The 57,671-nt window shown below is 37.1% G+C and carries 59 protein-coding genes, 1 pseudogene and 1 riboswitch (2 of these 61 running past the window's edge); of the genes and pseudogenes, 36 read left to right on the forward strand and 24 right to left on the reverse strand.

Features of this window, described 5'->3' with window-relative positions; genetic code table 11:
- Positions 1-196, reverse strand: the start of a protein-coding gene (locus PYW36_RS02250) for a glycosyltransferase family 4 protein (protein WP_103159521.1). The gene continues 968 nt to the left of window position 1, outside the view; 196 of the gene's 1,164 nt are visible here — the first part of the coding sequence; it begins with the start codon at positions 194-196; its stop codon lies off the left edge, out of view.
- 346 nt (positions 197-542) lie between these two features.
- Here PYW36_RS02250 and mqo point away from each other — a divergent pair, with 346 nt between their 5' ends.
- Positions 543-2,045, forward strand: a complete 1,503-nt coding sequence (mqo, locus tag PYW36_RS02255) for a malate dehydrogenase (quinone) (RefSeq protein WP_103159520.1) — start codon at positions 543-545, stop codon at positions 2,043-2,045.
- A 96-nt stretch (positions 2,046-2,141) separates the two neighbouring features.
- Here mqo and PYW36_RS02260 read toward each other — a convergent pair whose 3' ends face one another.
- Both PYW36_RS02260 and PYW36_RS02265 read right to left on the reverse strand, forming a co-directional pair.
- The gene (locus PYW36_RS02260) at positions 2,142-3,515 is read right to left on the reverse strand and encodes a sensor histidine kinase (protein WP_103159519.1); all 1,374 of its coding nucleotides are present in this window, start codon (positions 3,513-3,515) and stop codon (positions 2,142-2,144) included.
- On the reverse strand, positions 3,508-4,185 hold the full coding sequence (locus PYW36_RS02265) for a response regulator transcription factor (protein ID WP_103159518.1): 678 nt from the start codon (positions 4,183-4,185) through the stop codon (positions 3,508-3,510). Before PYW36_RS02265 ends, PYW36_RS02260 begins: the two co-directional genes overlap by 8 nt.
- 191 nt (positions 4,186-4,376) lie before the next feature.
- On the opposite strand from PYW36_RS02265, the gene PYW36_RS02270 reads away from it, so the two are divergent.
- Together PYW36_RS02270 and PYW36_RS02275 are read left to right on the forward strand one after the other, a co-directional pair.
- Positions 4,377-5,438, forward strand: coding sequence for an ABC transporter permease (locus tag PYW36_RS02270; protein ID WP_103159517.1), 1,062 nt, complete (start codon positions 4,377-4,379; stop codon positions 5,436-5,438).
- The gene (locus tag PYW36_RS02275; protein WP_037575014.1) at positions 5,438-6,112 is read left to right on the forward strand and encodes an ABC transporter ATP-binding protein; all 675 of its coding nucleotides are present in this window, start codon (positions 5,438-5,440) and stop codon (positions 6,110-6,112) included. The genes PYW36_RS02270 and PYW36_RS02275 overlap by 1 nt, the downstream gene beginning before the upstream one ends.
- Before the next feature lie 54 nt (positions 6,113-6,166).
- Here the strand turns inward: PYW36_RS02275 and PYW36_RS02280 are convergent, their stop codons facing one another.
- Positions 6,167-7,699: an AbgT family transporter gene (locus tag PYW36_RS02280; protein ID WP_103159516.1), complete on the reverse strand. Its 1,533-nt coding sequence runs from the start codon at positions 7,697-7,699 to the stop codon at positions 6,167-6,169.
- 75 nt (positions 7,700-7,774) lie between these two features.
- Complete coding sequence (locus tag PYW36_RS02285) at positions 7,775-8,476, reverse strand: YdcF family protein (RefSeq protein ID WP_169301478.1); 702 nt, start codon at positions 8,474-8,476, stop codon at positions 7,775-7,777.
- 474 nt (positions 8,477-8,950) lie between these two features.
- Between PYW36_RS02285 and tcaR the strand changes: the two genes are divergently transcribed.
- The 3 genes from tcaR (at position 8,951) to PYW36_RS02300 (ending at position 11,803) form a co-directional block, all read left to right on the forward strand.
- Entirely contained in the window at positions 8,951-9,409 is a 459-nt protein-coding gene (gene tcaR / locus PYW36_RS02290; RefSeq protein ID WP_037575010.1) for a MarR family transcriptional regulator TcaR, read from the forward strand.
- A 115-nt stretch (positions 9,410-9,524) separates the two neighbouring features.
- Positions 9,525-10,919 (forward strand): membrane-associated protein TcaA, encoded by a 1,395-nt coding sequence (gene tcaA, locus PYW36_RS02295; RefSeq protein ID WP_103159515.1) that lies wholly within the window; start codon positions 9,525-9,527, stop codon positions 10,917-10,919.
- Positions 10,920-11,254: 335 nt separating this feature from the next.
- Positions 11,255-11,803 (forward strand): TetR/AcrR family transcriptional regulator, encoded by a 549-nt coding sequence (locus PYW36_RS02300; RefSeq protein WP_103158955.1) that lies wholly within the window; start codon positions 11,255-11,257, stop codon positions 11,801-11,803.
- Between the two features lie 649 nt (positions 11,804-12,452).
- Here the strand turns inward: PYW36_RS02300 and PYW36_RS02305 are convergent.
- The gene (locus tag PYW36_RS02305) at positions 12,453-13,076 is read right to left on the reverse strand and encodes a hypothetical protein (RefSeq protein WP_037575004.1); all 624 of its coding nucleotides are present in this window, start codon (positions 13,074-13,076) and stop codon (positions 12,453-12,455) included.
- 114 nt (positions 13,077-13,190) lie between these two features.
- On the opposite strand from PYW36_RS02305, the gene PYW36_RS02310 reads away from it, so the two are divergent.
- Positions 13,191-13,520: a thioredoxin family protein gene (locus tag PYW36_RS02310; RefSeq protein ID WP_103158956.1), complete on the forward strand. Its 330-nt coding sequence runs from the start codon at positions 13,191-13,193 to the stop codon at positions 13,518-13,520.
- Positions 13,521-13,573: 53 nt separating this feature from the next.
- Positions 13,574-14,479, forward strand: a complete 906-nt coding sequence (locus PYW36_RS02315) for an alpha/beta hydrolase fold domain-containing protein (protein WP_037575000.1) — start codon at positions 13,574-13,576, stop codon at positions 14,477-14,479.
- 318 nt (positions 14,480-14,797) lie between these two features.
- On the opposite strand, the pseudogene PYW36_RS02320 reads toward PYW36_RS02315, so the two are convergent.
- A pseudogene (locus tag PYW36_RS02320) lies at positions 14,798-14,896 on the reverse strand (hypothetical protein); the annotation flags it as partial.
- On the opposite strand from PYW36_RS02320, the gene PYW36_RS02325 reads away from it, so the two are divergent.
- Positions 14,850-15,836, forward strand: a complete 987-nt coding sequence (locus tag PYW36_RS02325) for a PTS sugar transporter subunit IIC (RefSeq protein ID WP_229717311.1) — start codon at positions 14,850-14,852, stop codon at positions 15,834-15,836. The pseudogene PYW36_RS02320 and the gene PYW36_RS02325 overlap by 47 nt on opposite strands.
- 37 nt (positions 15,837-15,873) lie before the next feature.
- Here PYW36_RS02325 and PYW36_RS02330 read toward each other — a convergent pair whose 3' ends face one another.
- Entirely contained in the window at positions 15,874-16,350 is a 477-nt protein-coding gene (locus tag PYW36_RS02330) for a thioesterase family protein (protein ID WP_103158957.1), read from the reverse strand.
- Between the two features lie 126 nt (positions 16,351-16,476).
- On the opposite strand from PYW36_RS02330, the gene fni reads away from it, so the two are divergent.
- Together fni and PYW36_RS02340 are read left to right on the forward strand one after the other, a co-directional pair.
- On the forward strand, positions 16,477-17,511 hold the full coding sequence (gene fni, locus PYW36_RS02335) for a type 2 isopentenyl-diphosphate Delta-isomerase (RefSeq protein WP_103158958.1): 1,035 nt from the start codon (positions 16,477-16,479) through the stop codon (positions 17,509-17,511).
- A gap of 136 nt (positions 17,512-17,647) precedes the next feature.
- Entirely contained in the window at positions 17,648-18,850 is a 1,203-nt protein-coding gene (locus PYW36_RS02340) for a GTP-binding protein (RefSeq protein WP_037574994.1), read from the forward strand.
- Positions 18,851-18,972: 122 nt separating this feature from the next.
- Here the strand turns inward: PYW36_RS02340 and gltS are convergent, their stop codons facing one another.
- Both gltS and PYW36_RS02350 read right to left on the reverse strand, forming a co-directional pair.
- Entirely contained in the window at positions 18,973-20,184 is a 1,212-nt protein-coding gene (gltS, locus tag PYW36_RS02345) for a sodium/glutamate symporter (RefSeq protein ID WP_037574992.1), read from the reverse strand.
- 153 nt (positions 20,185-20,337) lie between these two features.
- On the reverse strand, positions 20,338-21,162 hold the full coding sequence (locus tag PYW36_RS02350) for an AraC family transcriptional regulator (RefSeq protein ID WP_103158959.1): 825 nt from the start codon (positions 21,160-21,162) through the stop codon (positions 20,338-20,340).
- A gap of 134 nt (positions 21,163-21,296) precedes the next feature.
- On the opposite strand from PYW36_RS02350, the gene PYW36_RS02355 reads away from it, so the two are divergent.
- Together PYW36_RS02355 and PYW36_RS02360 are read left to right on the forward strand one after the other, a co-directional pair.
- Positions 21,297-22,118 carry a hypothetical protein gene (locus PYW36_RS02355; RefSeq protein WP_103158960.1) on the forward strand — a complete coding sequence of 274 codons (822 nt, stop codon included), beginning with the start codon at positions 21,297-21,299 and terminating at the stop codon, positions 22,116-22,118.
- 163 nt (positions 22,119-22,281) lie between these two features.
- A complete protein-coding gene (locus tag PYW36_RS02360) occupies positions 22,282-23,604 on the forward strand; it encodes a Na+/H+ antiporter NhaC family protein (RefSeq protein ID WP_037574985.1) in 1,323 nt (440 codons plus the stop codon).
- A 73-nt stretch (positions 23,605-23,677) separates the two neighbouring features.
- On the opposite strand, the gene PYW36_RS02365 is transcribed toward PYW36_RS02360, so the two are convergent.
- Complete coding sequence (locus PYW36_RS02365; protein WP_037574983.1) at positions 23,678-24,286, reverse strand: DNA-3-methyladenine glycosylase; 609 nt, start codon at positions 24,284-24,286, stop codon at positions 23,678-23,680.
- Positions 24,287-24,479: 193 nt separating this feature from the next.
- Between PYW36_RS02365 and PYW36_RS02370 the strand changes: the two genes are divergently transcribed.
- The 5 genes from PYW36_RS02370 (at position 24,480) to PYW36_RS02390 (ending at position 28,263) form a co-directional block, all read left to right on the forward strand.
- Positions 24,480-25,073: a DUF805 domain-containing protein gene (locus PYW36_RS02370; protein WP_103158961.1), complete on the forward strand. Its 594-nt coding sequence runs from the start codon at positions 24,480-24,482 to the stop codon at positions 25,071-25,073.
- Positions 25,074-25,319: 246 nt separating this feature from the next.
- Positions 25,320-26,219, forward strand: a complete 900-nt coding sequence (locus tag PYW36_RS02375; protein ID WP_037574981.1) for an ABC transporter ATP-binding protein — start codon at positions 25,320-25,322, stop codon at positions 26,217-26,219.
- A complete protein-coding gene (locus PYW36_RS02380) occupies positions 26,212-27,447 on the forward strand; it encodes an ABC transporter permease (protein ID WP_037574978.1) in 1,236 nt (411 codons plus the stop codon). The genes PYW36_RS02375 and PYW36_RS02380 overlap by 8 nt, the downstream gene beginning before the upstream one ends.
- A gap of 118 nt (positions 27,448-27,565) precedes the next feature.
- Positions 27,566-27,898 carry a YnfA family protein gene (locus tag PYW36_RS02385; RefSeq protein WP_103158962.1) on the forward strand — a complete coding sequence of 111 codons (333 nt, stop codon included), beginning with the start codon at positions 27,566-27,568 and terminating at the stop codon, positions 27,896-27,898.
- Between the two features lie 155 nt (positions 27,899-28,053).
- Positions 28,054-28,263: a helix-turn-helix transcriptional regulator gene (locus tag PYW36_RS02390; RefSeq protein ID WP_037574974.1), complete on the forward strand. Its 210-nt coding sequence runs from the start codon at positions 28,054-28,056 to the stop codon at positions 28,261-28,263.
- Positions 28,264-28,351: 88 nt separating this feature from the next.
- On the opposite strand, the gene PYW36_RS02395 is transcribed toward PYW36_RS02390, so the two are convergent.
- Together PYW36_RS02395 and PYW36_RS02400 are read right to left on the reverse strand one after the other, a co-directional pair.
- On the reverse strand, positions 28,352-28,819 hold the full coding sequence (locus PYW36_RS02395; RefSeq protein ID WP_037574972.1) for an SRPBCC family protein: 468 nt from the start codon (positions 28,817-28,819) through the stop codon (positions 28,352-28,354).
- Positions 28,820-28,836: 17 nt separating this feature from the next.
- Positions 28,837-29,496, reverse strand: a complete 660-nt coding sequence (locus tag PYW36_RS02400; RefSeq protein WP_103158963.1) for an MOSC domain-containing protein — start codon at positions 29,494-29,496, stop codon at positions 28,837-28,839.
- Positions 29,497-29,628: 132 nt separating this feature from the next.
- Between PYW36_RS02400 and PYW36_RS02405 the strand changes: the two genes are divergently transcribed.
- Positions 29,629-30,318, forward strand: coding sequence for a ribose 5-phosphate isomerase A (locus PYW36_RS02405; protein WP_037574967.1), 690 nt, complete (start codon positions 29,629-29,631; stop codon positions 30,316-30,318).
- Between the two features lie 40 nt (positions 30,319-30,358).
- On the opposite strand, the gene sdpC is transcribed toward PYW36_RS02405, so the two are convergent.
- Positions 30,359-31,411 (reverse strand): peptidoglycan release complex CPBP-like subunit SdpC, encoded by a 1,053-nt coding sequence (sdpC, locus tag PYW36_RS02410; RefSeq protein ID WP_103158964.1) that lies wholly within the window; start codon positions 31,409-31,411, stop codon positions 30,359-30,361.
- Positions 31,412-31,670: 259 nt separating this feature from the next.
- On the opposite strand from sdpC, the gene hutG reads away from it, so the two are divergent.
- Positions 31,671-32,600: a formimidoylglutamase gene (gene hutG, locus PYW36_RS02415; RefSeq protein ID WP_103158965.1), complete on the forward strand. Its 930-nt coding sequence runs from the start codon at positions 31,671-31,673 to the stop codon at positions 32,598-32,600.
- 62 nt (positions 32,601-32,662) lie between these two features.
- Here hutG and PYW36_RS02420 read toward each other — a convergent pair whose 3' ends face one another.
- Positions 32,663-33,541: a LysR family transcriptional regulator gene (locus tag PYW36_RS02420; protein ID WP_103158966.1), complete on the reverse strand. Its 879-nt coding sequence runs from the start codon at positions 33,539-33,541 to the stop codon at positions 32,663-32,665.
- Positions 33,542-33,848: 307 nt separating this feature from the next.
- Between PYW36_RS02420 and PYW36_RS02425 the strand changes: the two genes are divergently transcribed.
- The 7 genes from PYW36_RS02425 (at position 33,849) to PYW36_RS02455 (ending at position 42,688) form a co-directional block, all read left to right on the forward strand.
- On the forward strand, positions 33,849-35,123 hold the full coding sequence (locus tag PYW36_RS02425; RefSeq protein WP_422784795.1) for a YjiH family protein: 1,275 nt from the start codon (positions 33,849-33,851) through the stop codon (positions 35,121-35,123).
- 18 nt (positions 35,124-35,141) lie between these two features.
- Positions 35,142-36,809 carry a urocanate hydratase gene (gene hutU, locus PYW36_RS02430; RefSeq protein WP_037574959.1) on the forward strand — a complete coding sequence of 556 codons (1,668 nt, stop codon included), beginning with the start codon at positions 35,142-35,144 and terminating at the stop codon, positions 36,807-36,809.
- On the forward strand, positions 36,809-38,041 hold the full coding sequence (hutI, locus tag PYW36_RS02435) for an imidazolonepropionase (RefSeq protein WP_103158968.1): 1,233 nt from the start codon (positions 36,809-36,811) through the stop codon (positions 38,039-38,041). The genes hutU and hutI overlap by 1 nt, the downstream gene beginning before the upstream one ends.
- Before the next feature lie 215 nt (positions 38,042-38,256).
- Positions 38,257-39,393: a SulP family inorganic anion transporter gene (locus PYW36_RS02440; protein WP_103159006.1), complete on the forward strand. Its 1,137-nt coding sequence runs from the start codon at positions 38,257-38,259 to the stop codon at positions 39,391-39,393.
- 9 nt (positions 39,394-39,402) lie between these two features.
- Complete coding sequence (locus tag PYW36_RS02445) at positions 39,403-40,533, forward strand: amidohydrolase (protein ID WP_103158969.1); 1,131 nt, start codon at positions 39,403-39,405, stop codon at positions 40,531-40,533.
- 45 nt (positions 40,534-40,578) lie between these two features.
- Positions 40,579-40,676, forward strand: a riboswitch (SAM riboswitch).
- Between the two features lie 90 nt (positions 40,677-40,766).
- The gene (locus tag PYW36_RS02450; protein ID WP_103158970.1) at positions 40,767-42,077 is read left to right on the forward strand and encodes a Na+/H+ antiporter NhaC family protein; all 1,311 of its coding nucleotides are present in this window, start codon (positions 40,767-40,769) and stop codon (positions 42,075-42,077) included.
- 113 nt (positions 42,078-42,190) lie between these two features.
- Positions 42,191-42,688, forward strand: coding sequence for an SRPBCC family protein (locus PYW36_RS02455; RefSeq protein WP_103158971.1), 498 nt, complete (start codon positions 42,191-42,193; stop codon positions 42,686-42,688).
- A gap of 165 nt (positions 42,689-42,853) precedes the next feature.
- Here the strand turns inward: PYW36_RS02455 and PYW36_RS02460 are convergent, their stop codons facing one another.
- A complete protein-coding gene (locus PYW36_RS02460; protein ID WP_037574949.1) occupies positions 42,854-43,384 on the reverse strand; it encodes a hypothetical protein in 531 nt (176 codons plus the stop codon).
- Positions 43,385-43,564: 180 nt separating this feature from the next.
- On the opposite strand from PYW36_RS02460, the gene PYW36_RS02465 reads away from it, so the two are divergent.
- From PYW36_RS02465 to PYW36_RS02485, 5 genes are all read left to right on the forward strand, one after another.
- On the forward strand, positions 43,565-44,512 hold the full coding sequence (locus PYW36_RS02465) for a bile acid:sodium symporter family protein (RefSeq protein ID WP_103158972.1): 948 nt from the start codon (positions 43,565-43,567) through the stop codon (positions 44,510-44,512).
- 310 nt (positions 44,513-44,822) lie between these two features.
- Positions 44,823-45,092, forward strand: a complete 270-nt coding sequence (locus PYW36_RS02470) for a hypothetical protein (RefSeq protein WP_037574945.1) — start codon at positions 44,823-44,825, stop codon at positions 45,090-45,092.
- A gap of 71 nt (positions 45,093-45,163) precedes the next feature.
- Positions 45,164-45,994: a VOC family protein gene (locus PYW36_RS02475; protein ID WP_103158973.1), complete on the forward strand. Its 831-nt coding sequence runs from the start codon at positions 45,164-45,166 to the stop codon at positions 45,992-45,994.
- Between the two features lie 62 nt (positions 45,995-46,056).
- Positions 46,057-46,701 (forward strand): HAD family hydrolase, encoded by a 645-nt coding sequence (locus PYW36_RS02480; protein WP_103158974.1) that lies wholly within the window; start codon positions 46,057-46,059, stop codon positions 46,699-46,701.
- A complete protein-coding gene (locus PYW36_RS02485; RefSeq protein WP_103158975.1) occupies positions 46,698-46,889 on the forward strand; it encodes a hypothetical protein in 192 nt (63 codons plus the stop codon). Before PYW36_RS02480 ends, PYW36_RS02485 begins: the two co-directional genes overlap by 4 nt.
- 103 nt (positions 46,890-46,992) lie before the next feature.
- Here PYW36_RS02485 and PYW36_RS02490 read toward each other — a convergent pair whose 3' ends face one another.
- The 3 genes from PYW36_RS02490 to PYW36_RS02500 are packed head-to-tail and all read right to left on the reverse strand — an operon-like array spanning position 46,993 to position 48,400.
- Complete coding sequence (locus PYW36_RS02490; protein ID WP_037574936.1) at positions 46,993-47,175, reverse strand: hypothetical protein; 183 nt, start codon at positions 47,173-47,175, stop codon at positions 46,993-46,995.
- 2 nt (positions 47,176-47,177) lie between these two features.
- Positions 47,178-47,516: a hypothetical protein gene (locus tag PYW36_RS02495; RefSeq protein ID WP_103158976.1), complete on the reverse strand. Its 339-nt coding sequence runs from the start codon at positions 47,514-47,516 to the stop codon at positions 47,178-47,180.
- A 56-nt stretch (positions 47,517-47,572) separates the two neighbouring features.
- A complete protein-coding gene (locus PYW36_RS02500; RefSeq protein WP_103158977.1) occupies positions 47,573-48,400 on the reverse strand; it encodes a formate/nitrite transporter family protein in 828 nt (275 codons plus the stop codon).
- 330 nt (positions 48,401-48,730) lie between these two features.
- On the opposite strand from PYW36_RS02500, the gene PYW36_RS02505 reads away from it, so the two are divergent.
- Positions 48,731-50,122: an amino acid permease gene (locus PYW36_RS02505; RefSeq protein WP_037574929.1), complete on the forward strand. Its 1,392-nt coding sequence runs from the start codon at positions 48,731-48,733 to the stop codon at positions 50,120-50,122.
- 251 nt (positions 50,123-50,373) lie between these two features.
- Here PYW36_RS02505 and PYW36_RS02510 read toward each other — a convergent pair whose 3' ends face one another.
- From PYW36_RS02510 to PYW36_RS02525, 4 genes are all read right to left on the reverse strand, one after another.
- Entirely contained in the window at positions 50,374-51,783 is a 1,410-nt protein-coding gene (locus tag PYW36_RS02510) for a PTS transporter subunit EIIC (protein ID WP_103158978.1), read from the reverse strand.
- Positions 51,784-51,799: 16 nt separating this feature from the next.
- Positions 51,800-52,687, reverse strand: a complete 888-nt coding sequence (murQ, locus tag PYW36_RS02515) for an N-acetylmuramic acid 6-phosphate etherase (RefSeq protein WP_103158979.1) — start codon at positions 52,685-52,687, stop codon at positions 51,800-51,802.
- The gene (locus PYW36_RS02520) at positions 52,668-53,735 is read right to left on the reverse strand and encodes a MupG family TIM beta-alpha barrel fold protein (protein ID WP_103158980.1); all 1,068 of its coding nucleotides are present in this window, start codon (positions 53,733-53,735) and stop codon (positions 52,668-52,670) included. The genes murQ and PYW36_RS02520 overlap by 20 nt, the downstream gene beginning before the upstream one ends.
- Before the next feature lie 83 nt (positions 53,736-53,818).
- Positions 53,819-54,151: a hypothetical protein gene (locus tag PYW36_RS02525; protein ID WP_037574920.1), complete on the reverse strand. Its 333-nt coding sequence runs from the start codon at positions 54,149-54,151 to the stop codon at positions 53,819-53,821.
- 91 nt (positions 54,152-54,242) lie between these two features.
- Between PYW36_RS02525 and PYW36_RS02530 the strand changes: the two genes are divergently transcribed.
- On the forward strand, positions 54,243-54,974 hold the full coding sequence (locus PYW36_RS02530) for a CPBP family intramembrane glutamic endopeptidase (RefSeq protein WP_103158981.1): 732 nt from the start codon (positions 54,243-54,245) through the stop codon (positions 54,972-54,974).
- Positions 54,975-55,277: 303 nt separating this feature from the next.
- On the opposite strand, the gene PYW36_RS02535 is transcribed toward PYW36_RS02530, so the two are convergent.
- Positions 55,278-55,973, reverse strand: a complete 696-nt coding sequence (locus PYW36_RS02535) for a helix-turn-helix transcriptional regulator (protein ID WP_037574913.1) — start codon at positions 55,971-55,973, stop codon at positions 55,278-55,280.
- 464 nt (positions 55,974-56,437) lie between these two features.
- Here PYW36_RS02535 and PYW36_RS02540 point away from each other — a divergent pair, with 464 nt between their 5' ends.
- Positions 56,438-57,232 carry an inositol monophosphatase family protein gene (locus PYW36_RS02540; protein ID WP_103158982.1) on the forward strand — a complete coding sequence of 265 codons (795 nt, stop codon included), beginning with the start codon at positions 56,438-56,440 and terminating at the stop codon, positions 57,230-57,232.
- Between the two features lie 148 nt (positions 57,233-57,380).
- Positions 57,381-57,671, forward strand: the start of a protein-coding gene (locus tag PYW36_RS02545) for an LCP family glycopolymer transferase (protein WP_103159007.1). Its footprint extends 624 nt past the window's final position; 291 of the gene's 915 nt are visible here — the first part of the coding sequence; it begins with the start codon at positions 57,381-57,383; its stop codon lies beyond the right edge, outside the window.

Below are 57,671 nucleotides of genomic sequence, written 5' to 3' on the forward strand. Positions count from 1 at the left end.
GAAGTTGATAATTGACAAGCGTTTGAACTTTCACACGTTCATCTAAAGGAAAATAAGGCTTAGATTTATTGCAGAATATAGAAATAATCGTGACCTTATGACCTTGTCGCACTAATTGATTCGCTAGATTCGTAATTGTTTTTACAGTGCCACCGACCGCATAAATATTATGCATTAAAAAAGTGATAGACTTCATGACGCATCCCTCAATTTGTATATTTTAAGCTTATTATAGCATGCATAATTTCATAGGTGATAATAAAGTGCGATTAAATTGTATTGAGGGATATATAAAGATAAGCTTGCCTTTTTAATTTACCAGAATAGGTATATAATAAAGTTAATGCATGATAAAATAAAAAGACAATAGGGGCATTCGTTTTGTCCATATAGGGATCACTTTGTGAAAGCGAGCAAGCACACAAATGCGCCTTTTAAGCTGAAAACGCGTTTTATATAGCGATTCACAAGGTTTGAACCATAAGGGGACAAATGATGACTAAGATTCAAAACATGATGATAAAAAGGGGGACTGGATTGTTGTGGAAAATTTACATAACAAGACAGATGTAGTACTTATCGGCGGAGGCATTATGAGTGCTACATTAGGTGTATTATTCAAAGAATTACAACCAGAATGGGACATCAATGTATTTGAAAGATTAGACAGTTGTGGTAAAGAAAGTTCAAATGTATGGAATAATGCAGGGACAGGACACTCTGCTTTATGTGAGTTGAACTACACAAATGAAATGCCAGACGGCACGATGGATATCAAAAAGGCAATTAAGGTCAATGAACAGTTTCAAATTTCTAAACAATTTTGGTCTTACCTTGTTAAAGAAAATAAATTGAAAGATCCACGTGCTTTTATCCGTCCAGTACCACATATGAGTTTCGTCACAGGGGATAAAAATGTTGCGTTTTTAGACGCTCGCGTCAAAGCATTAAAGGAAAATGTCCTGTTTAGTGGTATGGAAATCACTAAAGACAGAGACACCTTACAACAATGGGTGCCATTAATGATGGAAGGTCGCTCAGATGAGGAGCCAGTCGCTGCAACACGTGATGAATCAGGGACGGATGTAAACTTCGGCGCATTAACAACTCAATTAATGCAACAACTGAAAAATAAGGGCGGATCTTTATATTATGAGCACGAAGTTCAAACATTAAAACAAAATAAAGATGGCTCATGGCGCATCAAAATTAAAGATTTAAAAGAAGATAAAACCTTCACTGTAGAATCCCGTTTTGTTTTTATTGGCGCTGGGGGTGCAAGCTTACCATTATTACAAAAAACACATCTTCCAGAGTCTAAACATATCGGTGGCTTCCCAGTAAGTGGCTTATTCCTTGTTTGCAAAAATCAGTCGATAGTGAACCAACATAAAGCAAAAGTATATGGCAAAGCTAAAGTCGGCGCACCGCCAATGTCTGTGCCACATTTAGATACAAGATACATTGATGGTGAGCGCGCCCTCTTGTTTGGACCTTTCGCTGGTTTTTCACCAAAATTTTTAAAGACTGGATCTTATTTCGATTTAATCAAGTCAGTAAAACCAAACAATTTAGGCACGATGTTTGCAGCAGGTGCTAAAGAAATGGGCTTGACTAAGTATCTTATTCAACAATTGATGTTAAGTCACTCAGAACGTATCGAAGAATTGCGTGAGTTTGTTCCTGAAGCAAAAGAAGAAGACTGGGAAGTTGTTGTGGCGGGTCAACGTGTTCAAGTGATTAAAGATACAAAAGATAAAGGTAAAGGGACATTACAATTTGGAACTGAAGTCATTACATCTGAAGATGGCACGCTTGCGGCATTACTTGGGGCTTCTCCAGGTGCATCAACAGCTGTTGCAGTCATGCTAGATATTCTGCAACGTGCATTTAAAGAAGAGTTCAAGCAATGGGAACCTAAAATTAAGGAAATGGTGCCATCATTTGGAAAAGAGTTAACAAATGAAGTAGAACTTTTCAAATCTTTAAATCATGAAATTTCTCAACAACTTAAATTAAATGAAAAAGGTAGTTTATTAAGTTAAACCTCCCATAAATAATACGAAAGCGTGATTTACGGCACGCGCAATGAGAAAGCCATCCAAATTTATCAGAACATAAATTTGGATGGCTATTTTATATTATTTTAACAAAGGAAGTGTTAATGTGAACGTCGTGCCTTCTGATGGACGACTTTGAACAGTGACCGTTCCATGATGGTGCTTCATAATATCTTGGGTAATGGCCAATCCTAAACCATTACTATCTGTGTGCGCTGAAGATTTATAAAAACGTTCAAAAATATGAGCTTGTGTTTCTTCAGTTATTCCTGGTCCATCGTCGGTGATGGTAATGACGGCTTGATTAAATGTATCTTTGAATAAATTAATTTCGATAGTTCCTTCCTCTTCTGTATACTTAATGGCATTGCGCACAATGTTTTCAATGGCCTGAATAATTAATCGTTCATTACCTCTTAAGTGGACAGGCATTAGATCATGCATTAAAACGATATTTTTGTAATCTAGCATGTATGAGGCATGTTGGATAATATCTAAAATGACGGTTTTAAGGTTGATGTCATCGTCAAATGTCAAATGCGCATCGTTATCTAATTCGGATAATAAGAGTAACTGACGCGTGAGTTGACTGAGACGATGCGTTTCGTCATAAATTTGTTTGATATATTGCGCACGTTGCGTTTTAGACGATACAGATTGAAGCTGACCGAGCAAATGATGAATATGTGTTAAAGGTGTTTTAATTTCATGTGAGACATTTTGCACAAAATGTTGGCGCATATCATCAAGCTGTTTTAAAGAAAGGCGCATGGAATCAAAATGACTTTGTAGAACGCCAATTTCATCTTGACGTGTTTTGGCGATAGGGGTTTTAAAATCCCCATCCATCATACGTTGCGTCGCAAATTTGAGTTGTTTGACGGGTTTTACGATGAAGTAGGTAGACCAAACGACAAGACTCATTGAAAATAAAATAAGCAATAGTAACAACACAAATAAGAAGATACGAAACTCTCCTAAAGCATGGCCCACATCTTGACGCATAAACACAGCATACGTTTTATTTTTAGTATGAAACGAGGTGCCCACCGTATTACGCGTTTCATTATCAAAAAAACCGGTAATGACAGGGTTAAAAGGACGCTCTTTAATCCCATGATAATCTTGGCCTATTAACACTTGGTCTACGGCCCTAGCATCTAAATTGTCCTTACGAAACGGCTGACCGTAAAATCGGCTTTGATGATGGGTATCATAAACTTTTAATTGATAGTTGAGTTGACCTAAAAGCTGAAAATATGCATCTAACTCTTTTTCATTAGAAGCGCGATCATAATCATGTGCATGTTGGAGTGTCCTCATTAACTTTGCATCATTTTTTTCTTTTAACTCAAAATGATAATAAATGTTACTAAGTAAAAAACTGGCTATAGCGCTAATGATCATTACCGTAATCGTGTATAGTGCAACGCGTGAGTATAAGGATTTAAGCATCGGCATTCACCTTATACCCGAGGCCACGCACGGTTTCGATATGTACGTTCGCGCCTAATTTTTTTAAGCGTGTGCGTAGACGTTTGACATGTACATCGACGGTACGCGTATCCCCTTCATAATCAAATCCCCAAATTTTTTCAATTAACGTTTCTCTTTCAAACACTTGGCGTGGATAAGATACAAGTAAACTTAATAACGCAAACTCTTTATTCGGGAGGATCATCCCTCTATTATTCACTTTGACTTCAAGTTGTTTTTGATCAATTTCAAGATTGCCTAAACGTAAATAGACATGCGTTTGAATTTGATAACGACGCAAAACAGCTTTTATTCTGAATAAAAGTTCTGCCACTTCAAAAGGTTTGGTGACATAGTCATCAGTACCTGCTAAAAAAGCACGCTCTTTATCGGTTAGAGCGTCACGCGCAGTAAGCATAATGACAGGATAATTATAGTCATATTTCAATATTTTACATAATTCGAACCCATCCATATGGTCCATCATGATATCAACAATGGCAATGTCTATGTCATGATGCATCACATAGGCTTCCGCTGCCTCACCACTCGGTTGAGTAACGGCGTGATAACCTTCTTTTTCAATATGCGATGCGACATATTCTAGAATTTCAGGGTCGTCATCGACAATAAGGCAAGTGACTGACATCGGTTGCTCATCCTTTCCAGTCGTTTTTTATTCATCTTACCATATTCGAAGGTCATCGTTGAAAGCGCGCGAGTAATTGCTTAGATTTTGCTCGTGATAGGGTCGCTTTAAATTTATTTTTACCAGTTCATATTGAGTTCATACTTTCTTTCTATACTGTGATTACGATATTAAAGAGAGGGAGTTATGTTATGAAAATCGCACTGAATGAGCTTAAATTTTATAAATTCAAGTATTTACTCATTACCTTTATCGTGATATTACTCGCGAGTATGGTATTGTTTATCTCCGGTTTAGCGAAAGGATTAGGACGTGAAAACATTTCATTGATTAATCAATTTAAATCAGAACAATTTGTGATTCAAAAAGACGCGGATCAACAAATTCAACGTTCAAATATCAATCCTCAACAACAACAAGAAATTGAAAAAATAGTGAAGTCTGAGCCACTTAAAGCGAGCATGTCGACAGCAGAATATAAAAATACCAATAGTGATCTGTTATTTGCCTCGATGCAAAAAAGTGAAACACCTGCTTTAAAAACAGGTCATTTACCAAAAAACGAGAATGAAGTTGCATTAAATAGCAAATTAGAAGGTGAAGGTCTTCAAGTCGGAGATAAAATTAATATAAAAGGGAAAGAGGAATCACTCAAAATTACTGGATTTTTCGATCATGCGATGTATGCGCATACGGATTTGGCAGTTGTAACAGATGCAGGTTTAAATCGAGTGACGGGGGATAAGTCGCCAACTTCGATGTACTTTTTAAATCATGTGAGTCATGCGGACCAACAAAAATTGAAAGACATCCAAGGAATCAGTGTAGTCAACAAAGAAGCGCTAACTGATGGCATTCCAAGTTATCAAGCAGAACAAGCCCCACTGAACATGATGATTGTCAGTCTATTTGTAATCACAGCGATAGTTTTAACGGCCTTTTTCTATGTGATGACGATTCAAAAAACATCCGAAATTGGTATTTTAAAAGCGATAGGGATTAAAACAGGTCACTTATTAAGTGCACTTTTAATCCAAATATTATTTGTCACATTACTTGGTGTGGTCATTGCTTTAGCATTAATTGCGACATTATCCGCCTTAATGCCTGTGACTATGCCATTTCACCTAACACCACAATTGATGGGATTAATGGTCGTTGTATTTATTATCGTGGCCATCGTTGGTGCATTGCTATCACTCGTACGTGTACTTAAAATAGATCCGATTGAAGCGATTGGAGGCGGAAACTAATGAGTTTAAAAGTGAAACATCTTACAAAAAGTTTTGGCAAAGGTGAGGCACAAACACAAGTTTTAAAGGGCATTGACTTTGAAGTACAGCCTGGAGAATTTATCATTTTGAATGGCGCGTCTGGTTCGGGAAAATCGACGTTGTTAAGTATTATTGGCGGATTATTGTCACCTTCAGAAGGACAAGTGATTTTAAATGGTGAAGACATGAGTCAATTATCATCTAAAGCCTTAACGGCGAAACGTTTAAAAAACATTGGCTTTATTTTTCAATCTTCACATTTATTACCTTATTTAAAAGTGAAAGATCAACTCGTCTTAGTTGGAAAAGAAGCGGGGTTGGCAAAAAAAGAAGCAGAAGAACGGGCCAAACAATTGTTAGAAGATATTGGGTTAAGTCATCGTCTTATTTCCTATCCACATATGCTTTCAGGAGGGGAAAAACAGAGAGTGGCGATTATGCGTGCTTGGATGAATGAACCGCAATTGTTACTCGCGGATGAACCGACGGCAAGTTTAGATGCTAAACGTGCTACAGAAGTGGTTGAAATGATTAAAAATCAAGTGAAAACAAAAGGAACGATTGGAATTATGGTAACACATGATGAACGTTTATTTGAGTATGCGGATCGTATGTTGTATTTAGATGAGGGAAATATCGTTTCAAAATCATAGTGAAAAAGACCCATAGGCGTAACAAGAGATACGTTTTGCCTATGGGTCCTTCTTTTATTTGTGTATAGGACCCCCTGGGCCGACAGGTAAGCCTAGAAAATACCAAATGAGTAAGAAAGCCGTCCAAAAAATGGATAAGAATATTGTGTAAGGCATGAGACTAGAAATAAGTGAACCTAGTTTCATATTTTTATCGTACTTTTGCGCATAGGTGAGCAATAAAGGTAAATAGGGCATCATAGGTGTGATGGGATTCGTTACTGAATCTCCTACGCGATAAATCATTTGTGTAAATGCGGGATGAAACCCTAATAAAAGTAGCATCGGTACAAAAATGGGTCCGAGTAATGCCCATTTGGCAGAGGCGCTACCGATTATTAAGTTAATCAGACCACTTAAAATGAGTAGGCCTAAGATTAATACGACACCATTTTGATTTTGTAAACTTTCAGCGCCCTTCACCGCAATAAAGATTCCTAAATTACTCCACGTTAAAAATGCTAATAACTGTGCTGCAAAAAAGACAATCACGATGAAGTTACCCATTGAAGCCATTGAATCTGTAAGCATTTGTCCAATATCTTTTGAGCTTTTAATGGTACCTGATTTAAAACCATACACGAGGCCAGGAATGACAAAGACAAGAATAAGGATAATACCAATCCCATTCATTAACGGCGCATCTTCAATCAGACTCCCGGTTTTAGCATTACGTAACCAACTATGTTCAGGTAATGCTAAAAGTGCTATTGCTACCAAAGTAAGGATGAAACTGATGTTGGCCCAACGTACCGCCTTGGCCTCCTTAGGCGTGATAGTGGTGTTTTCAAATGATTCCGTATCATCGATTTGTGAAGCGTCATACGGCCCTAAATGTGGGATAACAATCTTTTTCGTTACATACCACAAAATAGGAAGAAGAAAAAAAGTACTCGCTGCAATGAAATACCAGTTCATTGCAACATTCATTTTAATATTTTTATCGATTAAATGTGCAGCCGGTTCTGTAAAAGCATAAACAAGTGCATCTTGCATGCCAATGAATATATTCGCTGCAAAGCCCCCTAAGGTTGCCGCATATGCCAGTGCTAAACCTGCCACAGGATGATAGCCGAGTTTCATAAAAATCATAGCGACTAAAGGGGGTAAAACGATAGGCGCTGCATCGCCCGCGACATTTCCAATCATTCCTACAAATATAATCACCGGTAAAATAATTTTTTCAGGGGCAATGGAAACGACGTGAATCATTAGTTTATCGAAATAGCCACTTTTTTCAGCCACCCCAATCCCTAACATGACCGCTAAAACGATGCCGAGGGCAGGGAAGGTTGAAAAGTTTTTGACCGCATCATTTAAAAACATCACAAAGCCGTCATGACTTAAAATATTTTTGACTGAAATTGTTTCTTTCGTACCTGGATGAACCACGCGGGTATCAAATTGAGAAACAATCGCCGTCACGATAGCTAAAATAACACACAAACTAAAAAACAATATGATAGGGTCTGGTAGTTTGTTGCCAGTTTTCTCGACAATGTTTAAAAATCGCGTCATCAAAGATTTCTTTTGAACAGTGTTACTCATTACATCCCCTCCATTTTGATGGATTGGGTAGAGTATAACAAAAATCAATGACAGTGAACATATATTTTCGGAAAATTAAGACAAAATATACAAGAGCCGAATCAATACTACTAGACTACCGAAGCTCCACCATAATAAGGCATATTTAAACAATAAACCGCAATAATCTCTTATTAAAGAACGCGCACGAAAAACAATAGGTGAACTTGCGCCATACCCAACAAGTGAGAGGCCTTGTTGTTGACCGATTTTCAACGCACGTAAGATATGAAATTCACTCGTCACACAGACGCCTTTTTGATAAGGAAAAAACGGCTTTGAATAGGCCATGTTTTCGACCGTATTAGTCGATTGATCCTCCATAAGGATTTGTTTTTTGGGAACGCCTTGTGCCAACAAGTAACGTTGCATCGCTAGAGCTTCTGAAATGGGTTCATCAGGCCCTTGCCCGCCAGAAACGATAAATATAGGAGAGGATTTTGACTGATTAGCCAGCGATAAAGCTGTATCAAGACGGGATTTTAACATCGGTGTCACTTGCTCAGTAAAAATGCCTGCGCCTAAAATAATAAATCTATTGGATGGCACTTGTGGAGGGCGCTGTGCAATGAGAAATGTAAACCACAAGTAAAAAGGCCAAGTTAAGACAAAACAAAGTGCCAATGCCCCTAGAAGATAGAAAGGGAGTGACCATCCTCCAGGCATGAGTGACGCTAGGAAATGCGTACCAACGCATAGACTTAAAATCGCTAGCGTGTATCCATTGATTTTTTTCATAAATTTGATACCGCTTGAAGAGGTAATGTTATCGCGCATTTTCCAAATAAAGAAAAGATAGAGACAGAAAGAGAAAACATATTGACTCCACGGGTGAATATGTGTAAATTGTTGAAATGCGATTAAAAACATATGCAGTACAAGAATAATAGAAAAAAATTCGATACGGAAATTCAAGTTTTGTTTTACATTAATAATAAAAAACAAACTTAAGAGGATAGATGTTATAATAAACGAGACTAAAATCATTATTTTGAACCCTTGACCTTTCAATTCGTAATGATAAAAATTTTTGTGGTGCGTTTTAAGACGATAAGGATGAACTCAAATGATAGGAAATATACGTTTGTCAAACTGATACGAATATTATCATGATGTCTTGTATCGTCATTATACATGCTTATCAGTAGATACTAAACATATGCAAGACCTTCATATTAAAATATACTATGGAAATTAGACGAGGTGGAACGAATGACCAAAGAAATGGCGAAACATGTTGGATTTATGGGAGAATTTATGACTAATTTAAATGCCCTCACCGCAGCGCTATTAAAAGATTTGCGGAATAAATATGGAATATCCAATGAACAATCGAGTGTATTACTGATGCTTTCTCATGATAAGGCACTGACGTTGACTGAGATTACGTTACGTCAAGGAGTGAATAAAGCAGCAGTGAGCCGACGAGTGAAAAAATTGGTAGAATTACAACTTGTAAAATGGGTTCACTTAGAACACTCTTATGACAAGCGTTTAAAGTATATTTCCTTAACAGAGGCTGGTGTTCAATATGTGAGAGAATCACGACGCATTATTTCGGATTTAGCTTCAGAAATGCTTTTTGATATTCCACTCGACCAAATTGAACAAACATATGACGTCTTAGCACAAATTGATGAGCGTGTAAAATCTCATCTTAGAAAAATGTAATCAAACGACAAATGTCAAAGCGTATGAGGTCGGTCTTTCGCATGAGGTTAAATTGAATGATTTCATGTAAAATAGACATTCTAATATTTTTAAAGCGAGGAGGTGGCCACATATAATGGAACAATGTCCGCATTGTCATTGCAACCGACTAGGTGACGACATGAGATGTAAACAGTGTCAATGTCAAGTTTCATTTTCAAAAAGTACATCGAAACCGTCTGTATCAAAGCTTAAAACAAGAGAAGAAGCCGAACAGAAAGAGAAGCAACTCAAGTTGAAGCGCATCATTCCGCTCGGCATAGTTGGTTTTATTTTGATTCTTCTTGTCATATTATTTTTATTATTAAGAAACTACAATTCTCCTGAAGCACAAGCAAACTTATTGACTAATGCGATTGATAATGATGATGCCTCTCGTGTTGGGAGCCTTTTAAGTTCAAAATCGAATAAAGTAGGTAGAAAAGAAGCGGCTACTTATATTCAATTTATTAAAAAAGAAATAGGGATGACGCAATTTGACAAAGAAGTTCATCAAACTATTCAACATTTAGATCAAAATAGCACTGTGGCCCAATATATTAAAACAAAAGATCAAATTGACGTCTTACGTATCAGTAAAAATGGACGACGTTATTTTATTTTTGATAATTTAGGGTTTCAAGCACCGACAAAACAAGCAGAATTAAAAGCCAATTTAGATGCCACTTATCGTTTTGAGTCCGATGGTCGGGAGAAAAAAGTTGTTGCCAAAAAAGGTCAAACTGTCTCACTCGGTCATTACATACCCGGAGAATACAGTTTATCTGCCAAAAAAGAAGCGAAGAGAGGCACTTTCGAAGGGCAATTACGCTTTAGCTCTAAATCAAGTCATAATGAAACAATGCCAGTGACGGAAGATTTTGATGCGGCACAAGTTGATGTGAACTTAAAAAATGCGAGCGGATTAGACGAGAAAAAAACTATAATCATAAATGGAGAACGTCTTCCTTACACAAGTGCACAAGGTTTTGGCCCGTTTCCAGTGAATCAAGACTTAACGGTTCAAGTGGAAGGAGAAAGCCATGGAAAAACGTTTAAAACGGAAGAAAAAACCATTAAGAAAAATGATTTAAAAACCGTTAATGCGGTTACGTTATCCTTTGATAAAGATGAAATTGAATCCCATAACAAAGAACAAGAAGATACGATTGTGAATAAAATTAATGATTTTTTTAAATCATACACGAGTTCACTTAATGACGCTGTAGATGATCACACAGTAAAACCCGTATCAAGTTATGTTTTGAAAGAGAGTCAATATTATGATGTATTGAATGACAGCGTAAAAGAACGCCGTTTATCCTCTTTGAAATCGTCTAATGTGGAGAATGTGAGTCGTCAAGGTGATTTTTATTCTGTGATCGTAAATAATGAAAATACGAACGGACAAGTGCAACAAGGTCATTATTTATTAAAGGGAAATGCAGACGGTGAAGATTTAAAAATTGTTAACTATGAACCGTATCGTTAATTTAAAATGAGAAATATTTTATATAGAAGAGCCCTTGATGTGAAGAACATTAAGGGTTTTTTTATGATTGAAGTGTAATAAATGCGTATGATAATCGCTAAAATGGGAATAATAATCATGCATATCTTTAGAAATATACTAGTGAATCAGTTAATATAGGAGAAGTTAGTTTTTTTAATAGTTGATTAAAACACAATTTTTCTACACATTAGATTGATTGTTGAATTATGTATGAAGTTATTAAGAGAAAAAATAATGAATGGCATTATTAATTATAGTAGGAAATTCATAATCAAAATTAATATATTTTCAAAGGGGGAAATGGGTTGGTTAGGATGCCAAAACAAGACTTACGAGTGAAAAAAACAATTGCCAAATTGACAGAAGTACTTATCATGTTATTACAAAAGCAACGATTTTCTAAAATTACCATTAATCAAATTTGTATGGAAGCAAGTGTACATAGAACGACCTTTTATAAGCATTTCAAAGATAAAAATGAACTGTTGATGCATGTGCTTGATGCAACGACTAAACCTTATTTTAATAATGATGTAAATAAACGTATGTTGGAGCCTTTTTCGTGTTTGGAACAAACATTAAATGTTGTGATGCGAGACATATTAAAACGACAAGAAGATGATCCCGTCTTTTACAAATTGCTCGTTCAATTTTTTACCCAGTCTATCAATACAGACGTGCAAGTTTATATTAAAAAGTTACCTAAAGACCAACGTTTCCCATATGAAGTGTTTGGATACGTGCAAACGGCTATTATTTCCTCACTTAATCAATGGCGTATCGATACAAATACGGAATTTGACGCTACGATGCTAGACCATATTTATCAAACATTAATGCGCTATCGTCTTTCTAAGTTATAGTACATACAGCATGAAATTTAATATTTCGACAAACTGTCTTCAACTTTGACGTTGTAGGCAGTTTTTTAGGTTCTATAATAAATCGGACTGATGTATAAATAACTTCATTTATTTGATTGTTCCATAAAGTCTCGCTTTTCTAGGCGCCTCACCTCAACTAATTTTAATATTGAGATAATCTCAATATTAAAATGGATTTTCGGTTTCGGCTAGATGCCTCAGAAGTCTCGGCTTAGGAACTAATCAAATATGCTATATATTCACAAGCGTTATAAAATCTATTTTACGACTCAGTTTTACTGATTTAAAGAGTATTAAAATAACCAACAACGTTCAAGAATTTATACTCTTACAACAAAAAAGGAGTTTACTCCTTGATTTAATGTGACCAGTCCAATTTGACAGAGAACCTTTTTTTAATGAAGATGAGAAGGAGCGTATGCATAAAAACTTAATACAACGTTTTAGTTCATTAAAGGATAGCGTTGAATCATAGCTATAAATAGAAAGCCATCAAAATTTACGTTTAGATAAATTTTGATGGCTATTATAATACCATTTAAGAAAGTATATAAGATTCAGACAAGTTTTATTACATAAATTAATGAACAAATAAATGCAATAGTTTAGGTCTTATTTCACCTTAACGTTATTTCATTTTAGGACGTCGATTTCTAAAGAATAAACTTATAAAATAGAGTGCAGTGGCAATGCCAGAAAAAATAATCGCATTATGAAGTCCATTCGCTTCAACAAGTAATGTGGAAGGATCGATATGGCCTAAATATTGCTCAACTTTCGTCGCCATTTCTTTTGCAGCTTCACGGACAATATATAAAATAGCTACCGGAATCAACGTGGCACAAACAGCGATAATGAAGTTAAGTATTTTGATTAACGTTCGATTAAAGACGAGTGTTAAAATAGCTAAAACAACATTTAGAAATACAAGGATAAAAAAGACATGTATCATTGTAAGTAATATATTTAAACTATTTTCAAGATCACTCGTATCAATATACGATTGTTGGGTTAAATTTTGAATCACTTCTTTAAATTGATGATAATTCACAGTTTGGTCTAAAAAGTTAAGTTGAAATAGCGTATTGTAAAACATGTGATAAGCTGAAATGACTGAGAGTGCCAAAGCAATCAGCGTTAAAATGAAACTCACCCAAGAGCGACGCTTCTTAGCATAGAGATGGTTTCGATGAAGAGGTTGATCATTGAATTGTTGATCAAAATCTTCACTGCGTGGTTGTGAAGATTTCATAAATGACTCCTTTCAGTTTCGATGTTTAATCTTTCGTACAAAATACAACCCATATTATAGTATATTCATATCTAAAATCATAGTTTAACTTTATCTTTAGGAGATGGAAAATTTATGAAATACGAATTAAAATCTGTCGCAGAATTAGAAAATTGGCTTGAGGAACATCCATTAGCTGTCGCCCACATTTATAGAGAGACTTGTAGCGTTTGCCATGCGGTCTTACCTCAACTCGAGGCTTTAATTGACCATTATCCAGGTGTAGATATCGGAATGATAAGTGCGGATACAGTTCCTGAAATTGCCGGGGCTTTCTCGATTTTTACTGTGCCAGTTGATTTGATTTTTTATGAATCTCATGAAGTGCATCGTCAAGGACGGTTTATTCGATTTGATGAGTTTGAAAAACAACTTTCTCGAATTTATGAAAGCATTCATAGTTAAAACGTATTATAATGAAAATAACACAACTATTACTGCAAAAGTGAGGGATCCAATTGAAACGTTACGTCATGAGTAACTTGATGGGACGCTATTTATCTCATCAAAGACATATTAAGTTTAAATCACAAGCTGAAATCGATGCATTTTTAGAAAAGAGAGAAGCATTAAATAAAGAAAAACATAAACAACCGGATCAAATTAATATAAAGTCCAATCTCGTCAAAGACATGTTCGATGATATGCAAGTCTTTCGTTTCAATTTTGGTCATCATATAAAAAATAAAATTTTATATATTTATGGAGGGACATTTGTGCTTCAGCCTTCTGTCTTTCATTGGCGCTTTATGGATAAATTAGCTTACGAGACGTTACATGAAGTAGTGCTTCCTATTTATCCGAAAGCTCCTGAATATACTTATAGAGACACTCATGAAGCGATTGAACAGGCCTATCGCCGTTTATTAAAAGAAACGGAACCTTCAAATATTGTCATTATGGGAGACAGTTCGGGTGCAAATATGGCACTCAGTTTTGTTCAAAAACATTTGAAGGAACAAGAATTACCTTTACCAGGTCAAGTTTATCTTATTTCTCCGTGGTTAGATTTATCACTTTCTAATCCGGACATTACAGAACAAGTCCAGAAGAAAGACCCACTGCACAATGTTTCAAGTTTACAAGCCATTGCTAAAGTTTGGGCGGATGATTTAGAGATTAAACATCCACGTGTGTCTCCGCTCTACGGGCCAGTGAGAGGCTTGCCACCTGTTTATATGTTTGGGGGAACCATTGAACTATTTTATCCAGATATGTTGAAATTAGAGTCCTATTTTCAAGCAGAACAGCAACCCATCCATTTTTATCAATATAAAGATATGGTGACAGCATTTCCGTTATATCCAATCGTCGAATCTAGAAAAGTACTCAAACAAATCCGAAAAACAATCCAACATCCCTAATGGCAATGGGAAGTGTTGAGCTAAGGTTCAAACGTCCCACTTATTCCTATCGCAACAATTAAAATAGAATGACGAACATTTTTTATTATAATATATCTCAATACATGATTGTTCCGTGCAATCATGTATTTTTTTTAGTAGAATAAGAATTGTAATTCATGTGACCCTTTTATGTGTGAGTGAAGTGATACTATTGAACAATGATTATTGATTCCGGAGTTAATATTAAGATAACGGAACGTTTTCATTGGTTATGAGCATATTCTGGGGCACTTACCCGACTATGTTATGCATAGGGATGGGATATTTTGGAAAGGGGATTGTTATGGATTTATTGATAGGAACATTGTTTTTAGTTCTTGTACTTGTTATTTTTACATTATTTACATATCGCGCGCCTAGTGGCATGAGAGCTATGGGGGCATTAGCGAATGCGGCTATTGCGTCATTTTTAGTCGAAGCTTTTAATAAATATGTGGGGGGCCAAGTGTTTGGCATAAAATTTTTAGAGCAACTTGGAGATGCTGCTGGAGGCCTAGGTGGGGTTGCCGCAGCTGGATTGACTGCACTGGCAATTGGTGTTTCCCCAGTTTATGCGCTTGTTATTGCAGCTGCATGTGGGGGCATGGATTTACTTCCAGGCTTTTTTGCCGGATACATTATCGGTTATTTAATGAAGTATACAGAAAAATACGTCCCAGATGGCCTTGATCTTTTAGGTGCAGTTATTGTGATTGCACCGCTCGCAAGACTTATTGCGATGGGATTAACCCCAGTTGTTGATAATACGCTTGTAAAAATTGGAGATATCATTAAAAGTTCAATGGATATCAATCCAATCATAATGGGTATTATTTTGGGAGGAATTATTACGGTTGTCGGCACGGCGCCCCTTAGTTCGATGGCACTGACTGCTTTATTAGGATTAACAGGCGTTCCTATGGCTGTCGGGGCAATGGCCGCGTTTAGTTCCGCGTTTATGAACGGGACTTTATTCCACCGATTAAAATTAGGAGATCGTAAATCAACAATCTCTGTGAGTATCGAACCGTTATCACAAGCGGATATTGTCTCGGCCAATCCGATACCTGTCTATATTACAAACTTCTTAGGTGGGGCCACTGCTGGACTGGTAATCGCTATGAGTGGCATGATTAATGATGCGACAGGAACAGCAACACCGATTGCAGGATTTTTAGTCATGTTTGGATTTAATCATTGGATGACGGTGTTGATTTATGGAGTTGCAATGGCGATTATAGGTGCTGTTTGGGGCTTTATCGGATCGATCATTTTCAAAAATTACCCGATTGTGACAAAACAAGATATGATAAATCGTGGCGCGACAGATGCATAAATAAAACAAACCCAAGCAAATTTTGCTTGGGTTCGTTTTATTTTTTAGGGATGCCAATGGTGTGGCCTAATTGTTCAGGAAAAGTGATATCTCCTTGTGAAGCTTGATATGTTTGAATATGGGCATAAACATCATCCGGAAAAGGCGCAGGTTTTCTAGTATTTCGATCCATTCCCATCATCATTGTTTCTGCTGTAGCACAAACTTCTTGTGTTGTGGCATTATATAAAGTTTGGAAAAAGTGCGTTCGTTTTTCATCCATATCATAAATAGCAATTTCAACTTTAAATGGTGTGTCTTTTTTTAATTCTTTAATATACGTAATATGATTTTCAAGTGTGAAAACAGTATAATTTCTAGCATCTCGTTCGCTGTTTGTTAATCCGACTTGATCATGAAAATGATCGATGGATAAACTAAAGACGTGTGCATATTCAGCATCGTTCATATGGCCGTTACGATCGATCCATGCCTCATGGACGTGATCTTTATAAAAAATTGGATATTTTATCATTACAGTTCCCCCTTGGATATGCATGGAATACTTTTATCATAACCTATTATTCTCGTTTTATGCATTTCTTAGTGCGTTAAATATGATATAGTTGAAGTATCAATGAAATGATGGAGGAGATATGGGGTGTCCAATCAAAGAGAAGTAAGGAAAAATGAACATGTGAAGCTCGCGTTGGCACAAAATACTTCAAATATTTCGGATTTCGACCGTGTTCATTTTGTCCATCATGCGATTCCAAATATCGACATGAATGACGTGGATTTAAGTGCGAACTTTCCAGATTTTAACTTGTCCAAAGCATTGTTCATCAATGCCATGACGGGTGGTTCTGAATGGACGATGGAAATCAATCAAAAGCTCGCCCATGTTGCAAAAGCAGTCGGCATCCCCATGGCAGTAGGGAGTATGCATGCGGCATTGAACAATGAAGCGGTAGCACATTCCTTTAAAATCGTGAGACAAGCGAATCCAGAAGGTATTGTATGGGCCAATGTGAGTGCAGATATCACTTTGGAGGACGCAAAACGGGCCATTCAAATGATAGAGGCCAATGCACTACAAATTCATGTCAATGCACCTCAAGAATTAGTCATGCCTGAAGGAAGTCATAACTTTAAACATTGGTTACAGTCAATCGAAGCAATTGTTAACGGTGTTGACGTACCTGTGATTGTTAAAGAAGTCGGATTTGGAATGAGTTATGAGACAATTATGCAGCTCATTCAATGTGGCGTCACATACGTAGACGTAAGTGGCAAAGGCGGTACAAATTTTGCCTCTATTGAAAATGAACGGCGCTTAAATAAAGATATGTCCTACATGCAAGATTGGGGCCAATCCACAGTCATTTCGCTTTTAGAAGCTCGAAATTTAAATAATCGCATTTATATTTTAGCTAGTGGAGGTATACGTAACCCTCTTGATGCGATTAAGGCGTTACGTTTAGGAGCCGAAAGTATCGGCATGTCACGAAATATATTGCAAATTGTTCAAGAAGAAGGCGTCGATGCCGGCATCGATTATTTAAATGCCTTTCATGAACAAATGAAAAAAATAATGACATTGCTAAGTGTGAAAGACATCAATGAATTGCGTCAATCTTCAATTGTAATAGATGATTATCTTAAATCCTGGATGCAACAACGCCAGTTGTATTAAAAGAAGACAATATGCGACAAAGCCTTTTTACTTTGTTGTGTATTGTCTTTTTTATTTAGAGTCTTGCATTGTGAGATAATGTGGCGTATACTTTTAAATCGTAATAATTACGATTTAAAAAGTGGAGGGTCTAGGTATGAATAAAATTCCAGTAACTGTCTTAAGTGGTTATCTTGGATCAGGGAAAACAACGTTATTAAATCATATATTGAATCAACGTGAAGGACGTCGCATTGCGGTTATTGTCAATGATATGAGTGAAGTTAATATTGATAAAGATTTGGTTGCTGAAGGTGGGGGCCTGTCACGCACAGATGAAAAATTAGTGGAACTTTCGAATGGCTGCATTTGTTGTACATTGCGTGAAGACTTATTAAAAGAGGTAGAGCGTATCGTTAAAAAAGGGGGCATTGATCATATTGTCATTGAATCGACAGGAATTTCTGAGCCAGTGCCTGTTGCCCAAACATTTTCTTATGTTGATGAAGCGTTAGGGATCGATTTAACCGAAATTTGCCAATTAGATACGATGGTGACAGTGGTCGATGCCAATCGATTCATTAATGACTATCAATCCGGAGATATGTTGTTAGATCGTGATCAAGCTGTTGGAGAAGAAGATGAAAGAACGGTTGCTGATTTATTGATTGATCAAATTGAATTTTGTGATGTGCTCATTTTAAATAAAGTTGACCTCGTGTCTGAAGAAGATGCGAACCGTTTAGAGGCGATGTTACGCAAATTGCAACCTTCAGCAGAAATCATTCGCACTGTAAATTCTGAAGTTTCATTAGATAAAGTGCTAGATACTGGAAAATTTGACTTTGAAAAAGCCAGTCAATCTGCGGGTTGGTTACAAGAATTAGAAGCAGGTGGACATGAGACACATACACCAGAAACAGAAGAATACGGCATTTCTTCATTCGTATACAAACGTCGTTTACCGTTTCACGCTGAACGTTTCAACCACTGGTTAGAAAATATGCCAGAAACGGTAGTCCGTGCAAAAGGGATTGCATGGCTCGCGCAGTATAATCAAGTAGCTTGTTTAGTATCACAAGCAGGAACAGCTGTTGACATTCATCCGGTAACTTTTTGGGTGGCAGCCATGCCTAAAGCTGAACGCGCAGCAATTCTACAAGAACGTGAAGATGTTCGTGCGGATTGGGATCCAGAGTATGGAGACCGACATACGCAACTTGTAGTGATTGGCATTGATTTAGATAAAGAAAAAATTGAACAAGAATTAGATGCGTGTCTTTTAAATCGTCAAGAAATTGATGCGGATTGGTCTCAGTTGAATAGTCCTTACGGCTGGGAAATTGTAAGACAATCATAAATTAGAAGTGACTTCAAACTGTCCTCAAAGTTCAACTTTGTGGGCAGTTTTTTGTATTTTTGCCACTTTAGCTAGAGGGGAAGTAAATGAAAAAAAGAATCTGGCGTGTAGCCAGACTCTTTTTATGGTTTAAAAATGTTAATAAATGTCGTAATAATAGGAACCCCTAATAAGTCTACTAAAAAGGCACCTACGATAGGAACGACAAGGTAGGCTCTTGGTGAGTTCCCAAATTTTTTCGTAATAGCGTCTAAGTTTGCCATCGCATTAGGTGTTGCACCTAATCCATGACCGATAAACCCACCAATCATAACAGCCGCATCGTAGTCTTTACCGAGTAAGCGGAAGACAACAAAAATTGAGAATAACGCGACAAAAATGATTTGGCAAATTACAATTGCTACAAGTGGTAATGCGAGCTCATAGATTTCAGTAATGTTAATACTCATAAGTGCAATAGATAAGAATATGCCTAAAGAAACATCGCCAATATGGTTTGTGAATTTTAAATCGATTAAGTTGAGATTACCATATTCTGAAATGTTACGGATAATTACGGCGATAAACATTGAAACCACATAAAGTGGGATACTAAAGCCTGTCATATTTGTAAATAAATCCCCTAAGTAGGTTCCAACGGCCATACAAAATAATAAAATCGCAATTTGAATGAAAAATATTTCTGAAAAATTAAAACGTTTATGTAAATGTGTATTTTTTTCGATTTCTGAGTAATCTTTTTGTTCAGCAACAGATTGCTTTGGAGCGAGGTCATGCTTTTTAATGAGATAACGCACTACGGGTCCACCGATAAGGCCGCCAGCCACTAATCCTAATGTTGCTGCAGCAAGTGCTGCTGTGACAGCAGATTCAATGCCATAAGACTGAATCGTTTGGCCGTATGCAGCGGCATTACCGTGTCCACCTTCCATTGACATGGCACCTGCAGTTAAGCCAAGCAATGGGTCAATACCTAAGACTTTAGATAGTGAGACACCAATGACGTTTTGCATTGTTGCAAGGACACCACAAAGAATCCAATAAACAATTAAGACTTTTCCACCAAGTTTCAAGAGTTTGAATGAAGCGCCTAGTCCAATCGTTGTGAAAAAGGCCAACATAAAAAAGTCTTGGAAAAACTTTCCATTTAATTTAATAGTTAAAATACCTGTGCTAGATAAAATCGCTGTTAAGATTGCAAATATTAAACCACCAATTACCGGGGACGGGATACTCAAACGGCTAAATATAGCGACCCTGTTGACAATGGCGTTCCCGATTAATAATAGAAACACTGCCAAACACAAGGTTGATATTTCATTTAATTCAATCATGCTGGGTGATCCTCCTCGTATAAATAATGAGAGCGCTTTAAAACGCTCACGTCATTATATTATACTATACCTCACCTGAAAATCTATATTAAATTCGTGTTAAATACATTAATATATTTTTACGTGTAAAATATCTATTATGCTAAATATAAATTATTTATACTTTTTGCGGTAAGTAGAGGGAGGCATATCAAAGTGTTTACGAAAAGCTTTTGAAAATAATAGCGCATCATTATAACCGACGGCGTGGGCCACTTCTTGTATCGACTTTGAAGACGTCATTAACATTTGAGAGGCGTGGTACAAACGCAAATAGATTAAATATTGTTGAGGAGACTGATCCATCCATTTGATAAAGAGTTTATAAAGATAACTACGACTCACTTTTGCATGGAGTGCCACATCATCAATCGAAATAGGCTTCATATAGTGACTATTCATATAATTCACGGCAGCTTGTACATTCGAATAGATTTCGATTTGATCACTTTCAAATGATTGCGGGCATAATTGTGTCAGCAAATATAATAAGCGATAGAGATCACTCATGTGCTGAATATCATCTGAATTTGCAGTTTCATAGGTAATGGCACGGGTGCAAATTTGATAGATAATTTTAGATATATCTGATGTATCTTGATTAACTACGACAGGATGGTGCTTCAGTGTCGTGCGTGCTAAAAAATCGAGGGCCAGATGTCCACTAAATCCAACCCAGTGATATGTCCAAGGATCATCCGTAGATGCTTCATAGTGGACTTGCATGCCTTCTTGTAATAAGAATAAATCTCCAGCTTTAAGCGCGTAATTTTGATTTTGGTAAGTAAATGTACCTGTGCCTGACATAATAATATGTAGTACGGCAGGTTTAACGACGCGATATGAGTAACTGACATTCGGGATGCCGACTTCGATGCCGCATTCATCAATATTTGCTTCAAAATGATTTTTTTTAAATAACTTCCATAATAATTGCATGAGAATGACACCTCATTGATTTAATGGAAACATTTTACCATATTTTGGGACGATGATTATATATTCGGAGTGAAAAAGGTGTGCTAAATTATGAAAGTACAAAAATAAGTAATGTTATTATTTGGAGGATTATTATGTATATAGAAAAAAAGACCATTGAACAGTATAGAGATAAAAATCGTTTAACATCTCCTAGACACATTACACCTTATATGAATCAAAACGAATATTTCAATACTTTTTGCGAAGAAGAAGCCGCTTCAGTAATTACAATCGAGAATCAATGGACGATAGAACAGCATCAATCATTTATAGTCACAAAATCATCACAAGATGTGTTATCGCGTTGTTATACATTGCAATCTCACTTTCACGTGAATGATTACAATCGAGTTAATGACTACCACCTCATCATCAATGAAATCAAACTTCCGACTATCATATTTATTGATGAGCAAATGGTGACTTATATTGAGCCTGAAGACACTTATCATCGTATAAATGTAACGCCATTTGTTCAAGAAGGCCATAATCACTTAAAAATGATCTGTTTTCCAGCAGCTCATTGGTATAAACAAGCTCAAATCCATGATTTTTATGAATCTATGCATATCGTCGCACGTGGCTATGATCGTATTGAAGATTTTGATATTTTTTGCCAATTTTATCCGACGTTAGGCGTCATGCAGCCGACACTCCATATCAAAGATATTGAAGGTGCACCTCAAATTACCTATCAATTGTTAGACCAATTTGGGGACATCTTGCAAAAAGGTGACATCGATATTGATACGCCGAATTGTTTAGATATGGACACGATTTCAATTGAAGAAACACATATTCATCATTTAACTTTAATGCTTGAAACACAAGATGAAGTCATCATGCATGATATCCAATTGCACTTTCTACAACCTTTAGCACATCAAGCAATGACGAAGGTGATTTCATGCTAAAGAGAGAAACAATAGCAGTGTCTAACTAAGTGTACATTTATTATTTTGAAAAAATGGGTTATTAAATAAGATATTTTATGTTCTATATCTTAGAACTCTTGTCAAATTTAAAGAAGCGTGTATAATTCATATCATAAAACTATGATTTGAGGAGAAATGACCCATGTCAAATGAATTAAGAAGTCAGAAACATTATGGGGCTTTAGCGTTATTGCCTTTAGTAGTGTTTCTTGTTATTTATGTGGGCGTTGGTTTATATTTTACTGCTATTGGAGCAAAAGATGCTTTTGATAAATTACCACGTCACGTCGCTATTTTTATAGCAATTGCAATTGCATGGCTTGCGTATGATCGACGTACCCCTTTGCATAAAAAGGTTAAAATATTCACAGAAAATGCGGGTTCCTCTGGAATTGCAGAACTTGGTCTTATTTTACTTCTTGCAGGTGCGTTTGCAAGTGCAGCGAGTGCTTCTGGGGGTCAAGATGCGTTAGTGAATATGGGCTTATCTATTATTCCTCCTAGTCTACTCATACCTGGAATATTTGCGATGAGTGCCTTTGTCGCTACTGCAATGGGAACTTCCACAGGAACACAAGCAGCCTTTCTACCGATTGGTGTTGCGGTTGCACAATCTGCAGACTTGAATGTGGCGGCTGCGGCTGCGGCTGTGATTGCAGGGGCTTATTTTGGAGACAATTTATCCATCATTTCAGATACAACGATTGCCGCAACTACAGGCGTAGGGGCTAACATGAAAGATAAATTTAGAGCGAACTTCCTTATTGCACTTCCAGCAGCGATTATCACATTTATTATTTACGCGATCGTTGGGGGAACTGGAAAAGTTAAAGGGGATTTATCTTATAATATTATCGATGTGATCCCTTACTTGTTTGTCCTTATAGCCGCTATTGCAGGAATGAATGTGATGCTTGTCCTTCTTTCAGGGATTGTGATGACAGGTATCTTAGGGATGATTCAAGGTAAAATTCAATTTTTTGAATGGACGTCTAAGGTCGGAGAAGGTATGGAATCGACCTTCAGTATCTTTTTAGTCGCATTTTTAATTTCTGGACTTGTTGCGCTCATCCGATACTATGGGGGTATCGATTGGATTGTTGAAACGATGAAAAAACAAGCCCGCGGACGTAAAAGTGCTGAATATTCAATGGGGATTTTATCTGGTGTATTATCAGCCGCGTTAGTCAATAACGTTGTTGCCATTTTAATTGCAGCACCTATTGCTAAAGAAATTGGTGAAACGGCGCGCATTGCACCGAAACGAATGGCCAGTATCCTTGATATCTTTGCCGCATGTGCTTTGATGGTTTTACCACATGACAGTGGGATGTTAATGGCAGAACAATTTGGCCACGTCTCTTATATAGAAGTTTTACAATTTTCATTTTATCCCGTGATTTTGATTTTATGTACAGTGATATCTATTCATTTGGGAATGTTTAAAACAAAAAAAGCATCATAAATAGGCATATATTTTAAATAAATGAGCGCTCAAAATTCAATTTGTTAATGAATTTTGAGCGCTTTTTAGTGCATTATTTCCAAGTGGCCTTCGGTTCGACACAGTCCCGTTTTCGCATATGAGAGACAAAGGGATTGCCTTTAACGGTATATCTTAATGGCGCCTCAGTCCATGTACCTTTGTTAGGAATACCGATACGCGGACTTTCCAAAATTTCCCTCGGATATTTACGCTGTCGTGTATCAATTTTGAGACGACCTTCATTAAGACGTGAGCCATCAATAGATCTCGGGATATTTAAGGCAGTGGTCCATTTTCCAGGACCATTTGTGATTTCGAAACCTGTTTTCCCACGATTTTTCTTCATGATGTCAATGCCGTCTTCCGGTTCTATCGCACGAATTAAGACGCCTTCAGGAGTACCTTCAGCTTGAGTGACAAAATTAATAAGCAAGTAACGGTGCATCATATGACCATAAATCGTGCCTCCTAATTGATATAAGGAGTTGACTTTTGGCGTGCGTTTACCTTGAAAGCCGTGGGCAGCACGGTCTTTAATACCTAAATAAGCTTCAGTTTCAACGATATATCCACTAAAAGTTGTTTGAGTATCTTCGTAAATCAGTTTAACGCCAAGTAAATCTTTCGCAATTTCTTCGGTCGTGCGTTGTATAAAATCCATCAAACTGGCCTCCAAAATATATTTACCTTTAGTGTATCGAAAAAAGAGATTGTCCTTCAAGAATGAAGGTGCTTTTACAAAATCATTAAAATACGTTTTTGTTTTTTGAAATTCAATATTTATTTTTTTACAAAAGTTTAATATACTTGTGTTAAGATTTTAAATGTATAACAACTTTAGGGGGACATGAGATATGAATGTAACGCAACAAGTTGGTTTTCTCGAAGCGTTTAAATTATTTTGGACGAATTATTTGAATTTTAAAGGGAGAAGTCGACGTAGCGAATATTGGTGGGTCGCCTTATGGCATCTCATCATTACTTTGACGCTTCTTATTTTAGGTGTTTTAACGCTATTCGTCCTTCCAGTCGTAGGTGTTGTTCTTTTATTTGCGTTGGCATTGTACGTGCTCGCAACCATTATTCCGAACTTAGCTTTAAATGTTCGACGCTTCCATGATTGTGGCTTTTCGATGTTAATACCGATGCTTTCATTTGCAGTTGGCATAATCTATAATATTATCAATGCTTTTACAAAACGTACAGAAGTAGCAGAGATTGGCCATTCAACCATTACAAACCATACTGGGTTTATTCCATGGCCCGTATTAATTATATTTTTAATACTTTTGTTAGGATTAAATATCTTTGTATTTGTAGTCAGTTTATTAGATAGCCAAGAAGAGACAAATAAATATGGACCGTCTCCAAAATATGTCCCTTATTCAGGGGCTTACAGACAGATGCATAATGAGAGTGTATCAAATGAAAGAAGCATGACGCAATAAACACAGGAACCTTTACATCCAAATGATGATACATCATCTCAAAAAAAGATAACTTCATGAAAGATTAAAACATTCAATAAGGATACGTGCAGAACAAAAATCGATATGATGGATGTTCTGCTTTTTATATTTATAAAATCATGAAGAGGACTATGTAAAATATACATGTCTTTATGACAAGTATATTTGTCAAAATATGAGGAGTCATGTATACTGAATTTAATAAATGAAGAAAGGGCGTTGCTTATGTCATTAAAAGTATCCAATGTCAGCAAGAGATTTCAACAAGTTACGGCTGTTAAAGATATTTCTTTTGAACTTGAAACTGGCAAAATGTTAGGGTTTCTCGGACGTAATGGAGCAGGAAAGACAACTACATTTCGTATGATTTTAGGTTTAACTGAGCCATCAGAAGGTGAAATTCATTTTAACGGTCATAAAATAAACACTTCAAATTATAATGAAATAGGTTATTTGCCAGAAGAACGCGGATTACATGCAAAATTAAAAGTGGTCGATGAGTTAACGTATTTGGCGACTTTAAAAGGTATGAATAAAAAAGACATAAAAAAAGCCATTGATTACTGGCTTGATCGCTTCCAAATTACAGAACATCGTGATAAAAAAATTGAGTCGCTTTCAAAAGGGAACCAACAAAAAGTACAACTTCTCGCAAGTATGATACATGAGCCTCAGCTCCTTATTTTAGATGAGCCTTTTAGTGGATTAGACCCGGTCAATGTAGAATTGTTGAAAAAAGCCGTCATTGACCTTAATCAACAAGGAACGACGATTATTTTTAGTTCCCATCGAATGGAACATATTGAAGAATTATGTGATGATGTGTGCATTTTAAATCGTGGCCAAATGGTCGTGCAAGGTCCGCTTCAACAAGTCAAACGTGAAAGTGGCTATCAACGTGTGATTGTAGATGCGGATTACGATTTACAAGATCTTGCGACGTTACCAGGGGTTCTCGAAATGAAAATAACGCCCAAGGGGACACTTTTTATGATTGAAAATGAACAGGTGGCACATCACATTTATCAAGAACTCCAAACAAGAGGGTTTGTCAGACATTTTGAAATATTAGACCCTACGATTCAAGAAATTTTTATTGAAAAAGTGGGTGACATTCATGAGTAAGTTTTTAGCAACGTTTAAAATGACGTATTTTAACAAATTAAAGTCTAAAGCTTTTATGATTTCAACGATACTTTTTATTTTAGTCATCGTGGGGCTAGCGAATGTTGATAAAATCATTCAATTCTTTGATAAAGGCAACGATAATATCGCAATTGTGACACAAGATGACCGTGTTTACCAACACGTGAAATCGATGGGGGAAAGCTTACATAAAGAGATTCATTATGAAAAATTAAGCCCATCCAAAGTTGATAAGGCCTTAAAAGATGAAAAAATTGATCGGGCGTATGTCATTAAAACACAAGGAGACCGTTTATCGGCGACGATTAAATCAACCTCTGAACCGTCTGAGCAAGACCAAAAAGAGCTACAAACCATTTTGACACAACTCCAATCTCAACAAATAGCCGAGAAATTGGGACTCTCTCAAGATGAACAACAGCAATTGCTGACACCGAGCACCATCGACACACATGTCGTTAAAGATGCGAAAGGGGCAAGCATTAATCAAAATGAAAAGGGGTTTAGTTCATTTATTGTCATGGTCGGTAGTCTTTTGATGATGTTTATTATCATTAATTATGCCAACCAAATCGCCATGGAGGTCGCTACTGAAAAAACATCCCGTGTTTCTGAAATGATTATTACCAGTGTGAAACCTTCCCTCCATATTATTGCGAAAATTTTAGGCGTTCTTGCTGTAGCGCTTACACAATTGCTTATTTTAGGCCTCACGGTTTTAATCTGTGCTTACGCGTTTGATTTTACGCAAACATTAAAAGGTTTAGACTTTGTGGTCACGCCTCATATTTTACGATTAATTACCTTTGGTGTCCTTTTCTTAATTATAGGTGTCTTTGCCTATGTGATATTTGCAGCTATTCTCGGCAACTTGACGGCACGTATTGAAGACATTGGGCAAACGATGATGCCTTTAACGATGCTCATGTTGGCGAGCTTTTATACAGGCTATATCGGTGGGCTTACGAACCCAGACAATATTATTGTCAAAGTTGCGAGTTATGTTCCATTTTTCTCACCATTTGTTACATTTGCACGTTTATCAATTCCTGAAACGCCAACATATGAAGGAATTATCGCAATCGTGATTCATCTCGTACTGATTGTAGTGCTCTTCTATTTTGCGACGAAATCTTATAAAAATGCGGTCCTTACTTTTGAAAAAGGTTGGTGGAAATCACTAAAACGTACTTTTAAAAAATCCTGATAACAAAAAGCGAGCGCCTAAAGATAGGTTGAGCTCGCTTTTTAAGTTGAAAACTTGCTGATTGTATCATACAGTATTGAAGAAATCGTTTTAACAACAGGTGTGAGGAGAAGAAAATATGAACTTTTTGTATCCAACTGCCATTTTTATATTAGCAGGACTGTGCGAAATCGGAGGAGGCTACCTCATTTGGCTTTGGCTGCGCAACGATCAATCCGCGTGGCTAGGATTATTTGGGGGTCTATTATTAATGGCATATGGCGTCGTCGCTACCTTTCAAAGTTTTCCAACTTTTGGTCGTGTATATGCAGCGTATGGCGGTGTTTTTATCGTACTCAGTTTATTATGGGCGTATTGGATTGATCATGAACCCCCGGACAAGTTTGACGTGATAGGCGCATTGATTTGTATTGTTGGCGTATTGGTCATGGTCCTGCCTTCAAGAGGATAAAGAAAGACAGGGAAATCATTTCCCGGGTAATAGTATATTTTAAGGGTGACATTTGATAATGATTGAGGTGGATGCGTGATTCACATTTCCTCAAGTTGAATTAATCTTTTGAGTGATGATTGGGAAAATATGATGTTGAATGAGGAGTTGTTGCCATGCGAACACGATTAAAAGAATTACGTGCGCGTGAAGGGTATAATCAAACTGAACTTGCTAAAAAAGTTGGCGTCTCAAGGCAGACGGTCTCTTTAATTGAACGTCAAGAGTTTATGCCCTCGATTTTAACAGCGATTAAAATCGCACGGGTTTTCAACACAACTGTTGAAGACATATTTATATTCGAAGATCACGAGTTTAAAGCATAAAAATCCTCTTACACATTGTGAAGGGGATTTTATGCTTTAAAATATATCAAATAATGTTTTATGTTTATTGACAGTAGATTTTAAATGTTTATTTCAATTTTAAAATGTCGAGGATTTGTGTGGCTCGTGCTTTAAAATCAAATTCTGATTGGTTGGGCATGTGCCCTTTTTCTATGAGCATTTTTAATGCATCAATTTTGTACTGCCAACCTGCAAAATCCATCCCTAGATGTTCGATAGTTTGGGGGAGCGATTCATGGAGGTGTAGAGAAGTTTCATTTGGACTTAATGCTGTAAGTGTCATTTCAACTGTCCCTGTCGCCCATTCAAACTTTATTTGTGTGGGTTTTGTATATTCCCAAATATGCATGGCTATAGGCGTTTGGTTTTCTAATTGGAAGTAAAGCTTATCCTCATCAAAGGAAAGCTCTGGAAACCATTGTTGAATCCCTTTATTCGTACTGAGATAGTGAAACAGTGTTTGAATATCTGTTTCATAGGTTTTAGTAAGTGCTTGAATCGCATGGGTTTTAGTTTTAGAATATTGAACTTCCATGAGCATCACCTCTTCTTTTATTGCGTTGTGGAACAACGCATCAATAACGTATTTAATTTCTTACGTCGTTCCTCTGTAATAAAAGGATTTTTTAGCGCATAGGAAAGCTTCTCTTTGTTCTTTTTGTCATTATAATACACATCATTAAGTGCCTGTACGGATAAACGCGTGTCTACAGGCGCCATTTTAAGCAATTTAAGACGACTGTCAGGCGCGACTTTACCTTCTTGAATCACTCTAAAATAACATCCTGTTTTACCCGTCGCCATCATCCGCTTCATAATCCCATTATATTGATATTTTTGTTGGATTTTGCGACACGGCTCACGAATTTCTGACACTTCTATAATGGCTTCTCCTAATTGATATTGGTTACCAAAATACAATTCTGTTTCATCAATGCCATCCACTGAAATATTTTCACCGAAAAAAGCATAGGGCGGAATAGGTGAGATGACATCTTCCCACATAGCGTAATGATCCGTACTATATAAACAAACGGCTTTATCCGGGCCACCATGACCGTGATATTCCTGCTCATCGCCCTCAAATCCAAGGCGAGACAACCAAGTCTCATGTTGGAGGGGGACTTTGTTCATCGCACTTTTTAATGAGGTATGATCATAATGCAATGTTTCTATTTTACCTGTACAAATCGCTGTAATCGAATATTCCATAATTTACCTCCAAGATAAGTGTTAGTCCTATTGTATAAGAAAAATAGCAAAACGTCTTGTAGAGGATGGTATTTTATGTGTATTCATGTACAATAAAAGTAAAGGAAAAAGCGTAGAAAGGGTCGGCATAAGATGGACACAAAACAATTAAAATTATTGACATTGAAAGATGCAGTCGCGCAAATTGAAGATGGTATGACTTTAGGCATTGGCACAGGGAGTACGATTGAATTGTTAATTCCTGAAATTGCAAAATTAATGGAGCAAGGCTATCAGTTACGAGGGGTATGTACTTCGGAACGAACAGCGTATCAAGCGAAAATGTTGAATATTCCAATCTTAGATATTAATGATGTTCAAAAGATAGATTTAGCCATTGATGGCGCAGATGAAATTGACCCAAACTTGAATCTCATCAAAGGCGGGGGTGGCGCCTTATTTAGAGAAAAAGTGATTGATGCTTTTGCAGAACGCTTTGTGGTACTTGCGGATGAATCGAAATGTGTAAACTACTTAGGGGAGACATTTAAACTTCCTGTAGAGGTGGATACGTTCAACTGGTACCAACTTGGAAAGCAAATTGAAGCCGCATATCCGGTAAAAGCTTATCGCCGCATGGTCGAGGACACGCCGCTCATTACGGATAATGGAAATTATATTTTAGATGTCGAGATGTCGTCAGCTCAAGATCCTTATGAGTTTCATGAATTCTTAATTCATTTAACAGGCGTTTTGGAGACAGGATACTTTTTAGACCTTGCAGATGAAGCTATTATAGGAACAAAAAAGGGCGTCAAAATATTGTCTAAGTCAACAAAATAACAAAAAGACCGAGGAGGCATTTGTCTCTTCGGTCTTTTGATTATCGACGTAAACGAGAAGTACGTTCATTTGTAGCGTTGTCATTCTCTGTAGGTGCTTCATCTTCTTGTACAATTGCACGCGCACGTGTTTCTTCATCTACATCCATGTCATGATTATGGGCTTCATGATGCTCATGATTATGTGTGTGCTCATGATGATGGTTGTTTAATGCATGATGACGCGTTTCATGATGATGCGCTTCATTGTCTGTTTCTTCAATATCATGTTCACGTTGTTGGTCATAAAACATCGGTGTGTCATCGTCATCACCTTTATGACGTGGCGTCAATAAACGTTTGATTAAACTTACAACAATGACTATAACGGCGATAGCAGCTGTCGCATAGGCGAGGACTTGCATCGAAAACACATCGCCAATTTCTTCACTGAAGAAGAAAACTTTTGCGAAAGACATAAATGCATGAAATAGTGTCGCAATATAAATAGAATGGCCGCCTGTACCGCGCACAAGCTCACCGACAATCATTGAAAATGAAAATACATAAATGGCACTATACATCGTGTATGGCATACCAAAAGCCGTATTCACATCCCAAATTAAGTACAATAAGCTGACGCCGATATTTGCGAATAAAAATGGTAATCTGCGTTCAACAATATTCAATAAATATGAACGGAATCCAAATTCGATGAAAAAGGCCATGAATAAGTGTCCAATTAAAATGGTCCAAATGGATTCAGATAAGTCTTTAGCTTGTAATAGAATAAAGCTATCAGCAAATGTGTTAAAGCTATACATACCAATAATAAAAATTACAAATGGTATCGTTAAAGCGAGTAAAAGGCGTTCAATGACCTTTAAATTAATGCCTAATTTGAAACCTTCTAGTTGCTCTTTTTTATGTTTGAAAATCAATAAGCAAATAATAGCGGCAATAAATGGGCCTAAACTATTTAATGAGAACACGAAATTTTTCAAGCCGGATGCTTCTTGAAAATCTCGTAAAATCACGGGACTGGCATATGCGATGACAAAGAAGACAAAGATTGTCATTGCCCATTGAAAGCCTGAAATACGCGAATGGTTCATAATTAATCCTCCATATTCAGGGTACGCAAAATAATAGTAAAAGCGATGTGTAAATATGTAAAATTCTATCACATGCTTCATCTCATAATCTAGCTTACATTATAACGGTATATATACAATAAATAAATTGATGCGTGAGATTTATCATCTAATTGTAATAAAAGTAAAATGTTGAAAGCATTTTTATTAAACATTTTTAAGGGTATACTTGATATGTAATAGTTCATTCTTTTTTTAGTTTGAAGGAGGATTCATCATCATGTATCTTGAACCAAATACACAATTGTGGACAGGCAGATTGGATAGTGAAACGGATCGACAAGCGTTTCGACACTTTCAAACCGTTCAGTTTGAAAATGTTGAGACCATTCAAAATCATCCAGACAGTGTTGCATTACTAGGCTATGCGATAGACAAAGGTGTGGAGCTGAATAAAGGACGCATCGGCGCTAAAGAAGGACCAGATGCGATTAAGAAAGCTTTTGCGGGGTTGCCTGCAGCGTCTGAGACCCCCATCATTGATTATGGTAATTTTGCCTTTAATCATGACTCGTTATTTGAGGCGCAAAAAGAATATGGAAAATATGTCGAACAATTAATACTCAATCATAAGCGTACATTTTTATTAGGGGGCGGACATGATATTGCCTATGCTCAATATTTAGGTGTACGTGCAGCCCATCCTGAAAAGTCGATTGGCGTTATTAATATTGATGCTCATTTTGATAATCGTAAAGAAGAAAGTTCTACTTCGGGTACAAGTTTTCGTCAAATGTTAGAACAAGACGACAACTTAGATTATTTTGTCATCGGCATTCAACGTCCAGCCAATACGCCTAGTTTGTTTGAGTATGCAGACCAAACAGGAACGCAATATGTGCTTGCAGACGAAATTACGGAACACATTGCCCCACAAGTTAAAGATAAAATTGAACATTTTATCCATGATCACGATGTGATATTATTTACAATTTGTATGGATGTGATTGATAGTGCCTATGCGCCTGGCGTAAGTGCAAGTGCAGTGCTCGGGCTCACGCCACACTGTGTATTAACATTAGCAAAACGTATTTTACAGTATGATCATGTCACATCTGTGAGCATTGCAGAAATGAATCCTCATTACGATGTTGATCAACGAACAGCTAAACTCATTGGTCAATTCCTCTCTTATTTTATTCATTATTGATGTGTTAACACTGAAAGACGTCGTCATGAACGCTATTCCTCAAAGGCGTTCATGACGATTTTTTATGTTGTTTTAAATTGCCAAAATTCACGGATATCATTTAACAACGTGGTCATTTGGGCTGAAAATTGTCTGTTTTTAGCATAATTGATATAAATGGTGCGCTCTATTTTAGGTTGTATCGGAATGGCATCGAGATGACTCGTCTTAAAGGACTGATAATAAATGCGGGGTATGACCGCATATCCCATTCGTTGATGCACAAAATTTGTCGCAACTTCAAACCTCTCAACTTCCATAACAATATTTGGACGCGCTTGCATATGGGTAAAATAATCGTCGATATGTTTGCGGACTTGATAAGGCTGAATGGTGAGAATAAGGGGCAAGTCCTTAATAGAAAGTGCCTTTTGATTTTGGAATTCATTTTGCGGGGTCAGCACCACATAATCTTCTGTGTAGAGTGGCAAGGAGATAATTTCCTCATTTTTAATGACATCATTCGAAAGACCGAAATGAATCTCAAAATCTAATAATTTTTGCGTCAATGTGTTTAAATCTAAAATTTCTGTAATTTGATAATGTTGATCAGGATGTTTCATATTGTGTGCTTTAATGACTGTGGCCACCCAATGTGCTGTAGATTCTAAAATAGAGAGTTTGATTTTAGGTGTATGACTTAATTTTAAATCAAACATTTGTTCCATCGTTTGATGGTAGTGCTGTACTAAGGTTTGCGCATAATTATAAAATTGAATGCCTTTTTCAGTAATAGAAATATCTTTCGTAGTACGTTTGAGCAAGGCATAGCCTAATTGTGATTCCATTTTTTTAATTGTTGCGGTTAACGAAGGTTGACTGATATGCAAAGTACGAGCCGCTTTAGTAAAACTATTCTGTTTAACGACCTCGATAAAATACTCTAATTGTAAAATTTTCATTTTGACCTCCATTTATAGTTTCAAGCTATCAATAATTAGTTTATTTATATTGGTCATTAATATCTTACCATATTACAATGAAATTGTTGGGGAATCACCCACAGAACATATTAAGCGTGTTGATATAAAGAAAAAGGGACTTTATCGACACGGGAAATTTAATAATAATGGGGAGAAATATGGCAAATTAAAAATTTCAGAAACTACTCATAATGGAGGTCGTTAAAGGCTCATAAGGCAAAGTTCAAAGGGGTGTCTTATAAAAATGAAAGAAACAAAGGGAGTTCAGTCCACACGTGGGCGTAACATGTGGCAGTTTTGGATCTTCAGCATTTTAGGAATTATTTTCTTTTTTGTTCCGATGACGATTAATGGCAATCAAACCATACTCGTCGATCACGCGCACTTAGGCGTACGTGCTTTACTAGGAGCATTCATGCCTTATGTGGCATTGGTGATGATTTTGTTAGGCGCAGTGTTGCCTATAATACGAAAAGATTACCGAAAATCGATTACAGAAGCCGTTATTGTCTTTTTTAAAATCTTGGGTGCCGCTATCGGTGTAATGTACGTTTTCAAATGGGGACCCAACCTATTATTTCAACCTGACTATGGTCCGTTTTTATTTGAAAAGCTGATGTTACCGTTAAGCATACTGATACCTATTGGTGCTGTTGCTTTATCTCTATTAGTAGGTTATGGATTACTAGAGTTTATAGGTGTGCTCATGCAACCGATTATGCGTCCAATATTTAAAACACCAGGAAAGTCAGCCGTCGATGCCGTCGCCTCATTCGTGGGAAGTTATTCGCTCGGATTATTAATTACCAATCGTGTGTATAAGGATGGCATGTATAACAAAAAAGAGGCGGTCATCATTGCCACAGGTTTTTCAACTGTTTCTGCGACATTTATGGTCATTGTGGCACGTACACTGGATTTAATGTACCATTGGAACCTTTATTTTTGGCTTTGTCTCATCATTACATTTATTGTGACAGCCATTTCCGCACACTTACCCCCAATTTCCAACGAGAGCGAAGCCTATTACGGGGGACAAGAAGGCGAACAAGAAGTCAAGGTCAAGGGAAGTCGCCTAAAAGCGGCTTGGAATGAGGCTAAAAGACAATCACATCATTCATTGCCGTTATTGAAAAACATCTGGGTCAATGTCCGCGACGGTTTAGAAATGACTATTGCCATTTTGCCTTCCATCTTATCAATTGGATTTATCGGATTATTATTGGCAAATTTCACACCTATTATCGATTGGGTGAGTTATATTTTCTACCCATTTATTATGATTTTTCCAATTCAAGATCAAGCCCTTTTGGCAAAAGCTTCGGCCATTTCAATTATTGAAATGTTTTTACCTTCATTGCTTGTGGCTAAAGCCGCTTTAGAGGTGAAATTTGTCGTTGCGATTACAAGTGTCTCAGCGATTATCTTCTTTTCGGCGCTAGTGCCTTGTATTTTAGCGACGGAAATTAAAATTCCTATTTGGAAGTTAGTGGTCATTTGGTTTATTCGTGTTGTTTTAACATTATTGATTACCATTCCAATTAGTCTACTATTATTTTAAACAAAGGAGAGATTCATGATGTCAAGAGAAATTAAAGCGAAAAAAGGGTTAGAAATTGAATGTAAAGGTTGGGAACAAGAAGCGGTTTTACGTATGTTATATAACAACTTAGATCCTGAAGTTGCTGAACATCCTGAAAAATTAGTAGTATATGGCGGAATAGGGAAAGCAGCGCGAAATTGGGAAGCTTTTGATGCAATTGTTGAAACATTACGCCGTTTAGAAAAGGACGAAACAATGCTTGTGCAATCAGGAAAACCTGTCGCTGTATTCAAAACACATGAAGAATCACCACGTGTATTATTATCTAATTCAGTGCTCGTTCCTAAATGGGCAAATTGGGAGCACTTCCATGAATTAGATAAAAAAGGACTCATGATGTATGGACAAATGACTGCAGGGAGTTGGATCTATATCGGTTCTCAAGGGATTGTTCAAGGAACTTATGAAACGTTTGCAGAATGTGCGAATCAACATTTTAATGGTTCATTAAAAGGAACAATCACTTTAACAGCAGGTCTTGGCGGAATGGGAGGCGCACAACCTTTAGCAGTAACAATGAATGAAGGGGTTGTCATCGGTGTAGACGTGGATGAAACACGAATTCAAAAGCGAATTGACACGCGTTATTGTGATATCATTACCCACTCTCTAGATGAAGCTTTAGAAAAAGCTGAAGAAGCTAAAAATAAAGGTGAAGCCTTATCCATTGGTTTAGTTGGTAATGCAGCTGAAATTCACCATGAGATTTTAGAACGTGATTTTAAAATTGACATTGTTACGGACCAAACTTCTGCGCATGATCCATTAAATGGATATGTCCCTGAAGGCTATTCTTTAGAAGAAGCTGCAAAGTTACGTGAAGAAGATCCAGAAAAATATGTCCAATTATCTTCTGAATCAATGAAAAAACATGTCGATGCGATGTTGAAATTCCAAGAAAAAGGTGCGATTGCTTTTGACTATGGAAATAACATTCGTCAAGTCGCGTTTGACCAAGGACTCGAAAAGGCGTTTGATTTTCCAGGCTTCGTTCCAGCCTATATTCGACCACTATTTTGTGAAGGTAAAGGGCCTTTCCGTTTTGCGGCTTTATCAGGTGATCCTAAAGACATTGAACGTGCAGATCAATTAATGCGTGAACTTTTCCCTGAAGATGAAAAGCTCATGCGTTGGTTAGATATGGCGAGTGAAAAAATTGCGTTTCAAGGTTTACCGTCACGTATTGCATGGTTAGGATATGGTGATCGTGCCAAAATGGGCTTAGCTTTAAATGAATTAGTACGTAAAGGTGAAATTTCAGCACCTATCGTTATTGGTCGAGATCATTTAGACTCAGGGTCAGTGGCTTCTCCTAACCGTGAAACAGAAGCGATGAAAGACGGTTCCGATGCAGTAGGGGACTGGGCAATTTTAAATGCACTTGTGAATACAGCAGCCGGTGGATCATGGATTTCTGTGCATCATGGTGGCGGCGTTGGTATGGGATATTCTCTTCATGCGGGTATGGTTGTCGTAGCTGATGGTTCTGAACGCGCTGATCGTCGATTAAAACGTGTATTAACTACAGATCCGGGTATGGGAGTAGTAAGACATGCAGATGCAGGTTATGACATTGCTATCGAAACTGCGCAAAATAAAGGTGTAGATATTCCAATGATTACAGGTAAAGGTGATGACAAATAATGAATGATTTAATAATCCAAAACATTAAAGAATTAATTTTACCCAAATCAACTGAACGCCCGTTAAAAGGCGCAGAATTAGACGAACTCACAGTCATTGAAAATGGGACTGTTGTTGTAAAAGACGGAAAAATTGTTTATTCTGGTCCGCATTCAGAGGAATATGAAGCGAAAGAAACGATTGATGCGACAGGTAAGGTGGTTTCTCCTGCGCTTATAGATGCCCATACACATTTGGTGCACGGGGGTTCTCGTGAACACGAAATGTCGTTGAAACGACAAGGCGTTTCTTACTTGGAAATTTTAGAGCAAGGTGGTGGCATTCTTTCAACGGTTGAAGCCACACGTCAAACGAGTGAAGATGATTTATTCAAAAAGGCAGAACATGATTTGTTGACTATGATTCATCACGGAGTTTTAGCCGTTGAAAGCAAAAGTGGTTATGGCTTAGACAAAGAAAATGAGTTGAAGCAACTTCGTGTTTCACGTCGATTACAAGAAAAATATGCGCTTGATATGAGACATACATTTTTAGGACCTCATGCAGTTCCAAAAGATGCAACCTCAAACGAAGCTTTTTTAGAAGAGATGGTAGAATTGCTTCCAGAAGTTAAAAAATATGCAGATTTTGCGGATATCTTCTGCGAAACAGGCGTTTTTACTATAGAAGAATCTAAGCGTTACATGGAAGCGGCTAAAAAAGAAGGTTTCCAAGTGAAAATTCATGCAGATGAAATTGATCCTTTAGGCGGCTTAGGGCTTGCCATAGATGAAGAAGCGATTTCTGCAGATCACCTTGTGGCTTCTAGTGATGAAGACAAGGCCAAATTAAAAGATTCAGATACGGTTGCGGTCTTATTGCCGGGAACTACGTTTTATCTAGGTAAAAATGACTATGCAGATGCACGTGGCATGTTAGATAACCATGGTGCAATCGCCATTGCGACAGATTTTAATCCAGGCAGTTGTGTGACAAATAATTTACAAATGGTGATGGCCATTGCAGCCCTTAAACTTAAATTATCACCAAATGAAATATGGAATGCGGTCACTGTTAACGCAGCGAAGGCGATTAATGTAGATGCGGGAACTATCAATGAAGGGGATAAAGCAAATATCGTCATTTGGCATGCCCCAAACCATGAATACATTCCTTATCATTATGGTATAAATCATGCAGAAAAAGTGATTAAAGACGGTAAAGTGATTGTCGATCATCAATTAGCACTTTAATAAAAAGGCGCGTTATTTGATGATACAAATAAATACTTGTATGTAGGACTACCATATAAACGAGTTGGGCGATCTCCTAACTCGTTTTTTTGATTGAATGATGCTTTTAAATGGCACTATAGAGGTTATTTTCCACGTTGTTCAACTTACTTTGATACAATGAAATAGAGAATGAGGGGGAGGGAGTGTGTAATCATGGGGCAATCGTAGCATATATGAAATCATGGAAAGGTCAATACGAAGCCAATAGCCTTGCAGGCGTTTTAGTCGCATTAGCCATGGTTCCAGGGGCGATAGCTTTTGCGCTGATTGCAGGTGTGAGTCCAATGATTGGGATGATGAGCACAGGACTCATGATGGTCATCATGAGTATATTTGGACACCGACGTTTGATGGTCTCAGCGCCGAGTAGTGGCGTATCGCTCGTTGCCATTATGGTCACAACGCGTGATGATATATATGTGCTTGCTTGGGCGACACTTGTAATGGGTATAATTCAAATAAGTCTTTCCTTTTTGAAATTAAATAAAGTTATTGCCTATATCCCGCAACCTATTGTCATTGGGTTTATGAATGCATTAGGCTTTTTATTATTAACGTCGCAACTCCCACATATATTTGGTAAAAATCTACAAACTTATCTCTTTGCAGTGATGAGTTTTATGATTATTTATACAGTACCGAAATGGACACGAAAAGTACCCGCCACACTTGTTTCAATCGTGATTTTAACGGCTATCAGTATGCTTTTAAAACCTAATATTGTTCGAGTGGAAGATCTTGCAAAAATTAAATTTATTTTACCCGAATTTGCACCTTTTCATCTTTCTATCATACCTCAACACTTCTTAGATATTCTTCTGTTTGGGGTAATGTTAGCTGTGGTTGCAACAATTCAAACAAGTTTGACCGCACAAATGATGGATGATTTGACGGGGAATCCAAGTGATAAACGTAAAGAATCTATGGCGCAAGGTATTGCCAATGCTACTCTCGGACTACTTGGTGGACTTGGCGGTAGTGCGCTCGTTGGACAATCCAAATTCAATTACAAAATGGGGGCGACCTCTCGCTTATCTACCTTAGTGACGGGCGTTACGATACTTTTATTTTTAGTGTTTTTAGGAGATATTGTAGGTCAAATCCCAATCGTAGTGTTAGCAACAGTTCTCGTGACGATTTCGTTTGGTACGTTTGACCGACAAACGAAACAACTCATAATAAGAAAGCGCTATATGGATTTGAGTCTCATGGCTTTTACATGGATATTGATTATTTTGACTAAAAATCTCGCGTTAGGAGTTTTAATAGGGACCCTTCTATTTTATATTATTCGATACATAAGAAAGTAGGTGGACGAAATGACAGATATTCAACAATTGGTACAATGGAGACGCTATTTTCACGCGCATCCGGAAGTCTCGAATGATGAGTTCCAGACGACTGAAAAACTCAAAGAAATTTTAGAAGAGATGCAAATTCATGTTTTGAATCTTCCGTTACTGACAGGTATTGTTGCAGAAATCGGAGCAGGAGAACCTATGGTCGCAGTGCGTTCAGATATTGATGCACTCCCGATTGATGAACAAACTGGATTGTCATTTGCTTCAAAAACGAAAGACGTGATGCATGCCTGTGGCCATGATGTCCATATGGCGGCGATATTAGGTTTAGCAATGAAATTAAAAGCACGTGAATCGGCGCTAAGGGGTCGTGTACGGTTGATTTTTCAAGCCTCAGAAGAAGTTGGATTTGGCGCAGAAAGAATTGTAGATACGGGGCTACTTGAGGGCGCTAAAGCGATTATTGGTTTTCACAATGATCCTACTTTGAAAATAGGGGAATGGCAAGCCAAACCAGGCTTTATGACCTCAAATGTCGACCGATTTCGTATTCACATTCAAGCGAAAGGGGCACATGCTGCGATGCCTCAAGACGCTAAAGATCCTCAGGTTGTGTTAGCACAATTAATTCAAAGTTTCCAAACTATTGTTAGCCGTAATACAGCGCCATTTGAAGAAGCGGTAGTCACAATAGGTCAAGTGCATAGCGGACAAACGTGGAATGTCATTCCGGATAGTGCCATGTTGGAAGGAACGGTACGCACATTTAAAACAGAGGTCCAATCTAATGTCGCTAAACGTATGCGCACAATTTGTGATGGTGTTGCAAAGCAGTATGAAGTAGACATTGACTTAGATTATCAAACGATTACACAGGCTGTGAACAATACGCCGGAACTACATGAAATGGCCATGCAATCCGCTCAAGATGTGGGCTACCAGGCCTCTGAACTCGAACGTCCTTTAACGATTGGAGAAGACTTTTCAGGCTATCAAACAGTGGCACCTGTCTATTTTGCGATGATTGGCTCTGAAAGTGAGTTTGCATTGCATCATCCAAAATTCAATCCGGATGAACGTATTTTAGAGCGTGTTCCAGATTACTTTGAAGCATTTGTAAATCGCCTCTTAGAAGACGGCACGAATTGACGAATCGCCTAAATTCGTGTAAAGTTTAACAGGAAAATTAAATACTTCATATCAAGAGAAGTGGAGGGACTGGCCCGTTGAAACTTCGGCAACATGATTGTGCGTGTGCCAATTCCAGAAGCACAGATGGCTAAAGATAAGAAGTTCAATTCATCAAATAGGTCAGACCTAATAGTGATTGTACACATGCCACACTATTAGCGTTTGACCTTAAATTTTGTGAGGAGATTATAATGTCTAAAGAAATAAAAGAGCAAGCAAGCGGTTGGGCGTTAATCCCATTGGTTGTATTTATCTGTATCTTTTTAGGCGCAGGTATTATTACAAAAGACTTTACCTTTATGCCGCTGAATGTCGCTGCGATTGTAGGCGTCATCATTGCGTTAGTCATGAATCCTAAAGAAAAATTTACAGAAAAAGTCGAAATTTTTGCGAAAAGTGCGGGACATTCGAATATCATTCTAATGATGTTTATTTTTATTTTAGCCGGTGCCTTTTCTAAAACGGCTGAAGCGATGGGAGGCGTAGAATCTATCGTTAATTTCGGATTATCGATGATTCCGCAAAATTTACTCATCGTTGGATTATTTATTATTTGTATGTTTGTTTCTATTTCTATGGGAACTTCTGTTGGAACAGTGGCGGCGATTGCGCCGGTCGGTTTTGGTTTGAGTCAAGCGACAGACATCCCATCTGCCTTAGCGATGGCGACAGTTGTCGGAGGCGCAATGTTTGGAGATAATCTGTCTATGATATCAGACACTACAATTGCGGCTGTTAGAACGCAACGCACACAAATGGCAGACAAATTTAAAGTGAACTTTCGCATTGTATTACCTGGAGCAATCATAACGATTATTATTTTATGGTTTTTGACCCACGGCAATCATGTTCATCACGGCCAAAGTTATGATTATAATTTCATCAAAATCATACCTTATCTTCTCGTGCTCATTTTGGCGCTCATCGGTATTAATGTTGTCATCGTTTTATTAGCAGGCATCATTTTATCTGGTGTCATTGGTATCGCAGACCATTCGTTTCAGCTTGCAGGCTTTTTAAAAGCGGCTTCAGAAGGAATTGTCGGGATGGAGGATATTGCCATCATTGCTTTATTAATTGGAGGCATGATTGGTTTAGTAGAACACCATGGCGGTATTCATTGGCTATTGTATAAAGTAAAAAGCAAAATCAAAACTCGTCGTGGTGCAGAATTCGGGATTGCGAGTCTTGTAAGTGTGGCAGATATATCTACAGCCAATAACACTATTTCGATTATCATGTCGGGTCCGCTTGCAAAAGATATCGCAGACGAATACCAAATCGACCGTCGTAAATCTGCGAGCCTATTAGATATCTTCGGAAGTGCATGGCAAGGATTTGTCCCTTATAGCCCGCAATTGATTGCAGCAGCGGGAGTTGCAGGCATTTCTCCTGTGATGTTAGTCCCATATTCTATCTATCCTGTGATGTTAGCGTTATGTGGTATTGTGGCGATTATTTTTAATTTACCAAGACTAAAAAACAAATCACATTCAAATTAAGATGAAATGTGCTATGTTAGACATATAGAGAATTGAACGTACATTTAAAAATAAACGCCGTGCGTTACAGTGTATGGCATACCAGAAATGGTTTTAAAGTGAGGAGAGTAACCATGAAAAACACGCAAAATGAATGGGTCGAAGTTAAAATCGTCCGATTATTAAAAACGACACCAGAGTTTGCATATCAAGCATGGACAGATTCTGAAATATTACGTCATTGGTTTATGACAACATCTCGAACAAATAGAAGTGTTGAAAGTGAACCCATTGAAGGCGGACAATATCAGATTATTGATCAACGTCAAGCTAAAACCGTTCGTATTGAAGGCGTGTACAAGCATCTTGTTATAGGTGAAGAGTTGGCGTTAACGATTCAAATGCCAGACTTTAGCGATCAACAAGACGATATTGAAGTCTACTTTGAAGAACGTAGTCCTGGCATTACGCAAATGACGTTTTACTATAAAAGTGAAATTCCGAAAGAACGTCGTTTGACCCAACTTGAATATAAGCAAAAAAAGAAAGAATATCACGACAGTATGGTGCATGGTTTTGAAAATATGTTCGATACGATGCAAAAATATATAGAAGAACAACCCATAGATTAATCAAGAATGCATCATTTCTGACGCATTAAAGCTGATTTAAATAGCAAAAAAATAGCCATCAAAATTTATTAGAGCGTAAATTTTGATGGCTATTTAACATTATTTAAGTTAGAGTGTCCTAGGCGCTTAGACTGTCCAAAAAGTGTTGTGATATGAAGGTGATAGCTATGAAATACGCGTGATATGTGCTTGTGGTTGGGACGGGGCATAAGCTTGATAAATATCAATATGATGTCGGCTTAAAAGACTTAAAATAGCCCCCACGTCTTCAAGCGTTGACGTTAGGGAAAGTACATTTTTTCGGAGTGTATATTTCATTTGGAGCTTGGTCCCTTGATGTAACACTTCAATCACTTTATCTTTTATGAACGGGTCAGTTAACCCATCAATATAAAAATCAAACCGGCGTTCGATATGGGCTAATTGATCAATGGCGAAGAGTTCGTTTTCGAATTTAGTTCGAATCACTTGATAAATTGTTATACGATGGAAACTGAGAAAGCTCAACAAGTATGGAAGGGCTTGTTTTTGAATATGTACACGGAGTATATATGCTTTTTGTGATTTATAAAATTCATGTTGCAAAGGAGAAGGTAAATTTACGTTTTTTAATAAATGTTCGATTTGGCGACGAATTTTGCGACGATTTAATTCTGCAATTTGAATAGAATAGTCTTCTAACTTATCAATAAGCATTACGATTCCTCTTTTAACTATGGTTTATTAAGTTCATTTTAGCACTCACTCTTATAAAAAGCATTAGGTCTAAAGGCGTAAACTTAAAAAGGTCTCGATTTTATTTCATCAAATTGTATTGTCAAGACGCTTTTGTTGTGTTAATATTCTGAATATTAAAATAATTAAGAGGTGACAGCTATGCTACGACAAATCGGACAATTCGCATCAAAAACATTTTTAATCTGGATGCTCATTGCCAGTTTTATCGGCTTTGTGATGCCGAGTGCTTTTTCAAGTTTTACACCGTGGATTCCTTATCTATTAGGAGTGGTGATGTTAGGAATGGGATTATCTATTCGATTAGAAGATTTCAAAAAAGTATTTAAATACCCAAAACCCGTAATTATTGGTGTGCTCTTACAATACTCAATTATGCCACTCCTCGCCTATATTATCGTAAAAGCCTTTCAACTTCCCCCTGAAGTTGCGATAGGAGTCTTATTAGTGGGGTGTTGCCCAGGTGGAACGTCGAGTAATGTCATTAGTTATTTGGCAAAAGCCAATGTGGCGTTATCCGTTGCAGTCACTTCTGTTTCTACTATTTTATCGCCTATCGTGACACCAGCACTTATGTTTTTAATGGCGCATGAATGGATGAATGTTTCGTTTTCGAGTATGTTTGGCTCAGTGGCTAAGGTCGTCCTCATCCCAATTATTATCGGCTTAATCATCCAGCGTCTATTTTATAAAGCTGCTGAAAAAACAGATGATATCTTGCCTTTAGTTTCGGTGGTAGCCATTTCATTAATTTTAGGCTCCGTCGTAGCAAATAGCAAGGCGCTCATCATTGAAACAGGCGTACTCATTTTTATTGTCGTGATCATACATAATCTATTGGGATATTTTATAGGTTATCTTCTTGCACATATTTTTAAATTGTCTTATGAAGATAAAAAGACATTATCAATAGAAGTGGGAATGCAGAATTCAGGTTTAGCAACCTCATTAGCGACAGTGCATTTTAATCCACTGGCAGCAGTCCCTGGTGCGGTGTTCAGCTTTATTCACTGCTTAACAGGACCAACGCTTGCCAAATTCTGGGCGGCAAGATTTGAAAAGCAACAGAAACAATTAGAAACAACATAAATTCACCGTGCGTTGAGCTGTACGCACAATGAAATATATTTGTTGGGCCGAAACATGTGAGTGTTTCGGTCCTTTAATGTGTGAGTGGCAAAAACCATAAATCTTGATAAACGCTCATGGAGAGATATCACACCCAGGAATAATTTCCCGCTTCTTTATCATCTTTTTAGATTAACTTTACTTTTGATTTAGGTTGTGCGAAAATATTTTTAAATTATTGGGTATAAGTCATCATTAAAGTCTCTAAAAATAGGTTCGATATAAAAATCATTTAACTGATGACGCATGATTCTTGAAAGGAGTGAACGAGATGGTGACTAAAATTTTAAATCATTATTTTATTACACTGACGCTTTTTATGACGATGCTTGTACTTTCGTTCGGGTTCGTCAAACAGTTTGACAATGGATTTCAATTGCTTATCACATTAACGATATTATTAACGTTGGTCAATTTTATAATGGAAACGTGGTTGATGAAAGCACATCTCTCCATGAGAAAAGTGAGGTTAATTCAAACATTGGCTTTTCCATGCTCCATTATTCTCATTGGATTAACTTGTTTTTTCATGTTGTTATAACGGTAAGCAAGGGAATTGAAAATTGATGGTATAAAAAGTATACTCAAGAAAAGAACTTAGGAGTGATATGTATGTCAAAAATTACAGGTCATCATCATATTTCTATGTATACTAAAAATATTGACGACAATAAGGCATTTTATTTAGACGTCCTTGGGCTAAAATTAGTCAAAGAAACCGTGAACCAAGATGATAATGATATGGTCCACATCTTCTACGGTGACAATAAAAGTACACCTGGTACACTGTTAACCTTTTTTGAATTACCCCTTGCAGGTATGATGCGTAAAGGCACAAATATGATTGCGAGAATAGGCTTACTTGTGCGTAATAGCGAAGCATTAGATTATTTTGAAAAACGATTACAAGATAAAGCGCATCATATCGAACGTGGGACCTATATGCATCAAGATGCGCTCTATTTTGACGATCCAGAGTCACTATCATTTGTGATGATTGCTAATGATGATTATACATTGCCACAAGAATGGGGCAATCCTACAGCTTCAGACATCCCAGAGGAATATCAAATTTTAGGAATGGGTCCTATTGAGATTCATGTTAAAGATATAGACTCAACTTTAAATTATCTTTCAAAACATTTAGACTATCATGAACGTACAAATATGGATGAACATACGTTTACGCTTGTTGATGATGGTTTATACAGTGATATCGTCGTCATTCAAAAAGACGGACCGAATGTAAGACCTGGTCGTGGATATGTCCACCATCATGCGATTGCGACAACAAAAGAAGCACTGCCTAAAATTATTGAAAAGCATGACCACTTGCCTGGCCGTCATTCAGGATTGATTGATAGAAAATGGTTTGAATCACTTTACTATCGCCAAAATCATATTATGTTTGAATTTGCGACAGTAGAACCAGGTTTTGAATAAACGTGAATGCGGGTGTCAGATTTGTTACACTAAATGAAAACGACAACTAAGGAGGCCCCTTTATGTACCGAGCGGTAATTTTTGATTTTGATGGCACGATTATTAATACAGAGCAACATTTATTTGATGTCATTAATATGCATCTTGAAAAAGCGAAGGAAAAGCCCATTTCAATAGATTTCTATAGGTCTAATATTGGAGGACGTGCTTTAGCGTTGCATCACTATTTAATTGAGATTTTTGGCGAGGAAAAAGTGGCTAAAATTTATCAAGAACATCACGAGCATGCAAGGCATCTTCCTTTAAGGCAGGGGGTTAAAACGCTCATGGAGCAACTACATGCACGTCACGTTCCGATGGCGGTTGCGACAAGTAGTGCACGTGAAGACATAGAACCGCTCATCAAGCGATTAGGCATTGGAGACTATATTCAAGTGATTAAAGGACGTGAAGATGTCGAAGCGGTCAAACCTGAACCGGATTTATATTTATCAGCGGTACAGTATTTAAACTTTAGTCCAACGCATTGCTTAGCTATTGAAGACTCGGTCAATGGAGCCACTGCAGCCATCACTGCAGGTCTAGATGTGATTGTAAATACGAATCCTATGACGGAAGTTAGTGATTTTTCATCACTTGAGCTCTTAGCTAAAGATATAGATTTAACACAAGTCATAGACCAATTCTTTAATGGAGTCGCGCAATGAGTTTAGAAATGATTCTCTTTTTTATCGTTGCGCCTCTGATTATTGTGATAGGTAACCTTGTGCTTGCGCCTATCTTCCAACGCCATATTCCTTTTCGTGTGCATATGACGTCTTGTATTGTGGGCCTAGTACTTTATGGTATCGTTGCGTCTTTATTGTATTATTTTTTATTACAAGGAAAAATATAAATAGGCGAAGAAGACGTAGCGCACATTTTTCAACGGTGGATTTCATTCACAATGACATAGACAATAAAAATAGCGGATTGGGAAAGTTCCCAATCCGCTATTTTTATGAGAAAAGAACGATGGCGGCTATGACTAATACAAGTAAAATTGCATCCACACCTACCATTAATTTAAAACGTGTCGCAGGGGTTCCTTCCTTATTTGCTTTGTATAACATAAAGACATTAGGAATAAAACTTAAGAGCAGTAAAATGATCATGATGATACCTAGTGTTTGTGTTGACATCATTAAGGTCTCCTTTGCATCTTTCCAATAAAATAACCAATAATGAGGGCGATGAAAATCCCGATAATCAGACCCACGAAGGGATAGTTCAAGACCTTCCCAATTAAGAGGCCGAGAATGACGCAGACGATTAATGGAGGGCCATATTGGCGTTTTCTGGAAGCGTTGTTCAATAAGCTAAATATAAGCATATATAAAACAAAAAACACAATAGCCAACAGAATTGAACGCATGATTAAAGCATAAATGTCATTTTGAGTATTAAAGCTTTGCATCGCATAATATAAGACTCCAAGTATAACCGCAATGATAGCACCCCGAATAAATCGCTGTTTATCCATATTGAAACTCCTTCGCATCTCATTTTTTAGCTATTATAACATAGATGAAGGACTCTTTATTTAATACGATGTGCCCTAAATTGCCCATGGTCATTCAAATAGGCATAAAATAAACCGATAATGAGGCCGCCACCTACGTAATTACCGAGAAAAGCAGCGACAATATTTTTGAGGGCAGGAACTAATGTCAATGATTCTGTCTGATAGAATAGGCCTCCTACAAATAAGCAAGCATTATAAATGACATGTTCATATCCCATAAACGCAAAGATTGTAACCCCAAACATCATGACAAACATTTTAGCGAAAATATCATCTATTTGCATAGCAATCACTAGTGTTATATTAATGAAAAAGTTAGCGAAAATTGCCCGAATAAAGATATTTTGAAAAGTATAGGCCGCTTTTGTTTCTATTGTTTTATCAAGTAAGGTTAACATTTCAGGAGAGAGAATATCACTGAAGCGCATTAAACCAAAAAGTACAAACGCGCCAATAATGTTACCGAAAAAGCAAAGCATAAAAATTTTAAACACTCGAATAGGGCGAATTAAGCGATAATATAACCCAACAGTAAAATACATAAAATTACTTGTGAGGAGTTCAGAATTCGTAAATAAGATAAGTACTAATGCAAAGCTAAATGTGATGGCGCCAATCATATTGACTAATCCTGAGCCTAAATCAGGAGCAAACGTCGCCTTTACCATCAAAACAAAAACCGCAATAATGCTAATAATAAATCCAGCCATCATCGCGCGTAGTAAATAGCGTTTAAAGTAAAAACTTTGCAAAATATCTTTCGTTTGAATTGTATCGATAATATTTGCGATCCATGCACACCCATAAAAAATTTTGTCCCATTTGATATTTTTATCATTCATTATCATCAATCCCTTACGCAATCATACAAACAGTATACTTGCAAAAACATTATTTGTGAATATTTTCACAAAATATTTTGGTGTTTGAACAAAGGTTTTATGTTTGTGCAAGTGAATAATATTATATAAAAGCGCTTACATAATTGGTTTCATAGAGAGACAAAGGATATAAGCGTTTAGAAAGATTTATTAGGTAGAATAAAACTATTTTATGAAAGTGCTTACATTATTTTAGAAAAATCACTTTTCACATTTGAAAATTGTAGTATAATAGCGTCATGACAAAAAAACAGAAAGACCCTTATTATATTAAGGAGATGGGGAGTTATCATGAAAGATAATCAAGAATTACACAGAGGGCTGAGTTCGCGACAAATACAAATGATCGCACTTGGTGGGACGATTGGCGTAGGCCTATTTATGGGGGCATCGAGCACTATTGCCTGGACCGGACCATCGGTTATTTTCGCGTATTTAATCGCCGGTATTTTCCTATTTTTAGTCATGCGTGCGATGGGGGAAATGGTTTATCTTTATCCGACGACAGGATCATTTGCGAATTATGCAACAGATTACATACATCCCGTAGCAGGTTATGTGACAGCATGGGCAAATATTTTCCAATGGATTGTCGTAGGGATGTCCGAAGTTATTGCGGTAGGAGAATATATGAAGTTTTGGTGGCCTGAGCTACCGACTTGGATTCCGGGCGTCATTGTTGTTGTCATTTTAGCAGCAGCGAATGCCGTATCTGTAAAAGCATTTGGTGAATTTGAATTTTGGTTTGCTACGATTAAAGTTGTCACAATTATCTTAATGATTGTGGCTGGGTTTGGACTTATTTTCTTCGGTTTAGGCAATGGAGGCAATCCGATTGGTTTAAGTAATTTATGGGCGCATGGTGGATTTTTACCTAATGGTATTCTAGGATTTTTCTTCGCATTATCAATTGTTATTGGATCTTATCAAGGTGTAGAACTTATTGGTATTACGGCTGGAGAAACAAAAGATCCACAAAAAAATATTAAACGTGCGGTAAATGGGGTCATTTGGCGTATTCTTATTTTCTATTTAGGTGCGATTTTTGTAATTGTAACCGTTTATCCATGGGATGAATTACAAGATTTAGGTAGCCCATTTGTAGCAACTTTTGCAAAAGTGGGTATTACGATTGCAGCTGGTTTAATTAACTTTGTTGTGATTACAGCAGCAATGTCAGGTTGTAACGCTGGTATTTTCAGCTCAAGTCGTATGATCTTTACGCTTGCACAAAATGGACACTTACCTAAAATATTTACACGTGTCATGAAAAACGGTGTGCCTTTCTATACGGTATTAGCCGTTTCAATCGGTATTTTTGTTGGGGTTATTTTAAATATTGTTTTACCAATGATTATTGATGGTGCAGAAAACATTTTCGTATATGTTTATAGTGCTTCAATTTTACCGGGTATGATTCCTTGGTTTATGATTTTATTCAGTCATATTCAATTCAGAAGAAAATTCCCTGAAAAAATCGAGAATCACCCATTTAAAATGCCATTTGCACCATTTTCAAATTATTTAACTATTGCCTTTTTAGTGCTCGTGCTTATTGGTATGGTTATCAATGTAGAAACACGCGTTTCTGTTATTATTGGATTCGTATTTTTAGGATTCATGGCATTGTTCTTCTTTATGAAGGGCTATCATAAGCATAGTAAAGAGGAATTCAAACTATAGAAACTAATCTATTAAAACTGTTCACAAAGTGTTAGACTTTGTGGGCAGTTTTTTTGTGGAAGTGATTAGATTTAGAATAACTGCGATTTAAAGCGGTTTTTACTTGCATTCAAATAGCCATCAAAATTTATCTGTACATAAATTTTGATGGCTTTTAAGTGCGCGTTTCCTCTCGTGTTGAGTGTCATTTTTGTATTTAATCTTTTTTTGATCCTTGGTAAAGTTCATCCATGTCTATTGATAATACAACTTTATTTACCAAATTGATCTATCAATTTTTTGTTTGAGGCAAATACATAGGTTAGTACGAATCCACTAATGTATGCCGCGAATAATCCTGCAAGATAGCCTAAATACATTTGATGCGTAATTAAAGGGAGGAGAGAGAGGCCACTCGGCCCAATTGCACTTGCTCCAATCCCGCCAATGCCACCGATGACAGCGCCGCCAATCCCACCGGCGATACATGCGGTGAAAAACGGACGAACTAAAGGTAAGGTCACCCCGTAAATCAGAGGTTCACCGATACCTAAAAAGCCAACAGGTAAGGCACCTTTAAGCACATTTCTTAAAATAGGATTACGCTTACTTTTAAACCATAGGGCTAAACATGCGCCTACTTGACCTGCGCCCGCCATGGCTGCAATAGGTAAAAGATAAGTGGCCCCGGATTGATTAATCATTTCAATATGGATAGGGGTGAAAATATGATGGAGTCCAAACATAACTAATGGAAGGAAGAAAGCACCAATCAAAAAGCCACTTAAAATGCCGCCATGCTCGATAATACCATTAACAATCCCGACTAAGCCATCTGAAACCCAACCTGCCACAGGCATTAAAATAAATATAGTTAATAATCCGACTGAAAGTAGTGTTAACGTCGGTGTAACGATAATGTCTATCGCATTAGGAATGATTTTATGGAGTTGTTTTTCGATTAGACTTAAAATCCACACAGCTAAAATGACGCCAATAATGCCCCCTTGTCCTGGCAATAGGCCTTCTCCTGTAAAAATATTAGGTAAGGGATGATCTTCAGGCATGCCTGTTAGTAAGGTCGCTCCGCCAATTACACCTCCAAGCCCAGGCGTCGCATTAAATTCACGTGCTGCGTTAAATCCTGTGAAAATAGCTAAATAGGCAAGCATGCCATTTTTGATGATATCGAAAACAAGCGTGAGTTGTTTAACCCATTCAGCTTGGATAGTTCCAGCAGCAATAAAGTTATTTAATACAGCCGCTATTCCACCGATTAATCCAGCACCTACAAAAGCAGGGATAAGAGGGATAAAAATATTCGAAATCACTTTAGCAAAACGTGTAAAAGCATTAGGGGGGGTGCGGTATTTGGCTTTAGTGTTTGCTTCCAGTGTGGATTGATCATGATGGGGGATAGGTTCACCTAATTTAACCCCTGACGTTTTAGCCATTTCTTGTGCGACTTTATTCACTGTTCCGGGACCGACAATAATTTGAAGACGTTCATCTTGTACAACGCCTAAAACCCCTTCAATCTGTTTGAGTCCTTCCATATTCACCTTATTTTCATGGCGTATATCCAAACGGACTCTCGTCATACAGTGAATAATAGAATTGATATTGTTTATCCCACCGACTTGCGTCAAAATTTCTTGTGCAATACGTTTTTCCTTTGACATGATGTCCAACCCCTTTTTAAGTATTGATAACGGATTTTACATTTCCATGATGACTGCTGACTAACTGTTGTGCCTCAGAATAAGAAACGGATTTGAAGTGCATGACAATCGCTGCTTTTATGTTTTGATGCGCTTGGTGATAAAGCTTTGTGCTCTCCTGTTCATCCAAATGTGTAATGGTTCGAATAATTCCAATGGCACGGGAGACGAGTTTTTCATTCGTTGCCTGAACGTCAATCATAAGATTGTCATACACCTTACCGATACGTATCATCGTGGCTGTAGAAATCATATTTAACACCATTTTTTGAGCCGTTCCCGCTTTTAAACGTGTGGAGCCCGTTAAAATTTCAGGACCTACAGGAACTTCTATGGCGTAATGGGCATATTGACTGATGAGAGCTTGTGCATTACAACTGAGCGTAGCCGTCTGAGCACCAAGTGATTGGGCATATGCAAGGGCACCGACGACATACGGCGTCCTTCCACTTGCGGCAATCCCAATCACAAGGTCTTGTGCTGTTAAACCGACTGAAGCTAAATCATCTGCGCCTTGTTGACGATGGTCTTCAGCGCCTTCTATAGCTTGAGTGAGGGCTTTTTCTCCACCAGCAATGAGTCCAAAATAGCGTTTCGGATCTGCATTAAATGTAGGCACGAGTTCTGCCGCATCTAATACACCAAGACGCCCACTTGTCCCAGCTCCTATATAAATAATTTTTCCGCCATTTAAATACACGCTGGCAGCAGTCTCAATGACATGTTGGATAGTATTAAACTGCGTAGCGATAACATCGGGTATGTTTTGATCTTCTTGATGCATGAGCTGAAGAATTTGTTGTGTTGTCATTTCATCTAAATGTGCAGATTTAGTATTGCGTGTTTCAGTTGTATTTTGTTTCATGAACATCCTCCTCTAGTGTTTCAACAAATGTAAAACGTGTTGATGCATTAAAAAAGTTTAAATAGGGGAGCGCTTCTTTTGTGAGACTTCCCACCACATTGACATGAGGATGAGGTTTAAGATTAATTTTAGTGATTTGTAGTTCTCCCATATAGCGGCCGTTCAGATGATTATCTATAGTAATAGTGCCTTTTGCTCTTGGTTGGATATTGGTTGGCGCAATTGTTTCAGAGACGTGCGCTCGTGAATATCTTGAACGAATGACATGAGCGGCGCAATCAGGTCGAACCACATGTTCTTGAAGGACGAGCGTTCTGTCTGCATTAGAATGTAAATGGCAATGTAACCTGAAATGATTATGTACAATCATGTCATACATTTTTTGAGCCGTTATTTGAGAAATATAGGGATCTCCAACAAGAATTGTATCGATTTCCATCTGTTTTATAATAAGTGCGGAAAGGCACGGTTCTGTTTGACGCAAAGATTCTAACGTGGGGAGTCCTTCATATAAAGGACCGCGATAATACTCACCACTAATAAAGGCGTAAATTGACGCATTCGGATGGTAGTGACGAATGCGCGCATTTTGAGATTGTAAGTAAGCGCGGCTTAAACCCGTATCTGGCCTTGGATAATAATTATGTAAGTAGATGAGGCGAGACTGAAGTTCTGGATAGGTTTGAAGTTGGATTAAAAATTGTTCAGACACGGTACTAGCATTGATGCAACAGAGGTGTCCATGATTTAAAATGCGTTGGATTAATGACGGCGTAGCCCCTTCGTCAATACGAAGAATATAACGAATCGTGTCGAACTGTGAGAGTTGGTTAAAAAGTGTATCATTAATTAACGATTCATTCACATCAATTATTAACGCTGTATCAAAAGCGCTTAAATAAGTTTGAAGATCAAAAAGTCGAGAATGATGATTTTGTTCTTCCGGAATTTGGATAGACGTAAAAACAGTTCGAAATCCTAAATTCAACATATTTTGGATGTAGTCGTTGTTGAAGGGTTTGCCCAGATAAACTGAAAAACCTAGCATACTAAGACCTCCTTTAAATCTAAAAAATAGGACTAGTTCTATTATATAGTAAACTTTGAAAAAGCGCTTACATTTATAAGAGGTTATAAACGACGTTGTGCTTGCGCGATGATATTAATAAAAGCTTGTGTGACAAGTGTTTGGTCACCAATATCGATTTTTATTAAAGGTGTTTCGTGAAGTTGTTGAATACAAGAAAAATATGTGGCATAGTCATAAGAAAGTGAACGGTCAGGAATTTCTGGAGGAGGCAATGTGTTGTAAATCGAGGCGATGGTTTCTTTAAGTTCCTCTAAGATTTGATTGGCATCATCGGGTTTTTGTTGATAGAGCAAGTGAAAAGATAGTGCCAATTTGTGAATTTCTGTTAAATGGTGTGAGGCTTCGGAGTATTTTGGAGGATTTTGTATATTCATAGATGTATTCCTTTCTGTTATGATATTATACTATACCATATAAAAATGAAGGTTGAATAGGTATACACCAATATAAAAAATGGAGGTCATTATGAAAGGATACCGTTGGAGAGACATTAGATGGCGTAATTTATGGCTTTTACCGATTCTTATTGTGTCATTTATCGTTTTTATGATTATTGTGATGATCAATGCGGCCATATTTGAAGAGATTTTATTACAACCGCATACGTCATTAATTAATTACGAAGCGATTGGATTGTTAACACAATTGCTCGCTTATGTGGCAGTAATTTTTGCATTTTTTCTCATTAATTTAGATTTATTCAAAAGCTGGATGAAACAATGGTGGCAAGGGGTTAAACGGATGTGGTTATGGATTATTGCAATCTATTTGGTCACAGTTGGCGTGATGTATTTATTTAGTATGGTTAAAGAGTTTTTCCCGACGATATTTACGAGTGATACAACACAAAACGAGCAAATTATAGAACAACTCTTATCCATTCCACAACTATTACCTTTTAATTTCTTATTGATCGTTATTGCTGGACCAATCGTTGAAGAAATTTTCTTTAGACATATTTTAATAGGCGAACTAGGTAAAAAGTTGAATTTTATAGTGATGAGTGTGATTTCTGTATTATTATTTTCGGCGATTCATTTAGTTGATTTTACCAATTGGACAGAAATTTTTGATTACCTTATCATTGCCATCCCACTCGTCTTTTTATACATGAAAAGTGGAAGAAATTTAGGTGTTGCGATTGCGTTTCATATGCTAAATAATTTTGTCTCATTTTGTATTAGTATGATTCCATAAATGGTAAAAAGGAATGTTATTTTTTTACATTATGGAATGAGATAAGTAAATTATTCCATAATGTGCTGCATGTCGAGAGATTGGACCTAGAAATCTGACCGATTTTTATCCTCTCCTCTCGGCATTTTTTTGATTAGAAACGGAGGCTAAACAAAAAAGGCTATGAATAGATGAAAAAATATCTTCAAACTATAGCGCGCACACGTCGTAAAAAAGCCATCAATAGCTCTCTTCTTAGAATTATTGATGGCTCATTTAATATAGGAAACTCAAGGACAAAACTTATGAGCAGATATTTTTGTATTAATCATGGTCAGGTAAATAGTCTTCATAATTGTTCATTGTAATGTCATTAGTCTGAATGGATTTATGGAACGAATAATCTATATCGTCAATTGTGGCGATGTCTATGAGTTCGGTATAGTCACCACCAATATGGTAAATAACGGCTTTCCATTCAGTCGTTCGACACACTAAACCGATAAAAACGACATTCGCAAATTTGGATTTACGGCGCGTAGACGGCAAAAAGGATAGCCCCATGACTTTGCGTTCATGACTATAAATCAAAATATTTTTAAAAAGTGCGGGTAATGGAGGTGTGGCCTCGCCTTCAAAATGAATATATTGATCGAGTTGTTTCATATTCCGTCGTAATGATGTATTGGGTTGGCGTAATAATTTTTGAATCAATTGCGTGACTTCAGATTGAAAAGGGAGCGCGCTTTGGTGCCGACGTTCTTGTAATATTAAATATAACGCAAGCACTTCTGCATCATTAAGTTCTATTTTAATATTTTGAGGTTGAGATTGAATTTCATAGCCCCCATATTTCCCTGAATGGGCTAATATTTGAACGCCTTTCTCTTCAAGTTCTTGAATGTCTCTAAGTATTGTTCGTTTAGAGACATGAAGGTGACGCGCGAGATCAACAGCAGACATTTGCCTATGGGTTTGAATTAATTGAATTAATTTATTTTGACGGACTTCTTTGTTCAACTCCTCCACCTCCATCTCTTAGTCTTTCTTAATATATTTTACCATATTAAAATGGAGATGCTTATTAATAAGAATTTCAATGTATATTGACGTTCAAATGACGTAGAAACTGTGGGGTCTATGTAAATAAAAAAAGAAAATCAAAAAAATAAAAGAAAACGCTTACATTTTTGCAGGATTTGTGATATAGTATGAATTAGCTACTAGGGGATGGTACAGCATCATCAAACGAGGGGTAAGCTATCAGCAGATAGTTAAAGTTTGACGTGATAAGTTGTACTTATGGCTAGTTAAACATCTTCAATATTTATTACTTACTTTCCTTTCTATGCCGGTTGGTTTATCCAATCGGTTTTTTTATTTAATTAATATCAAGGACATTATTCTGGGGGTCATCGGTCAATATTGGTATATATGAATATTACGATGTATAATGAAAACAATCCGTTAGAGGAGGGATAGTTATGGTTTCTCAAAATGATATTAATGTAATAGACAATGAAATAAAAACATGGTTACGTGGACTTAATTTGTTAATTCCATCTTTGATAAAAGAAATCTCTACTGATACTAAAAAGAATCGGTTTGACCTTGTAACAAATGTGGATAAAACGTTGGAATCAAATTTTGAGCGTTTTCTCGCTGATTTATATCCAGACCACACATTGTATGGTGAAGAAGCGCACCAAGCAACGGACAATTTAAGAAAAGGCTATACGTGGGTAATGGATCCTATTGATGGCACTGCAAATTTAGTCAAGCAACAAGATGATTATTGTGTGATTCTCGCTTTATTTGTTGATGGGCGCCCTACGTTATCTTACATATATGATTTTCCACGTCAAAAATTGTATCATGCCAAACGTGGAGGAGGCGCTTTCGTTAATGATAAACGTATCGAACCGGTGGCTTCAATGGCGCTTTCAGATGTGCTTGTTTCCTTTAATAATAAAGTATTAAATGATTCAACGATGCATGCCTTACTCGATGCCTCATTTGCTTATCGATTGATTGGCGCATGTGGTTTAGATTCAGCGCGTGTGTTTACAGGGCAATTTGGGGCACACATTCATACAAATGCGAAACCTTGGGATATTGCGGCACAGTTTTTATTTGCTGAAGAATTAGGGCTCAAAATGACAAACTTTGATAAAGAAGAGATCGATTTTGTCACTGGAGGTCCCTTTATTATTAGTAATCCGGGATGCCACGATGAAATATTGTCCATTTTGTTGGCCGATGAGGGCTATGAAAAATAGGCGTTGCGTCTTAAGACGGATTCGAAATGAATTCAATTGCGATATTATCAAATTATTGTTATAAAAATAAACATATATTGAGTAATCAATAGAATGGAGTGAACACATTTTGGACTATCAAAGATCCAAGAAACGTAAAAATCCTGTAATGAGAGTGTTATTGTGGATAATTGGTATTTTACTCATTTTAGTGCTACTTGCTATCGCCTATTTAACGTTTAAAATCTTTTCTACAGGAGGTGCCATTCATAATCCTTTAAACCGAGAACATTCAGCTTTACGTTCTAGTCAGGTCAACATGGACAAAGGGGAACCGATTTCTATTGCACTTTTTGGGATAGATTCGAATGCGCAACGCCAGCAACAACATGACGGGCAACGAAGTGATACTATAATGTTGTTATCGATTAACCCAGATAAAAAAACGTCAGAAATTATT

This window comes from Staphylococcus chromogenes (assembly GCF_029024625.1).
Classification (GTDB): domain Bacteria; phylum Bacillota; class Bacilli; order Staphylococcales; family Staphylococcaceae; genus Staphylococcus; species Staphylococcus chromogenes.

Bases quoted from the DNA above. Each gene is read 5' to 3' on its own strand.
- PYW36_RS02525 (WP_037574920.1), bottom strand. From the start codon at position 54,151: ATGAATATACAAAATCCTCCAAAATACTCCGAAGCCTCACACCATTTA.
- PYW36_RS02460 (WP_037574949.1), bottom strand. From the start codon at position 43,384: ATGCTTATTGATAAGTTAGAAGACTATTCTATTCAAATTGCAGAATTA.
- PYW36_RS02500 (WP_103158977.1), bottom strand. From the start codon at position 48,400: ATGAATGATAAAAATATCAAATGGGACAAAATTTTTTATGGGTGTGCA.
- hutI (WP_103158968.1), top strand. From the start codon at position 36,809: ATGAATGATTTAATAATCCAAAACATTAAAGAATTAATTTTACCCAAA.
- PYW36_RS02275 (WP_037575014.1), top strand. From the start codon at position 5,438: ATGAGTTTAAAAGTGAAACATCTTACAAAAAGTTTTGGCAAAGGTGAG.
- PYW36_RS02280 (WP_103159516.1), bottom strand. From the start codon at position 7,699: ATGAGTAACACTGTTCAAAAGAAATCTTTGATGACGCGATTTTTAAAC.
- PYW36_RS02465 (WP_103158972.1), top strand. From the start codon at position 43,565: ATGCTACGACAAATCGGACAATTCGCATCAAAAACATTTTTAATCTGG.
- PYW36_RS02520 (WP_103158980.1), bottom strand. From the start codon at position 53,735: ATGCTAGGTTTTTCAGTTTATCTGGGCAAACCCTTCAACAACGACTAC.
- PYW36_RS02360 (WP_037574985.1), top strand. From the start codon at position 22,282: ATGTCAAATGAATTAAGAAGTCAGAAACATTATGGGGCTTTAGCGTTA.
- PYW36_RS02285 (WP_169301478.1), bottom strand. From the start codon at position 8,476: ATGAAAAAAATCAATGGATACACGCTAGCGATTTTAAGTCTATGCGTT.
- PYW36_RS02340 (WP_037574994.1), top strand. From the start codon at position 17,648: ATGAATAAAATTCCAGTAACTGTCTTAAGTGGTTATCTTGGATCAGGG.
- PYW36_RS02265 (WP_103159518.1), bottom strand. From the start codon at position 4,185: ATGTCAGTCACTTGCCTTATTGTCGATGACGACCCTGAAATTCTAGAA.
- PYW36_RS02540 (WP_103158982.1), top strand. From the start codon at position 56,438: ATGGTTTCTCAAAATGATATTAATGTAATAGACAATGAAATAAAAACA.
- PYW36_RS02330 (WP_103158957.1), bottom strand. From the start codon at position 16,350: ATGATAAAATATCCAATTTTTTATAAAGATCACGTCCATGAGGCATGG.
- murQ (WP_103158979.1), bottom strand. From the start codon at position 52,687: ATGAAACAAAATACAACTGAAACACGCAATACTAAATCTGCACATTTA.
- PYW36_RS02505 (WP_037574929.1), top strand. From the start codon at position 48,731: ATGAAAGATAATCAAGAATTACACAGAGGGCTGAGTTCGCGACAAATA.
- PYW36_RS02365 (WP_037574983.1), bottom strand. From the start codon at position 24,286: ATGGATTTTATACAACGCACGACCGAAGAAATTGCGAAAGATTTACTT.
- PYW36_RS02395 (WP_037574972.1), bottom strand. From the start codon at position 28,819: ATGGAAGTTCAATATTCTAAAACTAAAACCCATGCGATTCAAGCACTT.
- PYW36_RS02375 (WP_037574981.1), top strand. From the start codon at position 25,320: ATGTCATTAAAAGTATCCAATGTCAGCAAGAGATTTCAACAAGTTACG.
- PYW36_RS02370 (WP_103158961.1), top strand. From the start codon at position 24,480: ATGAATGTAACGCAACAAGTTGGTTTTCTCGAAGCGTTTAAATTATTT.
- PYW36_RS02380 (WP_037574978.1), top strand. From the start codon at position 26,212: ATGAGTAAGTTTTTAGCAACGTTTAAAATGACGTATTTTAACAAATTA.
- PYW36_RS02355 (WP_103158960.1), top strand. From the start codon at position 21,297: ATGTATATAGAAAAAAAGACCATTGAACAGTATAGAGATAAAAATCGT.
- PYW36_RS02440 (WP_103159006.1), top strand. From the start codon at position 38,257: ATGAAATCATGGAAAGGTCAATACGAAGCCAATAGCCTTGCAGGCGTT.
- PYW36_RS02510 (WP_103158978.1), bottom strand. From the start codon at position 51,783: ATGTCAAAGGAAAAACGTATTGCACAAGAAATTTTGACGCAAGTCGGT.
- PYW36_RS02470 (WP_037574945.1), top strand. From the start codon at position 44,823: ATGGTGACTAAAATTTTAAATCATTATTTTATTACACTGACGCTTTTT.
- PYW36_RS02490 (WP_037574936.1), bottom strand. From the start codon at position 47,175: ATGTCAACACAAACACTAGGTATCATCATGATCATTTTACTGCTCTTA.
- hutG (WP_103158965.1), top strand. From the start codon at position 31,671: ATGTATCTTGAACCAAATACACAATTGTGGACAGGCAGATTGGATAGT.
- PYW36_RS02390 (WP_037574974.1), top strand. From the start codon at position 28,054: ATGCGAACACGATTAAAAGAATTACGTGCGCGTGAAGGGTATAATCAA.
- PYW36_RS02305 (WP_037575004.1), bottom strand. From the start codon at position 13,076: ATGAAATCTTCACAACCACGCAGTGAAGATTTTGATCAACAATTCAAT.
- PYW36_RS02420 (WP_103158966.1), bottom strand. From the start codon at position 33,541: ATGAAAATTTTACAATTAGAGTATTTTATCGAGGTCGTTAAACAGAAT.
- PYW36_RS02405 (WP_037574967.1), top strand. From the start codon at position 29,629: ATGGACACAAAACAATTAAAATTATTGACATTGAAAGATGCAGTCGCG.
- hutU (WP_037574959.1), top strand. From the start codon at position 35,142: ATGTCAAGAGAAATTAAAGCGAAAAAAGGGTTAGAAATTGAATGTAAA.
- PYW36_RS02445 (WP_103158969.1), top strand. From the start codon at position 39,403: ATGACAGATATTCAACAATTGGTACAATGGAGACGCTATTTTCACGCG.
- PYW36_RS02530 (WP_103158981.1), top strand. From the start codon at position 54,243: ATGAAAGGATACCGTTGGAGAGACATTAGATGGCGTAATTTATGGCTT.
- PYW36_RS02480 (WP_103158974.1), top strand. From the start codon at position 46,057: ATGTACCGAGCGGTAATTTTTGATTTTGATGGCACGATTATTAATACA.
- PYW36_RS02300 (WP_103158955.1), top strand. From the start codon at position 11,255: ATGCCAAAACAAGACTTACGAGTGAAAAAAACAATTGCCAAATTGACA.
- tcaR (WP_037575010.1), top strand. From the start codon at position 8,951: ATGACCAAAGAAATGGCGAAACATGTTGGATTTATGGGAGAATTTATG.
- PYW36_RS02485 (WP_103158975.1), top strand. From the start codon at position 46,698: ATGAGTTTAGAAATGATTCTCTTTTTTATCGTTGCGCCTCTGATTATT.
- PYW36_RS02270 (WP_103159517.1), top strand. From the start codon at position 4,377: ATGAAAATCGCACTGAATGAGCTTAAATTTTATAAATTCAAGTATTTA.
- PYW36_RS02455 (WP_103158971.1), top strand. From the start codon at position 42,191: ATGAAAAACACGCAAAATGAATGGGTCGAAGTTAAAATCGTCCGATTA.
- PYW36_RS02400 (WP_103158963.1), bottom strand. From the start codon at position 29,496: ATGGAATATTCGATTACAGCGATTTGTACAGGTAAAATAGAAACATTG.
- sdpC (WP_103158964.1), bottom strand. From the start codon at position 31,411: ATGAACCATTCGCGTATTTCAGGCTTTCAATGGGCAATGACAATCTTT.
- tcaA (WP_103159515.1), top strand. From the start codon at position 9,525: ATGGAACAATGTCCGCATTGTCATTGCAACCGACTAGGTGACGACATG.
- PYW36_RS02425 (WP_422784795.1), top strand. From the start codon at position 33,849: ATGTGGCAGTTTTGGATCTTCAGCATTTTAGGAATTATTTTCTTTTTT.
- PYW36_RS02350 (WP_103158959.1), bottom strand. From the start codon at position 21,162: ATGCAATTATTATGGAAGTTATTTAAAAAAAATCATTTTGAAGCAAAT.
- PYW36_RS02385 (WP_103158962.1), top strand. From the start codon at position 27,566: ATGAACTTTTTGTATCCAACTGCCATTTTTATATTAGCAGGACTGTGC.
- PYW36_RS02450 (WP_103158970.1), top strand. From the start codon at position 40,767: ATGTCTAAAGAAATAAAAGAGCAAGCAAGCGGTTGGGCGTTAATCCCA.
- PYW36_RS02260 (WP_103159519.1), bottom strand. From the start codon at position 3,515: ATGCTTAAATCCTTATACTCACGCGTTGCACTATACACGATTACGGTA.
- gltS (WP_037574992.1), bottom strand. From the start codon at position 20,184: ATGATTGAATTAAATGAAATATCAACCTTGTGTTTGGCAGTGTTTCTA.
- PYW36_RS02495 (WP_103158976.1), bottom strand. From the start codon at position 47,516: ATGGATAAACAGCGATTTATTCGGGGTGCTATCATTGCGGTTATACTT.
- PYW36_RS02310 (WP_103158956.1), top strand. From the start codon at position 13,191: ATGAAATACGAATTAAAATCTGTCGCAGAATTAGAAAATTGGCTTGAG.
- PYW36_RS02475 (WP_103158973.1), top strand. From the start codon at position 45,164: ATGTCAAAAATTACAGGTCATCATCATATTTCTATGTATACTAAAAAT.